This window comes from Micromonospora citrea (assembly GCF_049629545.1).
Classification (GTDB): Bacteria; Actinomycetota; Actinomycetes; order Mycobacteriales; family Micromonosporaceae; genus Micromonospora; species Micromonospora citrea_A.
Window position 1 is genome coordinate 1 of the sequence record NZ_JBNADX010000015.1, and the last position, 54,429, is coordinate 54,429.

54 protein-coding genes and 2 pseudogenes (1 of these 56 only partly in view) are annotated in these 54,429 nt (G+C 73.6%); 30 read left to right on the forward strand and 26 right to left on the reverse strand.

Translation table 11 applies throughout. From position 1 onward, the window contains the following. A pseudogene (locus tag ACPFP2_RS17200) lies at positions 1–1,447 on the forward strand (glycoside hydrolase family 6 protein); the annotation flags it as partial. 131 nt (positions 1,448–1,578) lie between these two features. Here the strand turns inward: ACPFP2_RS17200 and ACPFP2_RS17205 are convergent. From ACPFP2_RS17205 to ACPFP2_RS17215, 3 genes are all read right to left on the reverse strand, one after another. Beyond that, a complete protein-coding gene (locus tag ACPFP2_RS17205) occupies positions 1,579–1,959 on the reverse strand; it encodes a hypothetical protein (RefSeq protein WP_424090189.1) in 381 nt (126 codons plus the stop codon). A gap of 278 nt (positions 1,960–2,237) precedes the next feature. Further along, complete coding sequence (locus tag ACPFP2_RS17210; RefSeq protein WP_424090190.1) at positions 2,238–3,209, reverse strand: hypothetical protein; 972 nt, start codon at positions 3,207–3,209, stop codon at positions 2,238–2,240. 11 nt (positions 3,210–3,220) lie between these two features. Further along, a complete protein-coding gene (locus ACPFP2_RS17215) occupies positions 3,221–3,814 on the reverse strand; it encodes a hypothetical protein (RefSeq protein WP_424090191.1) in 594 nt (197 codons plus the stop codon). A 577-nt stretch (positions 3,815–4,391) separates the two neighbouring features. On the opposite strand from ACPFP2_RS17215, the gene ACPFP2_RS17220 reads away from it, so the two are divergent. From ACPFP2_RS17220 to ACPFP2_RS17250, 7 genes are all read left to right on the forward strand, one after another. After that, the gene (locus ACPFP2_RS17220; RefSeq protein ID WP_424090192.1) at positions 4,392–6,740 is read left to right on the forward strand and encodes a nitrate- and nitrite sensing domain-containing protein; all 2,349 of its coding nucleotides are present in this window, start codon (positions 4,392–4,394) and stop codon (positions 6,738–6,740) included. Beyond that, complete coding sequence (locus ACPFP2_RS17225) at positions 6,740–7,162, forward strand: roadblock/LC7 domain-containing protein (RefSeq protein WP_424090193.1); 423 nt, start codon at positions 6,740–6,742, stop codon at positions 7,160–7,162. The genes ACPFP2_RS17220 and ACPFP2_RS17225 overlap by 1 nt, the downstream gene beginning before the upstream one ends. Beyond that, positions 7,152–7,538: a DUF742 domain-containing protein gene (locus ACPFP2_RS17230; RefSeq protein WP_424090194.1), complete on the forward strand. Its 387-nt coding sequence runs from the start codon at positions 7,152–7,154 to the stop codon at positions 7,536–7,538. The genes ACPFP2_RS17225 and ACPFP2_RS17230 overlap by 11 nt, the downstream gene beginning before the upstream one ends. After that, the gene (locus ACPFP2_RS17235; RefSeq protein ID WP_424090195.1) at positions 7,519–8,121 is read left to right on the forward strand and encodes a GTP-binding protein; all 603 of its coding nucleotides are present in this window, start codon (positions 7,519–7,521) and stop codon (positions 8,119–8,121) included. Before ACPFP2_RS17230 ends, ACPFP2_RS17235 begins: the two co-directional genes overlap by 20 nt. Before the next feature lie 127 nt (positions 8,122–8,248). Further along, positions 8,249–9,325 (forward strand): lactonase family protein, encoded by a 1,077-nt coding sequence (locus ACPFP2_RS17240; RefSeq protein ID WP_424090196.1) that lies wholly within the window; start codon positions 8,249–8,251, stop codon positions 9,323–9,325. A gap of 121 nt (positions 9,326–9,446) precedes the next feature. Continuing rightward, on the forward strand, positions 9,447–11,189 hold the full coding sequence (locus ACPFP2_RS17245; protein WP_424090197.1) for a substrate-binding domain-containing protein: 1,743 nt from the start codon (positions 9,447–9,449) through the stop codon (positions 11,187–11,189). Between the two features lie 205 nt (positions 11,190–11,394). Beyond that, positions 11,395–12,879 (forward strand): sugar transferase, encoded by a 1,485-nt coding sequence (locus ACPFP2_RS17250; protein ID WP_424090198.1) that lies wholly within the window; start codon positions 11,395–11,397, stop codon positions 12,877–12,879. A 12-nt stretch (positions 12,880–12,891) separates the two neighbouring features. On the opposite strand, the gene ACPFP2_RS17255 is transcribed toward ACPFP2_RS17250, so the two are convergent. Beyond that, positions 12,892–14,022: a PP2C family protein-serine/threonine phosphatase gene (locus ACPFP2_RS17255; RefSeq protein WP_424090199.1), complete on the reverse strand. Its 1,131-nt coding sequence runs from the start codon at positions 14,020–14,022 to the stop codon at positions 12,892–12,894. Positions 14,023–14,118: 96 nt separating this feature from the next. On the opposite strand from ACPFP2_RS17255, the gene ACPFP2_RS17260 reads away from it, so the two are divergent. After that, complete coding sequence (locus ACPFP2_RS17260) at positions 14,119–14,613, forward strand: MarR family winged helix-turn-helix transcriptional regulator (protein ID WP_424090319.1); 495 nt, start codon at positions 14,119–14,121, stop codon at positions 14,611–14,613. Between the two features lie 14 nt (positions 14,614–14,627). Here the strand turns inward: ACPFP2_RS17260 and ACPFP2_RS17265 are convergent, their stop codons facing one another. From ACPFP2_RS17265 to ACPFP2_RS17275, 3 genes are all read right to left on the reverse strand, one after another. Continuing rightward, the gene (locus ACPFP2_RS17265) at positions 14,628–15,650 is read right to left on the reverse strand and encodes a cobalamin B12-binding domain-containing protein (RefSeq protein WP_424090200.1); all 1,023 of its coding nucleotides are present in this window, start codon (positions 15,648–15,650) and stop codon (positions 14,628–14,630) included. After that, positions 15,647–17,323 (reverse strand): PP2C family protein-serine/threonine phosphatase, encoded by a 1,677-nt coding sequence (locus ACPFP2_RS17270; protein WP_424090201.1) that lies wholly within the window; start codon positions 17,321–17,323, stop codon positions 15,647–15,649. The genes ACPFP2_RS17265 and ACPFP2_RS17270 overlap by 4 nt, the downstream gene beginning before the upstream one ends. A 129-nt stretch (positions 17,324–17,452) precedes the next feature. Next, on the reverse strand, positions 17,453–18,712 hold the full coding sequence (locus ACPFP2_RS17275) for an ROK family protein (RefSeq protein WP_424090202.1): 1,260 nt from the start codon (positions 18,710–18,712) through the stop codon (positions 17,453–17,455). Between the two features lie 49 nt (positions 18,713–18,761). On the opposite strand from ACPFP2_RS17275, the gene xylA reads away from it, so the two are divergent. The 4 genes from xylA (at position 18,762) to ACPFP2_RS17295 (ending at position 24,094) form a co-directional block, all read left to right on the forward strand. Continuing rightward, positions 18,762–19,949, forward strand: coding sequence for a xylose isomerase (xylA, locus tag ACPFP2_RS17280; protein WP_424090203.1), 1,188 nt, complete (start codon positions 18,762–18,764; stop codon positions 19,947–19,949). 11 nt (positions 19,950–19,960) lie between these two features. Beyond that, positions 19,961–21,469 (forward strand): xylulokinase, encoded by a 1,509-nt coding sequence (gene xylB, locus ACPFP2_RS17285; RefSeq protein ID WP_424090204.1) that lies wholly within the window; start codon positions 19,961–19,963, stop codon positions 21,467–21,469. A gap of 40 nt (positions 21,470–21,509) precedes the next feature. Continuing rightward, a complete protein-coding gene (locus ACPFP2_RS17290; RefSeq protein ID WP_424090205.1) occupies positions 21,510–22,619 on the forward strand; it encodes a DUF5925 domain-containing protein in 1,110 nt (369 codons plus the stop codon). 62 nt (positions 22,620–22,681) lie between these two features. After that, positions 22,682–24,094 (forward strand): MFS transporter, encoded by a 1,413-nt coding sequence (locus ACPFP2_RS17295; RefSeq protein WP_424090206.1) that lies wholly within the window; start codon positions 22,682–22,684, stop codon positions 24,092–24,094. Positions 24,095–24,340: 246 nt separating this feature from the next. On the opposite strand, the gene ACPFP2_RS17300 is transcribed toward ACPFP2_RS17295, so the two are convergent. From ACPFP2_RS17300 to ACPFP2_RS17320, 5 genes are all read right to left on the reverse strand, one after another. Beyond that, a complete protein-coding gene (locus tag ACPFP2_RS17300; protein WP_424090320.1) occupies positions 24,341–26,011 on the reverse strand; it encodes a glycoside hydrolase family 13 protein in 1,671 nt (556 codons plus the stop codon). A gap of 40 nt (positions 26,012–26,051) precedes the next feature. Beyond that, positions 26,052–27,122, reverse strand: a complete 1,071-nt coding sequence (locus tag ACPFP2_RS17305; RefSeq protein WP_424090207.1) for a LacI family DNA-binding transcriptional regulator — start codon at positions 27,120–27,122, stop codon at positions 26,052–26,054. Between the two features lie 63 nt (positions 27,123–27,185). Beyond that, positions 27,186–28,148 (reverse strand): carbohydrate ABC transporter permease, encoded by a 963-nt coding sequence (locus ACPFP2_RS17310; protein WP_424090208.1) that lies wholly within the window; start codon positions 28,146–28,148, stop codon positions 27,186–27,188. Position 28,149: 1 nt separating this feature from the next. Continuing rightward, positions 28,150–29,199 (reverse strand): carbohydrate ABC transporter permease, encoded by a 1,050-nt coding sequence (locus ACPFP2_RS17315; protein WP_424090209.1) that lies wholly within the window; start codon positions 29,197–29,199, stop codon positions 28,150–28,152. Positions 29,200–29,270: 71 nt separating this feature from the next. Then, entirely contained in the window at positions 29,271–30,611 is a 1,341-nt protein-coding gene (locus ACPFP2_RS17320; RefSeq protein ID WP_424090210.1) for an ABC transporter substrate-binding protein, read from the reverse strand. Between the two features lie 279 nt (positions 30,612–30,890). Here ACPFP2_RS17320 and ACPFP2_RS17325 point away from each other — a divergent pair, with 279 nt between their 5' ends. Beyond that, the gene (locus ACPFP2_RS17325; protein ID WP_424090211.1) at positions 30,891–31,670 is read left to right on the forward strand and encodes a peptidoglycan DD-metalloendopeptidase family protein; all 780 of its coding nucleotides are present in this window, start codon (positions 30,891–30,893) and stop codon (positions 31,668–31,670) included. 55 nt (positions 31,671–31,725) lie between these two features. Here the strand turns inward: ACPFP2_RS17325 and ACPFP2_RS17330 are convergent, their stop codons facing one another. From ACPFP2_RS17330 to ACPFP2_RS17350, 5 genes and pseudogenes are all read right to left on the reverse strand, one after another. After that, complete coding sequence (locus ACPFP2_RS17330; RefSeq protein WP_424090212.1) at positions 31,726–32,220, reverse strand: TspO/MBR family protein; 495 nt, start codon at positions 32,218–32,220, stop codon at positions 31,726–31,728. 142 nt (positions 32,221–32,362) lie between these two features. After that, on the reverse strand, positions 32,363–32,506 hold the full coding sequence (locus ACPFP2_RS17335) for a GPGG-motif small membrane protein (RefSeq protein ID WP_167179460.1): 144 nt from the start codon (positions 32,504–32,506) through the stop codon (positions 32,363–32,365). Continuing rightward, positions 32,497–33,271: pseudogene (locus tag ACPFP2_RS17340) on the reverse strand (metallophosphoesterase family protein). The gene ACPFP2_RS17335 and the pseudogene ACPFP2_RS17340 overlap by 10 nt, the downstream one beginning before the upstream one ends. Before the next feature lie 13 nt (positions 33,272–33,284). Next, on the reverse strand, positions 33,285–33,494 hold the full coding sequence (locus tag ACPFP2_RS17345) for a hypothetical protein (RefSeq protein ID WP_231933675.1): 210 nt from the start codon (positions 33,492–33,494) through the stop codon (positions 33,285–33,287). Between the two features lie 53 nt (positions 33,495–33,547). After that, positions 33,548–34,204, reverse strand: a complete 657-nt coding sequence (locus ACPFP2_RS17350) for a nucleotidyltransferase (RefSeq protein WP_424090213.1) — start codon at positions 34,202–34,204, stop codon at positions 33,548–33,550. Between the two features lie 114 nt (positions 34,205–34,318). Between ACPFP2_RS17350 and ACPFP2_RS17355 the strand changes: the two genes are divergently transcribed. Next, complete coding sequence (locus tag ACPFP2_RS17355) at positions 34,319–35,089, forward strand: thymidylate kinase (RefSeq protein WP_424090214.1); 771 nt, start codon at positions 34,319–34,321, stop codon at positions 35,087–35,089. Here ACPFP2_RS17355 and ACPFP2_RS17360 read toward each other — a convergent pair. Next, positions 35,074–35,766, reverse strand: a complete 693-nt coding sequence (locus ACPFP2_RS17360; protein ID WP_424090215.1) for an SDR family NAD(P)-dependent oxidoreductase — start codon at positions 35,764–35,766, stop codon at positions 35,074–35,076. The genes ACPFP2_RS17355 and ACPFP2_RS17360 overlap by 16 nt on opposite strands. Before the next feature lie 157 nt (positions 35,767–35,923). On the opposite strand from ACPFP2_RS17360, the gene ACPFP2_RS17365 reads away from it, so the two are divergent. From ACPFP2_RS17365 to ACPFP2_RS17375, 3 genes are all read left to right on the forward strand, one after another. Then, a complete protein-coding gene (locus tag ACPFP2_RS17365) occupies positions 35,924–36,838 on the forward strand; it encodes a MurR/RpiR family transcriptional regulator (RefSeq protein WP_424090216.1) in 915 nt (304 codons plus the stop codon). Further along, complete coding sequence (murQ, locus tag ACPFP2_RS17370; protein ID WP_424090217.1) at positions 36,835–37,782, forward strand: N-acetylmuramic acid 6-phosphate etherase; 948 nt, start codon at positions 36,835–36,837, stop codon at positions 37,780–37,782. Before ACPFP2_RS17365 ends, murQ begins: the two co-directional genes overlap by 4 nt. A gap of 434 nt (positions 37,783–38,216) precedes the next feature. Further along, positions 38,217–39,206: a sigma-70 family RNA polymerase sigma factor gene (locus tag ACPFP2_RS17375; RefSeq protein WP_424090218.1), complete on the forward strand. Its 990-nt coding sequence runs from the start codon at positions 38,217–38,219 to the stop codon at positions 39,204–39,206. Between the two features lie 72 nt (positions 39,207–39,278). On the opposite strand, the gene ACPFP2_RS17380 is transcribed toward ACPFP2_RS17375, so the two are convergent. Then, a complete protein-coding gene (locus ACPFP2_RS17380) occupies positions 39,279–40,256 on the reverse strand; it encodes an NlpC/P60 family protein (protein ID WP_424090219.1) in 978 nt (325 codons plus the stop codon). 497 nt (positions 40,257–40,753) lie between these two features. Here ACPFP2_RS17380 and ACPFP2_RS17385 point away from each other — a divergent pair, with 497 nt between their 5' ends. Beyond that, positions 40,754–41,266, forward strand: coding sequence for a DUF6232 family protein (locus ACPFP2_RS17385; protein ID WP_424090220.1), 513 nt, complete (start codon positions 40,754–40,756; stop codon positions 41,264–41,266). A gap of 7 nt (positions 41,267–41,273) precedes the next feature. Here ACPFP2_RS17385 and ACPFP2_RS17390 read toward each other — a convergent pair whose 3' ends face one another. After that, the gene (locus ACPFP2_RS17390; RefSeq protein WP_424090221.1) at positions 41,274–41,606 is read right to left on the reverse strand and encodes a DUF3817 domain-containing protein; all 333 of its coding nucleotides are present in this window, start codon (positions 41,604–41,606) and stop codon (positions 41,274–41,276) included. 25 nt (positions 41,607–41,631) lie between these two features. Then, complete coding sequence (locus tag ACPFP2_RS17395) at positions 41,632–42,063, reverse strand: hypothetical protein (RefSeq protein WP_424090321.1); 432 nt, start codon at positions 42,061–42,063, stop codon at positions 41,632–41,634. A gap of 117 nt (positions 42,064–42,180) precedes the next feature. Between ACPFP2_RS17395 and ACPFP2_RS17400 the strand changes: the two genes are divergently transcribed. Genes ACPFP2_RS17400 through ACPFP2_RS17410 form a run of 3 tightly spaced genes read left to right on the forward strand, consistent with a single transcriptional unit; the run spans position 42,181 to position 43,391 of the window. Next, on the forward strand, positions 42,181–42,492 hold the full coding sequence (locus ACPFP2_RS17400; protein WP_424090222.1) for a DUF6158 family protein: 312 nt from the start codon (positions 42,181–42,183) through the stop codon (positions 42,490–42,492). Then, positions 42,492–42,818 (forward strand): hypothetical protein, encoded by a 327-nt coding sequence (locus ACPFP2_RS17405; RefSeq protein WP_424090223.1) that lies wholly within the window; start codon positions 42,492–42,494, stop codon positions 42,816–42,818. The genes ACPFP2_RS17400 and ACPFP2_RS17405 overlap by 1 nt, the downstream gene beginning before the upstream one ends. 30 nt (positions 42,819–42,848) lie before the next feature. After that, the gene (locus ACPFP2_RS17410; RefSeq protein WP_424090224.1) at positions 42,849–43,391 is read left to right on the forward strand and encodes a DUF1360 domain-containing protein; all 543 of its coding nucleotides are present in this window, start codon (positions 42,849–42,851) and stop codon (positions 43,389–43,391) included. Between the two features lie 64 nt (positions 43,392–43,455). Here ACPFP2_RS17410 and ACPFP2_RS17415 read toward each other — a convergent pair whose 3' ends face one another. The 3 genes from ACPFP2_RS17415 to ACPFP2_RS17425 form a co-directional block, all read right to left on the reverse strand. After that, on the reverse strand, positions 43,456–43,659 hold the full coding sequence (locus ACPFP2_RS17415; protein ID WP_424090225.1) for a hypothetical protein: 204 nt from the start codon (positions 43,657–43,659) through the stop codon (positions 43,456–43,458). A 32-nt stretch (positions 43,660–43,691) separates the two neighbouring features. Next, a complete protein-coding gene (locus ACPFP2_RS17420) occupies positions 43,692–43,943 on the reverse strand; it encodes a hypothetical protein (protein ID WP_424090226.1) in 252 nt (83 codons plus the stop codon). A 103-nt stretch (positions 43,944–44,046) separates the two neighbouring features. Continuing rightward, positions 44,047–45,147: a 3-deoxy-7-phosphoheptulonate synthase gene (locus ACPFP2_RS17425; RefSeq protein ID WP_424090227.1), complete on the reverse strand. Its 1,101-nt coding sequence runs from the start codon at positions 45,145–45,147 to the stop codon at positions 44,047–44,049. A gap of 302 nt (positions 45,148–45,449) precedes the next feature. On the opposite strand from ACPFP2_RS17425, the gene ACPFP2_RS17430 reads away from it, so the two are divergent. Then, on the forward strand, positions 45,450–46,604 hold the full coding sequence (locus ACPFP2_RS17430; protein WP_424090228.1) for an alkaline phosphatase PhoX: 1,155 nt from the start codon (positions 45,450–45,452) through the stop codon (positions 46,602–46,604). Positions 46,605–46,689: 85 nt separating this feature from the next. Further along, entirely contained in the window at positions 46,690–46,905 is a 216-nt protein-coding gene (locus ACPFP2_RS17435) for a hypothetical protein (protein WP_424090229.1), read from the forward strand. Here ACPFP2_RS17435 and ACPFP2_RS17440 read toward each other — a convergent pair. Beyond that, on the reverse strand, positions 46,902–47,606 hold the full coding sequence (locus ACPFP2_RS17440; RefSeq protein WP_424090230.1) for a phosphodiesterase: 705 nt from the start codon (positions 47,604–47,606) through the stop codon (positions 46,902–46,904). The genes ACPFP2_RS17435 and ACPFP2_RS17440 overlap by 4 nt on opposite strands. A gap of 104 nt (positions 47,607–47,710) precedes the next feature. On the opposite strand from ACPFP2_RS17440, the gene ACPFP2_RS17445 reads away from it, so the two are divergent. From ACPFP2_RS17445 to ACPFP2_RS17465, 5 genes are all read left to right on the forward strand, one after another. Then, complete coding sequence (locus tag ACPFP2_RS17445; protein ID WP_424090231.1) at positions 47,711–49,003, forward strand: M16 family metallopeptidase; 1,293 nt, start codon at positions 47,711–47,713, stop codon at positions 49,001–49,003. Continuing rightward, positions 49,000–50,343, forward strand: coding sequence for a M16 family metallopeptidase (locus ACPFP2_RS17450; RefSeq protein WP_424090232.1), 1,344 nt, complete (start codon positions 49,000–49,002; stop codon positions 50,341–50,343). The genes ACPFP2_RS17445 and ACPFP2_RS17450 overlap by 4 nt, the downstream gene beginning before the upstream one ends. A 429-nt stretch (positions 50,344–50,772) precedes the next feature. Beyond that, complete coding sequence (locus ACPFP2_RS17455; protein WP_424090233.1) at positions 50,773–51,798, forward strand: aspartate-semialdehyde dehydrogenase; 1,026 nt, start codon at positions 50,773–50,775, stop codon at positions 51,796–51,798. A 249-nt stretch (positions 51,799–52,047) separates the two neighbouring features. Continuing rightward, positions 52,048–52,488: a PPOX class F420-dependent oxidoreductase gene (locus ACPFP2_RS17460; RefSeq protein ID WP_424090234.1), complete on the forward strand. Its 441-nt coding sequence runs from the start codon at positions 52,048–52,050 to the stop codon at positions 52,486–52,488. 63 nt (positions 52,489–52,551) lie between these two features. After that, positions 52,552–52,968 carry a CBS domain-containing protein gene (locus ACPFP2_RS17465; RefSeq protein WP_088975713.1) on the forward strand — a complete coding sequence of 139 codons (417 nt, stop codon included), beginning with the start codon at positions 52,552–52,554 and terminating at the stop codon, positions 52,966–52,968. Between the two features lie 60 nt (positions 52,969–53,028). Here ACPFP2_RS17465 and ACPFP2_RS17470 read toward each other — a convergent pair whose 3' ends face one another. Beyond that, entirely contained in the window at positions 53,029–54,126 is a 1,098-nt protein-coding gene (locus tag ACPFP2_RS17470) for a DNA glycosylase AlkZ-like family protein (RefSeq protein ID WP_424090235.1), read from the reverse strand. 140 nt (positions 54,127–54,266) lie between these two features. Between ACPFP2_RS17470 and ACPFP2_RS17475 the strand changes: the two genes are divergently transcribed. Beyond that, a protein-coding gene (locus tag ACPFP2_RS17475; protein WP_424090236.1) for an SCP2 sterol-binding domain-containing protein crosses the window boundary here: on the forward strand, positions 54,267–54,429 show its 5' portion. Its footprint extends 209 nt past the window's final position; 163 of the gene's 372 nt are visible here — the first part of the coding sequence; it begins with the start codon at positions 54,267–54,269; the stop codon falls past the right edge of the window.

Sequence of the window (54,429 nt, forward strand, 5' to 3'; positions counted from 1 at the left end):
GCCAGCACCAGCATCGGGTTCAACGGCGCGTGGAGCGGCAGCAACCCGAAGCCGACCTCGTTCACCCTGAACGGCGTGGTCTGCAACGGCGGCACTCCGACCACCCCGCCGACGACCACCCCGCCGACGACGCCGCCTCCGACGACGCCGCCGCCCACCACCCCGCCGCCGACGACGCCGCCGGGGGAGCGGGCGGACAACCCGTACCTGAACGCCAAGGGGTACGTGAACCCGGAGTGGAAGGCCAAGGCCGAGTCCGTCGCGGGCGGCAAACCGGGTGTCGAACAACCCGACCGCCGTGTGGATCGACCGGATCGCCGCCATCAACGGCACCCCGGACAGCAGCTCCAACGGCGCCATGGGCGTACGGGACCACCTCGATGAGGCGCTCGCGCAGGGCGCGAAGTACATCCAGTTCGTCATCTACAACCTGCCCGGCCGTGACTGCGCGGCGCTGGCCTCCAACGGCGAGCTGGGCCCGGACGAACTGCCCCGCTACAAGGCCGAGTACATCGACCCGATCGCCGCGATCCAGGGCGACGCGAAGTACAAGGACCTGCGCATCATCAACATCATCGAGATCGACTCGCTGCCGAACCTGGTGACCAACACCTCCGGCAAGCCGGGTGGCACGGCCATGTGCGACACGGTCAAGGCCAACGGCGCGTACGTCAACGGTGTCGGCTACGCCCTGAACAAGCTGGGCGCGATCGGCAACGTCTACAACTACATCGACGCCGCGCACCACGGCTGGATCGGCTGGGACAGCAACTTCAGCCCGACCGCCCAGATCCTGAAGGACGCCGCGGTGGCCTCCGGCAGCACCGTCAACAAGGTGCACGGCTTCATCGTCAACACCGCGAACTACTCGGCGCTCAAGGAGCCGAACTTCAAGGTGACCGACTCGGTGAACGGCACCACGGTGCGGCAGTCCAAGTGGGTCGACTGGAACTTCTACGTGGACGAGCTGTCGTTCGCTCAGGCGTTCCGCAACGAGCTGGTCTCCAAGGGCTTCGACTCGAAGATCGGCATGCTGATCGACACCTCCCGCAACGGTTGGGGCGGCACCGCCCGGCCCACCGGCCCCGGCCCGATGACCAGTGTCGACGCCTATGTCGACGGTGGCCGTGTCGACCGGCGGATCCACGCCGGCAACTGGTGCAACCAGGCCGGTGCGGGTCTGGGCGAGCGGCCGAAGGCCGCGCCGGAGCCCGGCATCGACGCGTACGTCTGGGTCAAGCCCCCGGGTGAGTCGGACGGCTCCAGCAAGGAGATCCCGAACAACGAGGGCAAGGGCTTCGACCGGATGTGCGACCCGACCTACACCGGTAACGCCCGCAACGGCAACAGCCTGAGCGGCGCCCTGCCGGACGCCCCGATCTCGGGCGCCTGGTTCCCGGCGCAGTTCGCCCAGCTGATGCAGAACGCCTACCCGCCGCTCTCCTGACCAGGCGGACGGCCAACCCGCCGCGGCAGGAGTGAGGCACTGTCGCGGCAGGTTCCCCAGGGCCCCTGGTCCGACCGGTCACCGGTCGGGCCAGGGGCCCCCGCCGTGCCGGGCGGGTGGACGGCGACCCGTCAGGGCACGGTCTTCTCGATCGCCGCCCGCCCCAGCTCGGCCAGGTCGCGGCGGGCCCGCTCGAGGTTCTCCGGGGTGACGTCCTGACCCCGGGCCATCACCAGGTCCTCCGGCTCCCAGGGCTGCTCCGCCCCGGTACGGATGTTGTCCCCGGCCGCGCCGGTGCCGGTGCCGGTCGCGCCGGTGCCCGCGGCGTACGGGTCGCCGAGCAGTTCCTCGGTCTCCTCCGAGGTTCCGCCGCGTGGTTCGGCGAAGAACGGGTTGTCCCGGTCGTCGCCGCCGGTGGCGAGCTGCGGCACGGTGGTCTCGTCGTCCACCGCGGCGGCCACCTCGGGGCTCTCCTCCAGCGGTCGCCCGCGGTTGGGGTCACGATCCGTCATGGTGCCCTCCTGTCCCAGACGCTCCGATCTCGCGTACCCCGCTGGGCCGGGCCCATGCCGGTCCCGGTCGGACCTGCCAGGTCCTGCTCGGTGGCGGGCCGTCTGGCCGGGCGAGGCCACTTCGAGCCGGTATGACCAGGCCGAAGAGTGGCATCACCGGGCCGGCCCGGTGGATCCCGAGCCTGTCGTGCCCCGGGAAGCGGGCCTCCATGCCGGTTCGTCGGGCGTGTACGCGTACGCCCCGGTCGGCTCGCGACCGGGGCGTACGTGGTGGATCGTCAGCGGCCGAGGACCCGGTCCAGGAAGTCCCGGTACTGCCGGACCGCCACCCGGAGTTGCTCGGTGTCGGCCGAACCGGCGTCCTGCCAGCCCCCGAGCTGCCGCTTCTGCGCCGAGAGCGCGGCCGAGAGCGCCTGGATGGCCTCCTCGACCAGCGACTGGGCTTCGCCGGCGGCCGCGCGGGGGTCGTCGACGAAGCGGAGCTGGACGTCGCGCCAGCGGTCCCGGAAGCTCTGCGCCGCCTCCGCCTCGAACAGCGTCGCCGCGTGGGTGGGGACGTTGGCCCCGGCCGGGCTCGTCGCGCCGGCCGTCCCGACACCGGCCACGGCGGCCGACGTCGGCCCGCCCTCCGGCGTCTCGGTGTCCGGGTCGACCATGGCCGGCGCGGCGCTGCCGTATCCGGCGGCGTCGGCGGCCGTCGCGTCGCCGTCGCGTCGACCCGGCTCCGGCGTGCCCTGGTGCGCCGCGTCCCACCGGTGCGGGTCGTGGATCCGGTCGGCCGCGGTCGGGTCGGCCCGCTCGTCGTCGAACGGCTCGGTGCGCCCCGGCGCGCCGTCTCCGGGCATCGCGGTGTCCTCGCGCCGGGCGTCCCGCTCGTCCTCGGGTCGCCCGCTCGCCATCGCGGACGCGGCGACCGCGTCGCCCACGGTGGCCGCACCGAACGCGGTCGGCAGCGGTGCCGGATCGTGGAATTCGGGCCCGCCGCCGCTGTCCGCGTCGTCGCGGTCGACGGCGCGCACGTCGTACGGGCGGGTGTCGTCGAGGTCGTCGGCCGGCCGCTCGCCGGCCACCGTCGGGTCGTCGAAGGTGCCCCGGTCATCGAGGACGTCCTCGGGAACGTCGGCCCGGCCGTCCCGGTCGTGCCCGGGCGTCCCGTTCGTGGGCGTGGCGCCCGGCGGGGGCACGGGCACCGGCGCGGAGCGCACCGCCTCCGGATGGTCCTGGTTGACCTGCTGCTCTTCCCTGCGCATGGTGGCTCTCCTCAGCGGGTGGTGACGTCGTGCGGGCTGTCCGGGTGGCGCTGCTCCGGGGGCCGGTGACCGACCGGCTCCTCGCCGAGCAGGTCGGCGAAGAGGGCGCGGTAGTGCACGACGGCCTGGCGGAGCTCCTCGGTGCTGGCCTCGCCCCGCTCGTTGCGCAGCCGGATCTCGTGCGCGTCCCGGTAGTGGGTGAGGGTGCGGGCGTGCTCGACGGAGAGGTGGGAGATCTGGTCCGAGAAGTCCCCGGTGGGGTAACCCCGCTCGGCGATGAGCCGACTGACCAGTTCGTCGGCGTCACCGACCGTCTCGGCGGGGGAGTCGACGAAGCGGACCTGGAGTTCCTCCCACGCGGCGGCGTACCGGGCGCGGGCCTCCGGGGCCAGCGGGGTGAGTTCGAGCTCCGCGTGCCGGCGTTCCCGGTCGCGCAGCTCCCGTTCGGCGGCGGTGCGGTTGTCCTGTTCCGCGACGGCCCGGTCGTACTCGGGGCCGAAGCGGCGCTTGAGCGCGCGGCGGCGGCCGGCCACGACGGCCACGGCGACCAGCGCCGCGACCACCAGCACGACGAGAACCACAACGATTACCTGCGTGGGCGACATGGCTCCTCCTTCGCCACCCGGTATTCCCTCCGTCCGGTGATCGCCAATCCCGATCCCGCGGACTTTCCTGGCGGATCCGTGCGGCGAACCGGGTGCCGGCATGGTGAGGCCCACACGACGAGCTACCCGCCGAAACTTGATTGATCCCAGAAAACGAGCTTGGGCGGGGTGGCGCCGGCGGAATCCGGTCGACGCGCCGCGCGCGGACGTGGTGGTCAGCACCGACCAGACCGGCGGCGTCATGTCGTACGGACTGGACAACCGGGGGGCGAGCCCGCACATCGACGTCGAGCCGTCCTCGCCGGACTGCGGGAGGCCGACGATGCCTACCGGGAGTACCGCCCGTTCGTCTCGGGGCAGGCCATGAAGGCCCGACCGAGCGGCAGAAAGACTGCTCCCGGTCCGGTCGTCGTAGCCCGCAGAGTCCACAACGGAGTCGGGTGGGGGACGCACGGTAGTGCTCGGGGCCGCCATTACGTATCCTGCCCAAGGCGCCCGTGCCGGTGCCCGGCACCGTGGCCGGGCGCTGCCCGGCCGGTGCCGGCGCCACCGCTGCCACCCCTTCGGGCGAGGACTCATGGACACCCGCGACTGGTCGATCCGCGCCAAGCTGACCGCCCTGGTCGTGACCCCGGTCGCTGCCCTGATGGCGCTCTGGATCTTCACCACCACACTCACCCTCGGCCCTGCGCTGGACCTGCTCGTCGCGCGCACCTACATCGACGAGCTCGGCCGCCCCGGCGGCGTGGTCGTCGCCGAGCTGCAACGCGAGCGCCGGCTGTCGGTGGTGGCGCTGGCCGGCGGGGACGTGCGGCCGGCCCTCGCCGCGCAGCGGCAACGCACCGACTCCGCGGCGGCCGAGCTGCGCCGGCGGATCGGCGGCGAGCGGCTGCGTGACGCCGCCGGCGACCTGCTCGACGACCGCCTGGACAAGCTGGCCGCCGCCCTCGACACCCTCTCGGCCGGGCGGTCGCTCATCGACCGCGGGCTGGTCGACCGGGCCGCCGCGAGCAGCCTCTACACGAGCCTCGTCGGTTCCGTCTTCCAGTCGTTCTCCGCGATGGCCGCCGCCGGACCCGATGCGGAGCTCAACCGGCACGCGCTGGCGCTCACCGCGCTCGGCCGCTCCCGCGAGCTGCTCGGCCAGACCGACGCGCTGCTGGCCGGCGCGCTCGCCGGTGGGCGGTTCGTGGAGGGGGAGCACCTGCGGCTGGTGCAGACCATCGGCAACGAGCGCCTGCTCGTCGAGGCCGCCGCCGCGGACCTGCCGCCCGAGGATCGGGTCGCATACCAGCGACTGGTGGCCGGGGACGACGTCGTGCGCCTGCGCGTCATGCAGGAGGCGCTGCTGCGCGCCGACCCGTCCGGTCGCCCGCCGGTGGACGCCCGCACCTGGGAGACCAGTCACGAGACCGTCCAACGGCAGCTGCTCGACTTCGAGCTGGCCCAGGCCGAGGTGCTGGCCGAACGCTCCATGCCGGCGGCGGTCGGCATCCTGGTCCGGCTCGGCGTCGCCGCGCTGCTCGGCCTGGCGGCGGTCGTCGTGTCGGTCCTGGTCGCCGTCCGGGTCGGGCGGACCCTGGTCCGCCGGCTGACCGGCGTGCGCACCGCCGCCCTCGAGATGGCCGAGCAGCGGCTACCCGACGTGGTGGCCCGGCTGCGCCGGGGCGAACAGGTCGACGTGGCCCGGGAGGCGCCGCCGCTGGAGTACGGCGCCGACGAGATCGGCGAGGTCGGGCGCGCCTTCAACGAGGTCCGGCGGACCGCCGTCCGCGCCGCCGTCGACGAGGTCACCCTGCGCCGCGGCCTCAACGAGGTCTTCCTCAACCTCGCTCGCCGAAGCCAGGGCCTGGTGCACCGACAGCTCGCCCTGCTGGACCGGATGGAGCGGCGCGCCGAGGACCCGGACGAGCTGGCCGACCTGTTCCGGGTCGACCACCTGGCCACCCGGCTCCGCCGGCACGCCGAGGACCTGGTCATCCTCGCCGGGGCAGCCCCCGGGCGGGGCTGGCGGCAGCCGGTCGCCGTGCTGGACGTGGTCCGCGGCGCGGTCTCCGAGGTCGAGGCGTACGACCGGGTGGACATCGGGGACGTGCAGCCCGCCGGGGTGGTGGGCCGGGCCGTCGCCGACGTCATCCACCTGCTCGCCGAGCTGATCGAGAACGCCACCGTCTTCTCCCCGCCCGAGACCCGGGTCGAGGTCTGCGGCCAGCAGGTCCCCAAGGGGTACGTCGTCGAGATCACCGACCACGGCCTGGGGATGTCCCCGCGCGCCGTGGAGGAGGCCAACCGCCGTCTCGCCGACCCGCCGGAGTTCGACCCGGCCGACAGCGCCCGGCTCGGCCTCTTCGTGGTGGCCCGCCTCGCCGCCCGGCACGGCGTCATGGTCACCCTGCGCTCCCAGGTGCCGGGTGGGATGACCGCCGTGGTGCTCGTACCGGTGGATCTGGTCACCGACGAACCGCCGGCCCCGCCGGTCCCGGCGCGGCACCCGGCCGCCTCGGTCACCCGGCTCGACGCCCTGCCCCGGGGCCGGTCCGGCCGGATCACCCGGGAACGCCCCGAGCAGACCGTGCTGCCGTTCGCGCCGGCGCGCACCTCGTCGGTGGAGGCTGCCCCCGACGGCGACGGCCTGCCCCGCCGGGTCCGCCGCCGGGGGCCGGGCACCCGGTCCCGGCCGCAGGTCGCGGATGCGCCCGCCCCGCGCTCCCCGGAGGAGGTACGCCGGCAGATGTCCGCGCTCCAGGCGGGCACCGCCCGGGGCCGGCGCGAAGGCGCCACCCTCCACCCACTGTCCCCGGCCCGGCCCGACGTGCCGACTGGTGGCCGCGCCGTACCGCGGGTCGACCGCCCCGAGTCGTCCCTGTCGCCAGGCGAGCCGGCGACGACCCCCGAATCCCCCACCGCGACTGAGAGGGACGCCTAGTGGTGCACACGACGAGGCAGAGCGCCGATCTCGGCTGGTTGCTCGACGAACTGGTGGAGCGGGTGCCGGCCGCCCGGGAGGCGGTCGTGCTCTCCGCCGACGGGCTGCTGCTGGGCGCCTCCGCCGCACTGGACCAGGCCGCCGCCGAGCACCTCTCCGCCCTGGCCTCCGGCTTCTCCAGCCTGGCCAAGGGCGCCAGCCGGCATCTCGCCGGCGGCGGGGTCCGGCAGACCGTGGTGGAGATGGAGTCCGCGTACCTCTTCGTCACCGCCGCCGGGCAGGGTGCCTGCCTGGCCGTGGTCTGCGAGGCCGACGCGGACATCGGCTTCGTGGCGTACGAGATGGCGATGCTGGTCATCCGGGTCGGTGAGAACCTGACCGCTCCCGCCCGCGTGACGGTCGGAGCCGCCGATGCGGGCTGAGCCGCCGGGCCCCCAGCACGAGTGGCTGGACGGCGCGGCCGGCCCGGTGGTCCGCCCGTACACCCTCACCGGCGGCCGGGTGCGCCCGGCCGTCGACGATTTCGACCTGGTCGCGTTCGTGCTGGCGGGCCCGGGCGTGGACCCGGCCGGCCGGCCCGGGCTCCAGCCGGAGCACCGACGCCTGGTCGAGTTGGCCCGCCGCCCGGTCGCGGTGGCCGACCTCGCCGCCGATCTGGACCTCGCCGTGGGCGTGGTCCGGGTCCTCCTCGGCGACCTGCTCGCCCGGGGGTTGGTCTCGGTGCACGAGCCGCCGACCGCCGGACTTCCCGACAACGACATCCTCAAGGCGGTGGTCAGTGGACTACGTGCGCTCTGACCGGGGCTCCTCCGGACCCCGGTTGCCGCTGGCTCTCAAGATCCTCGTCGCCGGTGGCTTCGGTGCGGGCAAGACGACGCTGGTCAGCGCGCTGAGCGAGGTCCGCCCGCTGCAGACCGAGGAGGTGTTGACCAGCGTCGGCATCGGCACCGACGACATCTCCGGGGTGGAGACGAAGACGACCACCACGGTGGCGATGGACTTCGGCCGGATCACCATCAACGAGGATCTCCAGGTCTACCTGTTCGGCACGCCGGGCCAGGACCGGTTCTGGTTCCTCTGGGACGAACTGGCCTTCGGCGCGCTCGGCGCGGTGGTGCTCGCCGACACCCGCCGGCTCGCCGACTGCTTTCCGTCGATCGACTACTTCGAGCAGCGGGGCATCCCGTTCGTGGTCGGGGTGAACTGCTTCGACGGGTCCCGCCGGTTCGGCATCGAGGCGGTGCGCCAGGCGCTGGACCTCGACCCGGAGGTCCCGATGGTGCTCTGCGACGCCCGGGACCGCCAGTCCGCCAAGCTGGTGCTGATCTCGCTGGTCGAGCACGTCGCCCGGCAGCGGGGCGAGCCGGTCCCGGTGGCCTGACCGGGCCGGTCCCGGCCCGTCGGTGTGGGCGGGTCGGGCCAGAAAACTGGCGGAAACAGGGCTAACGCCCGGGCCCACCGGGAAGCCTCTGGTTGGATCGACCACAGGATCGGCGGAGGGTGGACCGGTGACGAGCGAGATCGTCCACATCGGGGGATACACGGCGGCCAGCGGCGGGCGGGGTGACGGCATCGTGGCCGCCCGCCGGGACCCGGCCTCGGGCGCGCTGACCCCGCTCGGCACGGTCGCGGTCACCGACTCGCCGTCCTTCCTCGTCCGGCACCCCGCCCTGCCGGTGCTCTACGCGGTCAACGAACTCGCCGAGGGGCAGGTCAGCGCCTTCGGGGTGGGGGAGCGGGGCGAACTCACCCCGCTCGCCGTCCGGTCGACCGGCGGCGCCGAGCCCTGCCACCTGGCGGTCGTGCCCGACGGCGGGCACCTCGTCGTGGCCAACTACGGCGGCGGCAGCGTGGCGGTCCTCCCGCTCGACGCGCGCGGCGTGCCGGGCGAGCGCAGCGACCTCGTCGTGCACGAGGGCCACGGCCCGGACCCGGAGCGCCAGGAGAGGGCGCACTGCCACATGGTCTCCCCGGGCCCCGGCGCCGGCCCGCTGCTCGCCGTCGACCTCGGCACCGACTCGATCTACCGGTACGACCTGGACGCCGCCTCGGGCCGGCTGGTGCCCCGGGCGCCACGGGTGCGTACCGCTGCCGGCACCGGTCCGCGTCACCTGGCCCGACACCCGGACGGGCGGCGCTGCTGGGTGGCCGGTGAACTGGACGCCACCGTCACGGCGTACGAGCTGACCGTGGACGGGGCCCTGCACCAGCGGGGCCGGGTCGACGCCAGCGGTCGGGCGGGCCACGTCCAGCCCTCGGAGATCACCGTCGGGCCGGACGGCCGTTTCCTCTACGTGGGTAACCGGGGGGTGGGCACGGTCGCGGTCTTCGCGCTCGACGCCGAACTGCCCCGGCTGGTCGCCGAGGTGGAGACGGGCGGCGAGTGGCCGCGGCACTTCGTGCCGGTGGGGGAGCACCTCTACGTCGCCGACGAACGGGCCGACATGGTCCGGGTGTTCCGGGTCGACCCCGGTTCGGGGGTGCCGGAGCCGGTCGGCGAGCCGGTCGAGGTGCCGAGCCCCACCTGCGTGCTGCCCTGGGGCAAGGGGCGTTCAGGGCCGATCCGCGCAACACGTCGAGACTGACTGATTACTCAGCGTGGTAAAAGAGCGATCAACTGTTTCTCCTGCGTAACTTTCGTCCGAACGGTTGTGGCGGTAACCGAACGAGCTACGCAAGATGGTCAGCGTGTCTGGCCGCCATCGCATGCGTTCAAGTATCCGTGGAGCAGGAGCCGCCGCAGCGGCCACCGCGCTCGTCGTCGTGGTCGCGGGATCCTGGTTCGGTTACCAGCAGCTGGCCGGCCCGTCCTGCTCGGGTGAGATCCAACTCGCCGTCGCCGCGGCGCCCGAGTTGGCCCCCGCGGTGCAGAACGCCGCCGCGCAGTGGGTCACCGACGGCGCGGCCGTCGGCGGCACCTGCATCGCGGTGAACGTGTCCTCGTCCGAGCCGGTCGACGTGGCCGCCGCCGTCGCCAGCAAGCACGGCGCCGTCCTCGCCGGCGTGGGCCAGGCCAGCGGCACCGTGGTCACCCCGGACGTGTGGATCCCGGACTCCTCCACCTGGCTGCTGCGGCTGAAGAACAACGGCGCGACCGCGTTCGCCCCGGGCAACGGCGCGTCGATCGCGCGCAGCCCGGTCGTGGTCGCCATGCCGGAGCCGGTCGCCTCCTCCCGGCTGGGCTGGCCGGACAAGAAGTCCAGCTGGACCGACCTGCTCCGCGCGGTCAGCAGCGACAAGCCCCTGCGCGCCGGGATCGTGGAGCCGACGCAGGACGCGGCCGGCCTCTCCGGGCTGCTCTCCCTCACCGCCGCCGCGAGCGCGTCGGGCGGCGACACGCAGAAGGCCACCACCGGCGCGCTGCGGGCCCTGGCCACCGGCCGGTCCGCGCTGCGGCAGGACCTGCTCGCCCGCTTCCCGCGCTCCAACGACCCGACGTCCATCGCCAGCGCGCTCGGCGCCGCCGCGCTCTCCGAGGAAGACGTCATCGCGTACAACAACACCAAGCCGCCGATCCCGTTGGCCGCGCTCTACCTGGAGCCGTCGCCGATGCCGCTGGACTACCCGTACGCGGTGCTGCCCGGCATCGAGCCGGCCAAGGCGTCCGCGGCGAAGGTGCTCTACGAGCTGCTGACCACGCAGGGCTTCAAGAACCGGCTGGCGGCCCAGTCGCTGCGGGCCCCGGACGGCAACTGGGGTGACGGCTTCAGGGCGCCGCAGGGCGCGCCGAGCCCGGCCGGTGGCCAGGCGGCCGTCCCGCCCGCCGGTGTGGGCGCCGCGGGTGGCCTGGACCCCGTCGCCATAGACCGTGCGGTCTCCGGCTGGTCCATCGCGACCCAGTCCGGCCGGATGCTCTGCGTCATCGACGTCTCCGGCTCCATGAAGACCGAGGTCCCCTCCGCCAACAACGCCAGCCGTGAGCAGGTGACCGTGGCGGCGGCGAGCCGGGGTCTGAACCTCTTCGACGACTCCTGGTCGATCGGCCTCTGGACCTTCTCCACCAAGCTCGAGGGGTCCCGGGACTGGCGGCAACTCGTGCCGATAAACCCCCTCTCCACCAACCGGGGCAGGCTGGAGCAGGGCCTCGCCGGGATCCGCCCGTCCAACGGCAACACCGGCCTGTACGACACCATGCTGGAGGCGTACCGGACGGTGCAGGAGAACTGGGAGCCGGGCCGGGTCAACTCGATCGTGCTCTTCACCGACGGCAAGAACGAGGACGACGACGGCATCTCCCAGGCCAAGCTGCTCGCCGAGCTGAAGAACCTGGCCGACGCGGAGCGGCCGGTGCAGGTCGTCATCATCGGCATCGGCAACGACGTCTCCAAGGCCGAGCTGCAGTCGATCACCGACGTCACCGGGGGCGGCACCTTCGTCACCGAGGACCCGACCAAGATCGGTGACATCTTCCTGAAGGCGATCGCGCTGCGCCCGAACGCGCCGCGCTGAGCCACGGCACAGTGGCGGCGAACCGCCGCACCGGTGAATCCGGTGCGGCGGTTCGTATTCCGGCCCCTGGAAAACTGACGGTAATACGTCCGAAGCAATCGGTGACCATCATTGTCAGGCAGGATGTCGGGTGTGCTCCGGCGTCGCTCCCCCATCCGGGGGCGGTGGCCGGTCGGGGCCGACACGCGCGATGTGGGGAGGCTGGGTGAGCTCGGCGACGCTGTCCACCCCGGTCCGGGTCCCGCCCGCGGCGAGCGGACGCCCGACCGGGCCGGTCGCCCGCGCCGACCAGCGGGCCTACGTGCGGCTCCTGGTGGTGCTCGACACCGCCGTCCTGTCCGTCGCCGTGCTCGCCGGGTACGCCGCCCGGTTCGGTGACCGGGCGCCGATCGGCTCGGAGATCCCGTACGTCCTGGTGGCCCCCGGGCTGGTCCTCACCTGGCTGGTCTCCCTCAAGGCCCTGCGCTGCTACGACGACCGGGTGCTCGGCTACGGCGCCGACGAGTACCGGCGGGTGGGCACCGCGAGCCTGCGCCTGGCCGGTGGCATCGCGATCGCCGGCTACATCGCCGACGTCGGCGTCTCCCGGGGATTCCTCGGCATCTCCTTCGTCTTCGGCACGCTGGCGCTGGTGGTGACCCGGTTCGCCGCCCGCAAGCGGCTGCACCTCGCCCGCTACCGGGGCGACGGCTGGTCACGTCGGGTGCTGGTGGTGGGCGACACCGCGCACGTGCTGGAACTCGTGCACACCCTGCGCCGCGAGCCGTACGCCGGCTACCAGGTGGTCGGCGCCTGCATCCCGGACGCGCTGCTCGCCCCGGTGCCGCAGCGGCTCAGCGACGTGCCGGTGGTCGGCTCGCTGCGGGGCGTGCCGGAGGCGGCGAGCGCCATCGGCGCGGACACCGTGGCGGTCACCGCCTCCGGCGAGCTGACCGCGGCCCGGCTGCGCCGGCTGGGCTGGCAGCTGGAGGGGACCGGGATAGACCTGGTCGTGGCCCCGGCGTTGACCGACGTCGCCGGCCCGCGCATCCACACCCGCCCGGTCGCCGGCCTGCCGCTGATCCACGTCGAGGCGCCCGAGTTCCGGGGCGCGCGCAAGCTGGTCAAGGAACTGGTCGACCGGACGGCCGCCGCGCTGGCGCTGCTGCTGGCCCTGCCGGTGCTGGCGGTGCTCGCGCTGGCCATCCGGCTGGACAGCCGGGGGCCGGTCCTGTTCCGGCAGACCCGGGTCGGGCAGGGCGGCCGCGAGTTCGACGTGTTGAAGTTCCGCACCATGGTGATCAACGCCGATGCGCTCCTGGCCGAGCTGGTCGCCCGCAACGAGACCGACGGGCTGATGTTCAAGATGCGCGACGACCCCCGGGTGACCCGGGTGGGCCGGCTGCTGCGCAAGTACTCGCTGGACGAGCTGCCTCAACTGGTCAACGTGCTGCTCGGCCAGATGAGCCTGGTCGGCCCCCGGCCGCCGCTGCCGTCCGAGGTGGCCCGCTACGACGGCGACGTGGCCCGCCGCCTGCTGGTCAAGCCGGGCATGACCGGGCTCTGGCAGGTCAGCGGCCGCTCCGACCTGAGCTGGGAGGACGGCATCCGGCTCGACCTGTACTACGTCGAGAACTGGTCACTCGCCGCCGACCTGACCATCCTGTGGAAGACCTTCGGCGCGGTGGTCCGGGGGCGCGGGGCGTACTGAGCGCGGCGGGGGTCAGGGCTGCGGCCCGGTCCAGTCCAGGCAGACCACCACCGCGTCGTCGACCAGGTCACCGGCCACGAACGCCCGCAGGTCACCGATCAGCGACCGTACGGCGTCCAACGGCGCCATCGGGCCGGTACGGCGCAGGAAGCGGTCCAGCGCGGTCTCCCCGTACCGGACGTCGCCGCCGGTCGCGTCGATCACCCCGTCGCTGACCACGAAGAGCCGGTCGCCGCGGCACAGCTCGAAGTGCTGCTCCTGGTAGTCCGTCCCCTCGAACATGCCGAGCGGGAACTGCTTCTCCAGCACCTGCTCGGCGACCTCTCCGTCGCGCAGTCGCAGCAGCCGGGGCGAGCCGGCGTCGACCACGGTCAGCCGGCCGGAGGCCAGGTCCAGCTCCATCAGCAGGGCGGAGAGGTGCTGCTCGCCCCCGTGCAGGGCGTAGATCGCCTGGTCGGCGAGGGCGGCCTGGTCGGCCAGGGCCAGCCCGGCCCGCCGGGCGTTGCGCAGCGCGTGGGTGGCCAGCGAGGTGAGCATCGAGGCGGCCACCCCCTCGCCGGTGCCGTTGATGGTGGAGAGCCAGAGTCGGTGGCCGTCGTCGGACCAGTCGAAGCTGTCGCCGCGCACCGCGTACGCCGGCTCCAGCTGCCCGGCCAGACTGAACGAGGGGCGGACCCGGCTGCGTCCGGGCAGCAGCTCCCACTGCATCTCCGCGGCGAGGGTGAGCCGGCGGGCCCGGCGGGCGGCCCGGTACACGTCGGTGCCCGCGGACACGGCGGCCAGCTCGTGCCCGAGCGCGGTGGTGGCGGCGGCGAGCTGGTCGACGGCGTCCCGGTCCGCCGGCGCCGGGGCGAGCCGGAGCACCCCGCGCCGCTCGCCGCGCATCCCCACCGGGAACCAGCCGATGCCGCCGGCGACGATCGGCTCCTGGTGGTCGAAGCAGCGCCACGCCGGATGGCCCGGCCCGGTGAGGGGCTCCCCGTCGCCCAGCGGCAGCAGCACCGAGAGCCGGTAGTCGACCTGGTACAGCTCGATCTCGGTGATGCCGAAGTCACAGGCCAGCTCGTCGCCGAGCCGGTCGAGCAGGAGGTCGGCCGGCGCCTCGATCAACACCCGCCGGGCCCGGTCCGCCGGTCCGCTCATCGTCACTCCTCTTGACAGGGCCGATCACCCGGTCCCCGGGGTAGTCTCGTGCCCACCATGGCCGAAGAAAGCGGTCCTCGCGGACCAGACGTGAGTATGGCCGCCGAGCTGGACGCCGCGGCCGGTGCCCTGCTGTCCGTGTGGGAGGCGGCGCGTGAGCGTACGACGAGCCGTCTCTCCGGTCCCCAGCTTCGCGCCGTCATGGTGGTGGAACGGCACGACGGGATCAACCTCCGCCGTCTCGCCACGCTGCTGGACATGCTGCTCTCGTCGGCCAGCCGGCTCTGTGACCGGCTGGTCGCCGCCGGCATGCTGGAACGTGAGCCGGGCCGTCTCGACCGGCGGGAGATCTCGCTGCACCTGACCCCGGAGGCCCGCCGGCTCCTGGCGGAGCTGCGCCGGGACCGCCGCCGGCGGCTGGCCGACGTGCTCTCCGGGATGAGCGGCGAGGGGCGCGACGCGCTGCTGCGCGGCATCCGGGAGTTCGACCGGGTGGCCCGGGAGCGGGAGGGCGTGGCGGCCGAGCGGCCGGCGCTCGCGCCACCGTCGGCCCGCGGGGCCGTCGACGACCCGGTGGCCCGCTCGGCCTGAGCGCGGGTCACCGGTCACCGGTCGGCGGGGGCCGATCGGGCGGCCCGGGCCAGGCGCAGGTAGTCGCAGGAGTGCGGATGTTCGGCCAGCACCCGGGCGCAGCTGTCCAGCACGACGTCCAGCAGCGGCCGGCGGCCGCCCCGGGCGGCGAGCACCTCGCCCTGCCAGCCGGCGAAGTCCACCAGTAGTTGCGGGTCACCGACCCGGATCGCCGCGGCCAGGGCGTCCACCAGATGCCCGACGGCGGTGGCGAAGTCCTCGGCGCGCTCGTCGGGCAGGTCGACCTCGGTGACGGCGAGCTGCACGATGTCGCGCCGGCGGTGCAGCACCGCCACGTACTCGTCGGCTCCGGCGGGCGGTGGGGGCCCGGTGTGCGCCGCCGCGTGCAGCGGCCCGTCCAACAGCCGGGCCGCGTCCCGGGCGGTGGCGCCCCAGGCCGCCGCGCCGACCGGGGCCGCCCAGCGGCCGTCCGTGCCGAAGCCCGGCCCCCCGGCGACCACCGGCACCCCGGCCGCCCGGCAGGCCTCCACCATCCGCGCGGCCCGGATCAGCCGGCTGGGCTGCACACAGCTCAGCAGCACCGCGTCCGGGCCGGTCTGGTGCAGGTACGAGACCAGGTGCCGGGACGGGACGCTGGCACCGAGGAAGGTGACCCGCCAGCCCGCGTCCCGGACCACCTCGGCGACGATCCGGGCGGCCAGCGCGTGCCACTCGCCCTCGACGCAGGCCATCACCACGTGTCCGCGCTCCGCGCGCCGGCCGGTCCGGGCGGCGACCGCGTCGACCACCCGTTCGCTGACGTGGGTCGCGGCGTGCTCCTGGGCGACGCTCCACCGCCCGGTCAGCCAGCGCAGGCCGACCTCCCGCTGGGCGACGGCGACCAGGTCCACCAGCACGTCGGCGACCGAGGCCCCCGCGTCCAGCAGGCCGGTCGCGACCCGGGCGGCGGCAGCCGGATCGGCGCGGTCCAGGCAGTCGAGGTACGCCGTGACGTCGGCCGGCGTCACCGCCGGGGCGCTCCGGTCGTCCGCGCTCACGCGGGACCCGAGGCGCGGACGGCGAGCATGGCGATGTCGTCGTGGGCCTGCCCGTCCAACCATTCGTCGACCAGTTGCAGCAGCCGCTCGACCATCGCGGCCGGTGGCAGCCCGGCCGCCGAGGCGAGCGCCTGGAGCAGTCGCCGCTCACCGAACATCTCCACGGCCGCCGGGCCCCCGCGCGCCTCGGTCACCCCGTCGGTGTACGCCAGCAGCAGCTCGCCCGGGGCCAGCCTGACCTGCGCCTCGCGGAACGTCGCGCCGGTGAACGCGCCGATCGGCATCCCGCCCACCGGCACCCGGGTGCTGCTGCCGTCGGCGCGTACGACCAGCGGGGACGGGTGTCCGCCGCCGGCGATCCGGACCCTCGCGCCACCGTCGGGCTCGGGGTCGACGGTGCCGAGCAGCAGGGTGGTGAACTGGGCGCGGCGGGTGGCGTCCGGCGTGTCGAACAGGGCCCGGTTGAGCAGCCCCATCAGCTCCAGCGGGCGCTGTTCGACCAGGCGGAGGGTCTGCAACGACTGGCGGACCCGCCCGGTGAGCACGGCCGCGCCGACGCCCTTGCCGCAGACGTCGCCGAGGGCGAACATCCCGCCGGAGGCGGTGGGGAACACCTCGTAGAAGTCGCCGCCGATGCGCAGGCTGTCCCCGGCGGCCCGGTAGCCGCCGGCCAGGGTGAGCCCGGGCAGCGGCGGCAGTTTCGGCGGCAGGAGGCTGTTCTGCAGCACCCGCGCCAGGTGGGTCTGCTCGCCGTAGAGCTCGGCGGTGGCGATCGCGGCGCCGGCCCGGGCGGCGAACTCCCGGGCCAGTTCGATGTCGCGCTGGTCGAATCCGGGGCGCCCGGCCCGGCGGATCAGGATCAGGGCCCCGGCCGGGCCACCGGCGCCGGGCATCGGGCTGATCAGCACGGTGCCGGGGCGGCCGAAGGTGGCCGGCAGCACGTCGGCCAGGTCGGCCAGTTCGGCGTCGAGCCAGGGGCTGGGGTCGGTGGCGTGACCGTGCAGGGCCTCCGCGAGGCCGGGGACCGAGCCGGTGAACGTCCAGGGGGCGGTCCCGGTCACCGGGGCGGGGTCGTCCGCGGCGTACCGGATCCAGTGCGGCAGGTTCTCGGCGGGCGGGGGCGGATGGTGCACGACCAGCGCGGCGTCGGCCAGGTACGGCACCGGCAGGGTGGTGGCGGCCCGCAGCGTCTGGTCGCGGTGCAGGGAGAGGCCCAGGCGGCTGCCGGCCTGGGCGAGGAAGGCGGTGCGGGAACGCTCGGCGAGCAGCGCGTCGGTGCGCGCCTGCTCCTCGGTGACGTCCCGGACGTACCAGGCGCACCGGCCGGCGGCGAGCCGGCGGCAGACACCGCGCAGCCGGCGACCCCGGTGTTCGGTGTCGAAGGTTTCGGTCCCCTGCGCCACGGCGGCGGCCAGCGCCGGCACGGCGCAGTGCCCGAGGTCGATGCCGGGGGTCAGTTCGGGGAGGAGATCGCCGGCCATCGCGTTGACCAGGGTGACCACCCCGGCGTGGTCGGTGGTGACCACGGCCTCGGCGAGGCCGTCCAGCAGCTCACGGGCGAGCCGGGGATCGGCGGGCAGCGGCGCCTGCGGCGACTGCCGGGTACGCGGCCGGGACACCTTTCCGCCGCCGCTGACCGGCCCGGCGTGTCCGCCCCGGCGGGTCGTCGTCACCGCCGGGCGCCGGGCGCTTCGGCCTGTCGACCTCTGCGCATGCTGGTCGTGCACTCCTCGGTTGGGGGATCGTCGCCTGGGGAAAGGGTACCGAGGCGGTGGCGTGATCGCCCATCGAGGAAGCCCCGGTCACTCCCGGCGGCCGAGCCAACCGGACGGTCGGGCGATGATCCGGCGGACCACCGCGCCCGCGCCGCCGACGGCGGCGGACTCCGGCCCGAGGGCTGCCGCGCGGACCGTGACCGGGGACCAGGCGGCGGTGAGCACCCGGTCGGCCAGCTCGGCGGCGACCGGTGGGCGCAGCCAGGGGGCGAGCGTCGCGTATCCACCGCCGAGGACGACGGTGTCCAGGTCGAGCAGGTTGACCACGCCGGAGACGGCCACCCCGAGGGCGGTGCCGGCCGCGCGCAGCGCGTCGAGGGTCGCCCGGTCGCCCGCCCCGGCGAGGTCGGCCAGTCGCCGGGCGGCGGTGTCCGCCGGAAGGTCCGCGCCGGAGAGTCCGGCCGCGGCGAGGATGGCCTCCTGACCGGCGTACGTCTCCAGGCAGCCCCGGGCGCCGCACCGGCAGCGCGGTCCGGCCGGGTCGACCGGCACGTGCCCCAGCTCACCGCTCCAGCCCCGCACGCCCCGGAACAGCGCGCCGTCGAGCACGATCCCCGCGCCGATGCCGATCTCGCCGGAGACGTGCAGGAAGCTCGGCGTGCCGGGGGTGGCGTGCAGTTCGCCGAGGGCCGCCAGGTTGGCCTCGTTGTCGACGGTCAGCGCCGGGCCGTCCGCGACCGGCCCGGTCAGCGGCGGGTGCGCGGCGAGCAGGGCGGGCACGTCCACCTCGCGCCAGCCGAGGTTGGGCGCGAGCCGGACCAGCCCGTGGGCGTCGACCAGGCCGGGCACCGCCAGCGTCGCGCCGGCCAGGGTCAGCCCGTGCCGGTCGGCGGCGGTCCGGCCCCGCGCGGCCAGCTCGACCAGGCGGGCGAGGGCGTCGGCGGGGGAGAGGGGGCGCAGGTCGGCCCGGTGCACCTCGTGGTGGCGGACCTGGCCGGTCAGGTCGACCACGCAGGCGGCGAGGTAGTCGACGTTGACCTCCAGGCCGAGCCCGGCGGGTCCGTCGGCGGCGAGCCGCAGCCCGCGGGCGGGCCGGCCGGCTCCGGCGCGCGGCTCCGGTTCGGCCTCGTCCACCAGCCGGCCGGCGATCAGGTCGTCGACGACCGCGGAGACGGTGGCCCGGGTCAGGCCGGTGTCGGCGGCGATCGCGGCCCGGGAGGGCGGTCGGTCGGCGGCGGCGATCCGGCCGAGCACCACGGCGAGGTTGAGCTCGCGCAGGCTGCCCTGGCGGACCGCGCCGGTGGTACTGGCGCTGGTCACCGCTTGACAGTGCCACACCGGGGTCATTTAATTCAACCACTGAACAAATAGCGGACGACACCACCGGAGGTCTGCCATGGCACCCCGTCCCACCCCCGCCGACAAGTTCTCCTTCGGGCTCTGGACGGTGGGCTGGCCGGCCCGTGACCCGTTCGGCGACGCCACCCGGGGAGAGCTGGACCCGGTCGAGGCCGTGCACCGCCTCGCCGAGCTGGGCGCGTACGGGATCACCTTCCACGACGACGACCTGGTGCCCTTCGGTTCGGACGCCGCCACCCGCGACGCCCACCTGACCCGGTTCCGCAAGGCCCTCGACGAGACCGGCCTGGTCGTCCCCATGGTCACCACCAACCTCTTCAACCACCCGGTCTTCAAGGACGGCGGCTTCACCAGCAACGACCGCGACGTCCGCCGGTACGCGCTGCGCAAGGTGCTGCGCAACGTCGACCTCGCCGCCGAGCTGGGCGCCCGCACCTTCGTGATGTGGGGCGGCCGGGAGGGCGCCGAGTACGACCTGGCCAAGGACGTCCGCGCGGCGCTGGACCGCTACCGCGAGGCCGTCGACCTGCTCTGCCAGTACGTCGTCGACTCCGGCTATGACCTGCGCTTCGCCCTCGAGCCCAAGCCGAACGAGCCGCGCGGCGACATCCTGCTGCCCACCATCGGTCACGCGCTGGGCTTCATCTCCACCCTCGCCCACCCGGAACTGGTCGGCCTCAACCCGGAGGTCGGGCACGAGCAGATGGCCGGGCTGAACTTCGTGCACGGCATCGCTCAGGCGCTCTGGCAGGGCAAGCTGTTCCACATCGACCTCAACGGCCAGCGGGGCATCAAGTACGACCAGGACCTCGTCTTCGGCCACGGCGACCTGCTCAACGCGTTCGCCCTGGTGGACCTGCTGGAGCACGGCGGCCCCGGGGGCGGCCCCGCGTACGACGGGCCCCGGCACTTCGACTACAAGCCCTCGCGCACCGAGGACTTCGCCGGGGTGTGGGCCTCGGCCGAGGCGAACATGCGCACGTACCTGCTGCTCAAGGAGCGGGCCGCGGCGTTCCGGGCCGACCCGGAGGTGGCCGAGGCGCTCGCGGCCAGCCGGGTCGCCGAGCTGTCCACCCCGACGCTGAACCCGGGTGAGGGCTACGCCGACCTGCTCGCCGACTCCTCCGCGTTCGAGGAGTTCGACGTCGACGCGGCCGGGGCGAAGGGCTTCGGCTTCGTCCGGCTCAACCAGCTCGCCGTCGAGCACCTGCTCGGCGCGCGCTGAGGCGGGCCGCCATGCCGCTCGTCGCCGGGGTCGACTCGTCCACCCAGTCCTGCAAGGTCGTCGTCCGGGACGCGGAGACCGGCGCGCTGGTCCGGCAGGGCCGCGCGCCGCACCCGGACGGCACCGAGGTCGACCCCGAGGCCTGGTGGGACGCGCTGCGCACGGCGGTCGACGCCGCCGGTGGACTGGCCGACGTCGCGGCCGTCTCGGTCGCCGGCCAGCAGCACGGCATGGTCTGCCTGGACGAAGCCGGCCGGGTGGTCCGACCCGCCCTGCTCTGGAACGACACCCGCTCCGCCGACGCCGCCGCCGACCTGATCGCCGAGGCCGGTGGCGGCGAGGCGGGCCGCCGGTCCTGGGCGGAGGCGACCGGCAGCGTGCCGGTGGCCAGCTTCACCGCCACCAAGCTGCGCTGGCTGGCCCGGCACGAGCCGGACCGGGCCGCCCGGGTCGCGGCGGTGTGCCTGCCGCACGACTGGCTCACCTGGCGGCTGGCCGGCGCGCCCGGCCTGGACGCGCTGCGCACCGACCGGAGCGACGCCAGCGGCACCGGCTACTGGTCACCGCGCACCGGCGAGTACCGCCACGACCTGCTGGAACAGGCGTTCGGCCGGCGGCTGCGGGTGCCGGCGGTCCTGGGTCCGGCCGAGGTCGCCGGTCACCTGGCCCCGTCCGTCCTGGCCGCTCCGGGCGGCTCGTCGATGGCGTCGACCGGCACGGCGGTCGGCGAGGGAGTGACGCCGGCACCGTCCGGCGCGGCGGTGCTGCTCGGCCCGGGGGCCGGCGACAACGCCGCCGCGGCGCTCGGCGTCGGGGCCGGCCCCGGTGACGTGGTCGTCTCCATCGGCACCTCCGGCACGGTCTTCGCGGTCTCCGACGCCCCGGCCGCCGACCCCGGCGGCGCGGTCGCCGGCTTCGCCGACGCCACCGGCCGGTTCCTGCCGCTGGTCTGCACGCTCAACGCGGCCCGGGTGCTCGACGCCGCGGCGGCGATGCTCGGGGTCGGCCTCGACGAACTGTCCGACCGGGCGTTGGCCGCGCCGCCCGGGGCCGGCGGGCTGGTGCTGGTCCCCTACCTGGAGGGGGAGCGGACCCCGGTCCGGCCGCTGTCCACCGGGGCGCTGCACGGGCTCACCCTGCACACCGCGACCCCGGCGCACCTGGCCCGGGCTGCCGTCGAGGGGATGCTCTGCGCGCTCGCCGACGGCCTGGACGCGCTGATCGCGCAGGGGGCGCGTGCCGACCGGATCGTCCTGGTCGGGGGTGGCGCCCGCTCCGCCGCGGTCCGCCGGATCGCCCCGCAGGTCTTCGGCCGGCCGGTGCTCGTGCCGCCGCCCGGGGAGTACGTCGCCGACGGGGCGGCGCGCCAGGCCGCCTGGGTCGCCCTGGGCGGCGCGACGCCGCCCGCCTGGCCGGTCACCGGCGCCGAGGAGTACGCCGCCGAGCCGGTCCCCGCCGTCCGTGGGCGGTACGCCGCCGCCCGGGGCCGCACCGTGGACCGCGCCGACGCCACGCCCTAATGCGCTGTACGCGGCGGCCCCGGGTCGCGATGATCGGGCGATGCGCAGCACCCCCGAACCGTCCGGCGCTCCGACCGGCGTCGACCTGCCCTCGGCCCTGCAGTACGACGACGCGGACACCCCGTGCGACGTGGTGGACGCCCTGGTGCTGGCGGACTTCGTCACCGGCCGCCACCCGTGGTCGCGGACCGTCCGGCTCTCCCGGGTACGCCCCGAGGCGTCGCTGACGGTTCCCGACGGGCGACTGCTGCGGACCGCCATCGAGAACCGGCAGCGGTCCCGGCTGCTCGCCGGCGACGGCTGGACCGCGCGCGTGGTGACCTGGAAGGGGCGCGGCGCCGAGGTGACCGTGACGGCGGTCGACGACGAGGTCGGCCAGTCCGCGCTGGACCGGATCGTCGACGGGGCCGCCGAGCCGGACGCCCCGGACACCGCCCGGATCGGCTTCTGGCACCAGAACCCGCGCCGGGGCGCGCAGCGTGACCTGCGGTCGATAGTCGCCCCGGAGTGGGACACCATCCGGCCCAACTACAGCGCGTCGGCCGGCGCGGCCCTGGACGCGCTGATGGCGGTCACCCCGGAGAACGTCGCCGGCCGGCTGATCCTGCTGCACGGCGCGCCGGGCACCGGCAAGACCACCGCGCTGCGGGCGCTGACCCGGCACTGGCGCGACTGGTGCCAGGTCGACTGTGTCCTCGACCCCGACGTGCTCTTCGGCGACACCGCCTACCTGTCCGAGGTGGCCGTCGGCGAGGAGGACGACGGGGACGCCGGGACGACCCGCAAGTGGCGGCTGCTGATCCTGGAGGACTGCGACGAACTGATCCGGGGCGAGGCGAAGCAGGCGGCCGGGCAGGCGCTGTCCCGGCTGCTCAACCTCACCGACGGGCTGCTCGGGCAGGGCCGGGACGTGCTGGTCGCGATCACCACCAACGAGGACCTGTCCCGGCTGCACCCGGCGGTGGTCCGTCCCGGCCGGTGCCTGGCCCGGATCGAGGTGGGGCCGCTGTCGTACGCGGAGGCGACCGGGTGGCTGGGCGCCTCGGCCGGGGTGCCGCCGCAGGGCGCGACCCTCGCCGAGCTGTACGCGCTGCGCTCCGGAGCGGTCCCGAACACCGTCGTGCCGGTCGAGATCGGCGGGTACCTCTGAGCGGGCCGGTCGGGGCGGGGCCGGTCACCGGCCCGTGATCCGCACCTGGTTTGCTGCCGGTCATGGGTGGCACCAGGATCTCCCGGCGCGGGAACGCGGCGCACCGCCTCTACAGCGTCGTGGTGTTCGTGGTGCTCGCCTCGCTGGACAACGTGGCGATCGGCCTGGTGCCTCCGCTGTACGGGCCGATCTCCGGGGCGCTGGACGTGCCGCAGCGGCTGCTCGGCCTGGTCACCGCGGTGAGCTTCCTGGTCAGCGCGGTGGCCGCGGTGGCCTGGGCGTACGTGGGCGACCGGACGAACCGCAAACCGCTGCTCATGGTCGGCACGCTGATCTGGGCCGCCGGTACCGGCGGCAGCGCGCTGGCCCAGGACTACCCGACGTTCCTGGCCGCCCAACTCGTCGCCGCGGTCGGGCTGGGCGCGGTCGGTTCCGTCGGCTTCTCCGTGGTCACCGACCTGATCTCGCCCCGCCGCCGGGGCCTGGTGATGAGCTTCTGGGGCCTGTCGCAGGGCGTCGGCACGCTGGCCGGGACGCTCACCGGCGGCCTGCTCGGCAGCACCGACTGGCGGCGTCCGTTCCTGGCGCTGAGCGTGGTCGGCCTGGCGGCCACCGCCGCCTACCTCTTCACGTACGACGTCCGGCGCGGGCAGAGCGAGCCGGAACTGGCCGGCGCGATCGACGCCGGCGCCGAGTACGACTACCGGATCACCCGCGCCGATCTGCCCCGCATCCTGGCCCGCCGGACCAACCGTTGGCTGATCCTGCAGGGGCTGACCGCGCAGGCCGCGTTCGGCTCGCTGGTCTGGCTGCCGGTGCTCTTCGCCGAACGGGCCGAGGACCAGGGCTACTCGCCGGCCACCGCGGTGATGGTCGGCAGTGTCTTCGCCACCCTGTTCCAGCTCGGCGGGGTGCTCTCCATCGTGGGCGGGCTGGCCGGGGACGCGCTGCAACGGCGTACGCCGAGGGGGCGGGCCCTGGTCGCGGCGGTGGGCATCCTCGCGGCCCTGCCGTTCTACCTGGTCCTGTTCCTGGTCCCGGTGCGCATCGTGGTGCCCGACGGCGCGGGCGGCGCGGCGGTGGTCCGGGCGGTGCTGGCCAGCGTGGTGACCGAACCGACGGTCGGGCTGAGCCTGCTCACCGCCGTCGTCGCGCTGGCGCTGACCTCGGCCAACTCGCCGAACTGGTTCGCCCTGATCGCCGACGTCAACCCGCCCGAGCACCGGGGCACCGTCTACAGCCTGGGCAACCTGGTCAACGGGGTGGGCCGGGCGGCCGGCAACGGGCTGGTCGGCGTGGCCTTCCACGGCCTGCGCGCGGCGTTCCCACCGCCGCTGAACTACGCCGTCGGGCTGGCCGTCTTCCAGCTCTTCTTCATCCCCACCGGGTTCATGTACTGGCTCGCCTCGCGCACCTCGCCCGGCGACATCGAGTCCGTGCACGACCTGCTGCACGCCCGCGCCGACCGGCTCTGACCCGCGCCGACCGGAGGTTGATCCATCCACGCGATCAGGTCGGTAGCGTCCGCAACAGGCAGGTGGGACGGACCGGAACGGCCATCGCCGGGGGTGCCGGAGCGCCCGGCGGGCCGGGTGCGGCGCAGGGCGCACCGCCGGTCCGGATGGCGCGGGCCGGATCCACGCCGCCGTGCGCCGCGCCGCGCGGACGAAGCGTTCCGCCGGCTCCCGGACAGGCGCCGGGCGCCGGCGGACCGCTTCGCGTCAGCCGCGGACCCAGACCGTGACGTCGGTCGGGACCCGCCCGTCCTCGTCGAGCGGGGCGCTGCTGCACACCAGCTCACCGGTCGGGGCCGGGACGGCCGCCGCGCCGAAGTTGGTCAGCACGGTCAGCCCGCCGTTGCGGAACGCCAGCACCTCGTCGCCGGTGGAGAGCCACGCCAACGGCCCCCGGGCGAGCCCGTGCTCGCGGCGCAGCCGCAGCCCGGCGCGGTACATCTCGTACGTCGAACCGGGCACGTCGCGCTGCCGGTCCAGGGCGTACTCGGCCCAGGACGGCGGCTGGGGCAGCCAGCTCGCGTCGGTCGGCCCGAAGCCGTACGACGGGGCGTCGGCCTCCCACGGGATCGGCACCCGGCAGCCGTCCCGGCCGCGCTGGGTGTGGCCGCTTCGCGCCCACGTCGGGTCCTGCCGGGCCTCGTCGGGCAGCGTGGTGTGCTCGGGCAGCCCCAGCTCCTCGCCCTGGTAGAGGTAGGCGGAGCCGGGCAGGGCCAGCATCAGCAGGCTGGCCGCCCGGGCCCGGCGCAGCCCCACCCCGGCGTCCGGCTGCGGGTCGCCGATTCCGATGCCGTTGAGCCGGCCGCCACCGGTGGTGAGGCCCAGCCGGGACGCGTGCCGGACCACGTCGTGGTTGGACAGCACCCACGTCGTCGGCGCGTCCACCGCGTCGGTGGCCTCCAGGGACCGGGTGACGACCGCGTACTGGGCGGGCGCGGTCCACGCCGCGAGCAGGTACTCGAAGTTGAACGCCTGGTGCATCTCGTCGGGGCGGACGTAGCGGGCCAGCCGCTCGGCCGGCTCCACCCACGCCTCGGCCACGAGGACCCGCTCCCCGGGGTACGTGTCGAGCAGCCGGCGCCACTCCCGGTAGACCTCGTGCACGCCGTCCTGGTCCCACATCGGGGGCCGGGGCTTGTCCACGTCGTTGCCGGAGAGGATCTCCTGCGGCTCCTGCCAGTTCGCGAGGTCGGCCTGCTTGACGAGGCCGTGCGCGACGTCCACCCGGAAGCCGTCCACGCCCCGGTCCAGCCAGAAGCGCAGCACGTCGAGGAACTCCTCGCGGACCTCCGGGTTGTCCCAGTTGAGGTCGGGCTGCCCGGTGTCGAAGAGGTGCAGGTACCACTGGCCGGGCCGACCGTCCGGCTCGGTCACCCGGGTCCAGGCGGGGCCGCCGAAGACGCTCTGCCAGTCGTTGGGCGGCTGGTCGCCGTCCGGGCCCAGGCCGTCGCGGAAGACGTACCGGGCGCGCTCCGGGCTGCCCGGGCCGGCGACCAGCGCGGCCCGGAACCAGCGGTGCGCGGAGGAGGTGTGGTTCGGCACCAGGTCGACGATGACCCGGAGCCCCTTGGCGTGGGCCTCGGCGATCAGCGCGTCGGCGTCCGAGAGCTTGCCGAAGAGCGGGTCGACGTCCCGGTAGTCGGCCACGTCGTACCCGGCGTCGGCCTGCGGGGACGGGTAGAACGGGGACAGCCAGACCGCGTCGACGCCCAACTCGGCGAGGTGGCCGAGGCGCGCCGTGATGCCTGGCAGGTCGCCCATGCCGTCGCCGTCGGAGTCGGCGAAGGAGCGCGGGTAGATCTGGTAGATGACGGCCTCGGTCCACCACCCGACGGCCGGGCCACCGGGCTGTTCCTGCTGCGTCGCGTCGGTGTTCAGAGCCTTCTCCCTGTGTCGAGCGGTGCGGTGTCGAATCCGTTCAGTGTGCCCGCGGTGGCGCGGTCGATTCACGCACCACCAGCCGAGTGGGCAGGATCACCGGTTCCGGTGGGTCGCCCGGGTCGTCGGTACCGCGCTGCTCCGGCACCCGGCCGGCGTACGGGTCGGCGGTGCGGGTGCGCAGCGGGTCGAGCAGCAGCCGGACGGCGAGCCGCCCCTGCTCGGCGGCGGGTTGGGCGATGGTGCTCAGCCCCAGCACCCCGGCGAGGTCGTGGTCGTCGACGCCGATCACGCTGACGTCCTGCGGCACCCGCAACCCGGCGTCGCGCAGCGCGCTGATCGCCCCCATCGCCATCTCGTCGCAGGCGGCGAAGATCGCCGTCGGCGGCTCGCCCCGGGCGAGCAGTTCGGCGGTGGCCCGGGTGCCCCCGTCGATGGTGAACTGCGACTCCACGTCCAGGCTCGGATCGGGGTCGATGCCGGCGGCGCGCAGCGCCTCCCGGTAGCCGCGCCGGCGGTCCAGGTGGGTGGTGAAGGCCAGCTCGTCGTCCGGGTCGCCGGAGATGTGCGCGATCCGGCGGTGGCCCAGGTCGAGCAGGTGCCGGGTGGCGGTACGGGCGGCGGCCACGTCGTCGATGCGTACGCAGGGCCAGCCCGGCACGTGGCTGCCGGAGCTGATGGTGATCCCGGGCAGCTCCAGCCGGGCCAGCGCGGTCAGGTCGGCCGGGCGCAGCGGGGTGGCGACCAGCATGATCGCGTCCACCCGCTTGTGCAGGTTGGCGGTGCGCAGCACCCGCTGCCGGATCTGCTCGCGCCCGCCGAGGTTGTACAGCAGCAGGTCGTACCCGGCCTGGTGGAGGTGGTCCTCGACCGTCTCGACGACGGTGCCGAAGAACCACCGGGTGATCCGGGGGACCACCACGGCCACCGTCCCGGTCCGGCCACCGGCCAGCCGGGAGGCGCTCGGCGAGACCGCGTACTCCAGTTGCTCGGCGGCGGCGAGCACCCGCCGGCGCGTCGCGGCCGAGACCGTCGGCAGCCCGCGCAGCGCGCGGGAGACGGTGGCGGTCGAGACCCCGGCGAGCCGGGCGACGTCATCAATCCTGGTCACGATGTTCCCCCGCTCCACGACGGCGCCGCCGCCGCCCGGCACGCGGGCGGCGGCGGCCCGGCGTCAGCCCTTGACGCTGCCGGCGAGCAGACCCCGCACGAAGTAGCGCTGCAGGGACAGGAACACGATCAGCGGTACGACGATCGAGACGAACGCGCCGGCCGTGAGGCGCTGCCACTCGTTGCCCCGGGTGCCGGCCATCTCGGCCAGCCGGACGGTCAGCGGGGCGGTCTCGTTGCCGCCCCCGGCGAAGATCAGCGCGACCAGCAGGTCGTTCCAGACCCAGAGGAACTGGAAGATGCCGAAGGCCGCCAGGGCCGGGGTGACCAGTGGCAGGACGATGGTGCGGAAGATCTTGGGGTGGGTGGCCCCGTCGACCCGGGCCGCCTCCATCAGGTCCTTGGGCAGCTGGGAGATGAAGTTGTGCAGCAGGAACACCGCGAAGGGCAGGGCGAAGCAGGTGTGCGCGAACCACACCTGGGCGAACTTCTGCTCGTCCACCAGGTCCCAGGCCGGCATCAGGGTGACGCCGCCGAGCGTGACGCCGGTGGAGAAGAACTTCAGCAGCGGCACCAGGGCCATCTGCAACGGCACGATCTGCATCGCGAAGATCGCGATGTAGAGCCAGTCCCGCCCCCGGAAGTTGATCCAGGCGAGCGCGTACGCGGCCAGGGAGGCGAAGGCGAGCGGGAAGAGCACCGACGGGATGGTGATCGCCAGCGAGTTGATGAAGTAGCTGGCGAGCTGGCCGGACGAGGAGGAACTGCCGAAGAGCACCTCCTGGTAGTTCTCCAGGGTGAACTCGGGGTCGCTGAAGAACGTCCACCAGCCGGTGCTCTTGATCTGGTCCTCCGGCCGGAACGAGGAGACGAGCAGGCCGAAGGTCGGGATCGTCCAGAGCAGCGCGATGACGATCGAGATCAGGGTGGCGGCACGGGTGTTCAGCCGCTTGCGGACCCGGCCGGCGGTCGTGGTCTTACCGACGGCCTGGGTGCCGGCTCCGACAGTGGGCGTGGCGGTGGTCATCTCAGCCCTCCCGCTGCTGACGCAGGTTGCGGATCTGGTAGATCACGATCGGAATGACCAGGATGAACAGGAAGACCGCCAGGGCGGAGCCCTGCCCGTTCTCGCCGTAGCGGAACGCCTGGTTGTACATCTCGTTGGCGATCACGCTGGTGTCGTAGTTGCCGTTGGTCGCCGTGCGGACGATGTCGAAGACCTTGAGGGTGGCGATCGACAGCGTCACCACCACGACGATCAGCGCCGGCCGGATGCTCGGCATGGTGATCTGCCAGAACATCTGCCAGGGGCTGACCCCGTCCAGGCGGGCGGCCTCCACGATGTCGGCGGGAATGGCCTTGATGGCGGCGGAGAGCACCACCATCGCGAAACCGGCCTGGATCCACACCATGATCACGATGAGTAGGAACGTGTTGAGCGGTGACTCCAGCAGCCACTGCTTCGGCTCGCCGCCGAGACTGACCACGAACTGGTTGAGCAGGCCGATCTGCTCCTGCCCGTCACCCCGGAACGCGTAGACGAACTTCCAGATGATGCTGGCGCCGACGAATGAGATCGCCATCGGCAGGAAGATCAGGGACTTGGCGACCGCCTCGAACCGGGCCTTGTCCACCATCACGGCGTAGAGCAGGCCGAACGAGGTGGCCACCAGCGGGACCAGCAGCACCCAGATCAAGGTGTTGATCAGGACCCGGACGATCGAGTCCTCGGAGAACATCCACCCGTAGTTGCGCAGCCCCACCCAGTCGTTGCTGCCGGAATCCATGAAGGAGAGCAGCGTGGTGCGGATCGCCGGCACCACCAGGCCGACGGCGAGCAGCAGCAGCGTCGGCAGCAGGAAGAACAGGGCGAACATGCCCTCGCGCTGCTTCGGCCGCCGGGGCAGCGGAGTGCCGCTCGCCGCGGCGGCGACCAGTTGCGCCTCGCGACGACGGGCGAACCAGGACGGCACCACGTCGAGGAGCAGGAGCAGACCGCCCACCACCACGACGAAGGCGAGCAGCCCGTAGCCGAGCATGAAGAACTTGGGCTGTTCCTCCAGCCAGTCGAACTCCATCGACCCTCCTTCAAGGGTTCGGTAGTGGACCGGTGGCCCGGCCCCCGCGGGGACCGGGCCACCGGCTCAGATCACTTCCAGCTGCCCTCGATGCCGTCGAGCACGGTCTTGGTGTCCTTGCCGTTCACCCAGTCGACCATGCCCTTCCAGAAGGTGCCCGCGCCGACCGCGGCCGGCATCAGGTCCGAGCCGTCGAAGCGGAAGACCGTCTTCGGGTCCTGGAGGATGCCGACGGAGAGCTTGTCCACCGGGTTCGGCACGTTGGCGATGTCGAGCTTCTTGTTCGCCGACACCCAGTCACCGATCTTGGCGCGGGAGTTGGCGTACTCGCCGGAGGCCAGGTAGGTCTGCACCGCCTGGACCTCGGGACGGTCGGCGAAGGCCGCGACGAACTCGCCGCCGCCCAGCACCGGCTTGCCCTTGGCCGGGTCGATGGCCGGGAAGTAGAACGCGAAGACGTCGCCGTCCTCGGCCACCTTGGTGCCCTGCGGCCACTGGTTGGCGTAGAAGGACGCCTGGCGGTGCAGGGCGCACTTGCCGGTGGTGATCGGCACGCCGGCCTCCTGGAAGGAGGTGGTGGCGATGCTCTTCACGCCGCCGAAGCCGCCGTTGACGTACTTCTCGTTCTTGAGGATGGTGCCGGCCCGGTCGAGGGCGTCGGCGACCTTCGGGTCGTTGAACGGGATGCCGTGGGTGGTCCACTGGTCGTAGACCTCGGGACCCCCGGTGCGCAGCAGCACGTCCTCGATCCAGTCGGTGGCCGGCCAGCCGGTGGCGTCACCGGACTCGATGCCGGCGCACCACGGCTTGGTGCCGCTGGCCGCGATGGTGTCGCTGAGCTTGACCAGCTCGTCCCAGGTGGTCGGGACGGTCCAGCCCTTCTCCTTGAAGGTCTTCGGCGAGTACCACACGAAGGACTTGACGTTCGAGCCCAGCGGCGCGCCGTAGAACTGGCCGTTGACGGTGCTGTACTTCAGCCAGTCGGGGGAGTAGTTGGCCTCGGCCTCGGCCTTGGTCTGGGCACCGGCCGGCTTGAGCTTGCCGGAGTCGACGAACCGCTTCAGCAGGCCCGGCTGCGGGATGAAGGCCAGGTCGGGGGCGTTGCCGCCGTCGACGCGGACACCGAGCTGGGCCTCGAACTCGCCGGAGCCCTCGTGGTCGATCTCGATGCCGGTGCAGTCCTCGAACTGCTTCCAGGACTGCTCGAGGCGGTCGGCCTCGATGTCCCGGATGGACGAGTAGATGCTGACCTTCTTGCCGTCGTTGTCGCCGTACTTCTCGTATGCGGCGCACTCCGCGGAGCCCGCGTTGCTGCTCTTCTTGTCGTTGCCGGTGCCGCAGGCGGTGGCGCCGAGCGCCAGCCCCAGTACGCCGGCGATCGCGAGAGCCTGGCGTGATCTGGCAAACGCCATGCCGTTCTCCTTCCTTGCCGGCGCGTGGAGGGATCGAACCCGCGCCGGTCCGATGGTCGTCCACACATGTAAGCGCTTGCATCTCGATTGGTCCACCCCTGTTCGGACACGGCCCGGTAACAATGCCGAAACCTGCTCACCAGCCGTGGGCTCGCTCCCACGAACGGATCGGCGCAGGCTGGGGGTGGTTTCCGGGCAGGCATCTCTTCCCATCGATGGAGGTTTCTGTCACTCTCATCTCAAGCATCGAAGAATCTCTACGCGATGAGGTGGTGTGCGATGCGCAGACGGTGGTGGAGCCTGGCGGCGGCCGTGCTGCTCTCGGTGGGCGCCCTGGTGCTCCCGGCCAGCCCGGCGATGGCGGCCCCGACCTTCAAGGTCCCCTTCCCCTGCAACCAGTCCTGGACCGGGCAGACCCGGACCAATCACAGCCCGGCGTACGCGATCGACTTCAACCGCACCGACGACCTCGGCGACCCGGTGGTGGCCAGCGCCCCCGGCACCGTCGACCGGGTGACCGACCTCGGCGGCACCAGCTACGGCAAGTACGTCCGGATCAACCACGGCGGCGGCTACACCACCTACTACGCCCACCTCAACGGCTTCAACGTCTCGGTCGGCCAGACCGTCGGCTACGGCAAGGTGATCGGCTGGGTGGGCAGCACCGGCGGCTCGTCCGGACCGCACCTGCACTACGAGCAGCGGTACAACGGCAACGACATCCAGATCCGGTTCAACGGCGCGCTCGCGCTCTACTGGGGCTCGAAGACGTACACCAGCGACAACGGCTGCTCCGGCTCGACGACCGGCTCCGGCACCGTCAACACCGCCGGCGCGAACCTCACCGTCCGCTCCGGCCCCGGCACCGGCTACGACGCCGTCGGCTCGGTGGCCGACGGCGCCAAGGTGACCATCTACTGCCAGACCACCGGCACCAGCGTCACCGGCACGTACGGCACCAGCAACATCTGGGACCGGATCGGCAGTGGGAAGTACATCGCCGACGCCTACGTCTACACCGGGTACGACGGCTTCATCCCGAACGTGCCACGCTGCTGACGCCGGTAGGGGGTGTGGACCCGTAGCCGCCCGCACCCCCTACCGGGCCATCGCCTCAGGTGTTGAGCTGCCAGATGGAGAAGTTCAGGGCGGCGGCGAAGGTGACCCAGGCCCAGTAGGGCAGCATCAGCGCCGCGGCCGGTCGGGAGACCCGCAGGAAGAGCGCCACCGTCACCGCGATGGCCAGCCACATCAGTACGATCTCGGCGAACGCCAGGCCGTACTGCCCGGCGCCGAAGAAGAGCGGGGTCCAGATCGCGTTCAGCACGAGCTGCGCGGTCCAGGCCCAGAGTGCCGGGCCGAAGCCGACCTTCCGCCAGACCAGCCAGCCGGCGATCGCGATCAGCGCGTACAGGACGGTCCAGACCGGGCCGAAGAGCCACGAGGGCGGCGCCCAGTCCGGCTGCCGCAGGGCGGCGTACTCGTCGGTGGTGCCCTGCACCCCCAATCCGCCGATCGCGGCGGCGACCGTCACGGCCGCGCCGAAGCCGAGCAGCGCCCACCAGGTGCGCGCGCCGTGAGTGCGCGAGGTGCTCCGGGTTATCTCCATGGTCGAGATGTTTCCGCCAGTGAGGGTCGGCAAACCACCCCGGACAGCACAGCGCCGGGGCCGTCGGTTCCGGATCTCCAGGTCTGGGAGGACGGAGAGGTGGAATCGACGACCCCGGCGGGTCCGGTGGTGTGAACCGGCGTCAACTGAAGATGCTGACGCCACCCGGGCCGACCAACAGGCCGACCACGATGAGGACTACGCCCCACAGGATCTGCCGGCGGAACAGCGCGAGGATGCCGGCGACCACGAGTACCACTGCGAGAATCCAGAGAATCAGCTCCATGGCTGCTGAATACCCGTCGGGTGCAGCCCGGAAACCTGATCAGCCGACCAGATGATCTCCGAGGTGGAAGACGCTGTACGCCTGCTTGATGACCGGGTGGGCGACGTTGCGCACGCGTACCCCGCCCGGGGTGGTGCCCCGCTCCGTGCCGTGGTGGGCGTGCCCGTGCAGGGCCAGCGCGGTCGGCGCCGAGTCGATCGCCTGACCCAGCTGGTACGACCCGAGGAACGGGTAGATCTCCAGCGGCTCGCCGGCGAGCGTGTCGGGTACGGGGGAGTAGTGGGTGAGCGCGACCAGCAGGTCGCAGTCCAGGTCGCGCAGCGCCCGGCCGAGCGCGTCGGCGCTCTCGTTGGTCGTCCGGACGAACGCCTTCATCTCCGGCTCGCCGAAGTCGCTGGCGCACCGCCCGGCGAAACCACCGCCGAAGCCCTTCACCCCGGCCACGCCGAGCCGGCCGCCGGGGGTCTCCAGGACGACGCCGGTCCCCTCCAGCACCGTGATGCCGGCGTCGGAGAGCACCTTCACCACCTGCGGCACCTGGTCGCACTGGTGGTCGTGGTTGCCGAGCACGGTGATCACCGGCACCCCGAGGCCACCGAACTCCTGCGCCACGCAACGCGCCTCGGACTCGGTGCCGTGCCGGGTCAGGTCGCCGGCGAGCAGCAGCACGTCGGCGTTGCCGGGCAGTTCCTCCAGGGCGGGACGGAACCGGCCGACCACGTCCTCGTCCAGGTGAACGTCGCCGACGGCGGCGATCCGGATCATCGTCGGGTCCTCCTCACGGCAGCTCCTCCGCCTGGGTCGGCGCCTGCGTCCGGATCACGCCGATGTCACTGGTGACCGGCACGTCCGGGAAGCGCTCGGAGACCCGGCGCAGGATCTCCTCCCGCCGGTGCGGGCTCTCCACCTCGCCGTAGAGGACCAGTCCGCGCTCGCGGCGCACCACGGTGATCCCCTGCTCGGCGACGTCCGGGTCCTCGGCGAGCATCCGGTGGATCTCCGCCTCGACGTACTCGTCCGGCGGGCCGGCGCCATGCTCGGTCACGATGTCTCCTTCCCTTCGGGCGTACGGGCGTACGGCACCGGGGTGCCGGCGTACGGGACCACGTCCAGCCGGTCCAGCAGCACCAGGAACGCCTCGGCGTACGGCGAGTGCTGCGTGTCCTTCCGTACCCGTTCCCAGTCGATCTGTTCCCGCAGCGACCGGGCCAGCGGCAGGCCGCGGGCGAAGTCGCAGTAGTGCTGGGAGAAGCTGAGCAGCTTGTGCACCATCAGCTGGGTGGCCGACAGGACCGGCATGTGGATGGCGTCGACCGGACGGACCACCGTGTCGGCGAAGGTCTCCCCGGTCACCGGGGTCTCGATCGGCCGGTGGATCAGGTCGACCATCCGTCCCTCGTCGTAGACCTTGACGAGCCAGTCCTCCGGCGGCCGTTCGGCGGTGAAGCCCTCGGCGGTGAGCGCCTCCAGCGACCGCTCGACGTCCTCCTCCCGGATCAGGAAGTCGACGTCGTGCTCGCTGGAGTGCCCGCCGTGCGCGTACACGGCGAAGCTGCCGCCCAGCGCGAAGGGGATCTCGTTCTGCTTGAGCACGGCGGCGACCCGCTTGAGGGTGTACAACAGGCTCTCGTCCCCGCGCTCGGCCATCTGGTGCTCCCGTCGGTCGTGTGAAGGTGGACAGGCGGTCGGAAATGACATCGCGTACCCGGCAGGCCGCCCGCCCACACATCCCGGGAGTCGATGGGCGGGCAGTGGGGGACGAACCTGGACGAAGCGCCGGGAGGTGAGCATGGGTCGGATAGTCTGTGCAGGGTGGCCAGATCACTGCGGACGACCGGCGGCGGGGCCCGACTACGCCGGGTCGCCCTGATCGGCATCGACGGCTCGGGCAAGACCACCCAGGCGCACCGGCTCGCCGACGCCCTCACCGAGGCCGGTCGACCGGCCACCTACCACCGCAACGCCGGCGGCCGGCGCTGGCTGGGCCGGCTCGCCCAGCGGCTGGGCCGCCCCGACGCGCAGCGCCTGGTCGGGCGCAACGGCGTGCTCGCCGTGGAGTCCGTGCTGCGTTGGCTGGCCATCGCCGCCGCGCTGCTGAGCTGCCTGGTGACCGGGCGGGTGGCGGTGATGGACCGCTACGCCGCCTGCCAGTACGCCAGCATCCGGGCGCACGGCGGGCAGCGCTGGGAGCGGCTGGCCCGGTTCGGCTACCGGATCTTCCCCCGCCCGCAGGTCACCTTCCTGCTCACCGTCGACCCGGCGGAGGCGTACCGGCGGATCGAGCGGCGGGGCACCGACCACGAGTCGATGGACTGGCTGGCCGCCGCCGACACGGCGTACCGGACGCTGCCCGAGTACGCCGGCTTCGTGGTGGTGGACGCCTCGGGGCCGCCGGACGAGGTGTCCCGCCGGATCCTGGCCCACCTCTCCGAGTGGCTGCCGTCCGGCGGTGTCGCACCGCCGGCCCCGACACCGCCGCAGCGGGCGGCGCCGGTCGTCGAGCCGCCCCGGGAGCCGGAACGGGCGGTGGCGCCGGTCGTCGAGCCGCCCCGGGAGCCGGTGGTGGCTCAGGCCCGCCCGTAGACCGGGACGGCCGCGCCGCTGGTCGGGGCGGACTCGTCGGAGGCGAGGAAGCGGATCACCGGGGCGATCTCGGCCGGGCCGACCCAGCGGCGGTGGTCGGCTCCCGGCTGGGCGGCCCGGTTGGCGGGAGTGTCGATCACGCTCGGCAGCACCGTGTTGCAGCGCACCCCGGACCCCTTGTACTCGACCGCGACCGCGTTGGCGAAGGCGAGCACCGCCGCCTTGGCGGTCGCGTACCCGGCCGCGCCGGGGAAGGGGGCGAGCGCGGCCCGGGCCGAGACGCAGACGACCGCGCCGCCGCCGGCCGCCATCAGGTGCGGCAGGGCCGCCTGGGTGACCAGGTAGGTGGGGCGCAGGTTGATCGCCAGCATCCGCTCGAACTCCTCGACCGGGGTCTCGTGCACCCGGCCGCCGCTGGCGTACCCGCCGACCAGGTTGACCACCGCGCGCAGCGGCGCGGCCGGGTCACCGGCGGCGACCTCGACCGCCCGGGTCACCGCCACCGGGTCCAGCAGGTCCGCGGTCGGTCGCACCACGCCCTCGCCCGCCGGCCCCGCCGGGGCCCCGCTCTCCCGCTGCGGTACGACCACCCGCCAACCCGCCTGTATGAAGGCGGCGGTCACCGCCCCGCCGAGCCCGCCCGTTCCGCCGGTGACCAGCACACTGCGATCCGCCATGGGGCACACGGTAACCCGGTCGATTCGACCGCCGGGGACGAGGCGCGTCATGCTGCGACGACGGTCGGTGCCGGGTCCCGGCATCCGAGGGGGATACTTCTGTCGGATACGTGCGGTGATGGTTGACGCTCGCGGCTCATGAAAGTAAGTTTCATCCGTGGCGAAGAGTCCGAAGATTTCTGCGAGTCACGAGCCCGGTGGCCTGATCGTCCACATCAGCGGCCTGCTCCCCTCGCTGTCCCCCGCCGAGCAGCGGGTGGCCCGGCTGGTCGTGTCCGATCCGGCCGACGCCGCACGCCGGACGATCACCGATCTCGCCACCGCCGCCGAGACATCCGAGGCCACCGTCATCCGGTTCTGCCGGTCGGTGGGCATGGACGGCTACCCGCAGTTGCGGATCCGACTCGCCGCGGAGGCCGCCCGCCGGGTCGAGCCGCCGGACGCCCGGGTGGTCGGCGGCGACATCCCGCCCGGTGCCGACCTGGCGCAGATCATCGCCACCATCGCGTTCAACGACGCGCGGGCCGTGGAGGAGACCGCTGAGCAGCTCGACCCGGCGGTCTGCGAGCGGGTGGTGGACGCCATCGTCGCCGCCGGCCGCATCGAGGTCTACGGCGCCGGAGCCAGCGGCTTCGTCGCCTCCGACTTCCAGCAGAAGCTGCACCGCATCGGCCGCACCGCCTTCTACTTCCCGGACGTGCACACCGCGCTGACCTCCGCCGCCCTGCTCGGCAAGGGCGACGTCGCGGTCGGCATCTCGCACACCGGCACCACCTCCGACGTCATCGAGGTGCTCGAACAGGCCCGGGCCCGGGGCGCCTCCACGGTGGCGTTGACCAACTTCCCCCGCTCGCCGATCACCGAGGTGGCCGACTTCGTGCTCACCACCGCGGCCCGCGAGACGACCTACCGCTCTGGCGCGATGGCCAGCCGCCTCGCCCAACTGACCGTGGTCGACGTCCTCTTCGTCGGGGTGGCCGCCCGTAACCGGGCGCGGGCCCGCAAGGCCCTGGAGGCGACCGCCGACGCGGTCCAGTCGCATCGGGTCGGCTCCGGGCGGAGGCGGGCATGACGGCCGGTCGGGTGGAGCCCGACGAGGCCGCGGTGGTCCGGCCGGTGGTCCGGGTGGGCGCCCCCACCGAGCGGCGCAACCCGCACAGCGTCGACCTCGACCTGATGTCGACCCGGGACGTGCTGACCGTCATCAACGAGGCCGACCGCCGGGTGCCGGACGCGGTCGCGGCGGTGCTCGACGAGATCGCCGCGACGGTCGATCTCGCGGTGGCCGCGCTGCGTGGCGGGCACCGGGTGCACTACTTCGGCGCCGGCACGTCCGGCCGGCTCGGGGTGCTCGACGCCGCCGAACTGGCCCCGACGTTCAACTCCCCACGGGACTGGTTCTGCGCCCACCTCGCGGGCGGCCCGGACGCCATGTGGCGCGCCGTCGAGGACGCCGAGGACGACGACCGTGGCGGGGCCGCCGACGCGGCCGAGTGCGTCCGCGCCGGTGACCTGGTGGTCGGCCTGGCGGCCAGCGGACGCACCCCGTACGTCCTCGGGGCGCTCGCCGCCGCCCGGGCGCAGGGCGCCTCGACCGTGCTGCTCTGCGCGAACCCGGAGGCGTCGGCAGCCGGCGTGGTCGACGTGTTCATCGGGGTGGACACCGGACCGGAGGTGGTCACCGGCTCGACCCGGATGAAGGCGGGCACCGCGCAGAAGCTGGTGCTGAACACCTTCTCCACGGCCGTGATGGTGCGCCTCGGCCGGGTCTACTCCAACCTCATGATCGACATGGTGGCCACCAACGCCAAGCTCCGGGGCCGGATGATCTCCATCCTTATGGAGGCCACCGGCTGCTCCGAGGAGATCTCCCGTCGGGCCCTGCACGAGGCCGACGGCGACCTGAAGACCGCCCTGGTCTCGCTCGTCTCCGGCGCGGAGGTGCCCGCCGCGCGGGCCGCGCTGGCCCGGTGCGCGCACCAGGTGCGCGGCGCGCTCGCCCTGCTCGCCTCCTGATTCGGCCCGTCACCCGGGGTGAGACGCGGAACACGTCGTGGCCGGGACGTGCGACAGCGGACGGATTGTTGTCCAGGGCGTGGGGTAATCCCAGTTCCGTGGATGAACCGACCGGTCCACCGGCGCGTATCTGGCAGTGACCAGGATCGCAGCCCGGCGGTGACCAGGGTCGCTGCGTCATCAGGCGTCGCAATGGTGCGATGTGTGCTGGCGCAGGGCCATCTTCCCTGATCCGCCGGCCCGTTCGAGATGCGCGGCCAGTGAGCCCGAATGGGTGCTGACAGCAAACGTGGACCGAGCTTTCAGCTGATACTCAGGCATTCGTGACACTTTCGACTCACGACATGGAATCCCCGACACGTCTCATCTGTTGTGTAGGTGTCAGCACCTACGGGCACAGCGGAGGTTACGGGGGAGGGCTGATGGACGTGGGGATGGCAAGGAACCGGGCAACCGGCGCGAGCGAGGGGACCGTGGGTAACGTGGACAAGAACATCGGCATGCGGACCGACGAGGTCGCCGAGGAGCGCGACCTGGTCGGCGTCTACCTGCACGAGATCTCCCGGACGCCGCTGCTGGACGCCGCCAAGGAGGTCGATCTCTCCAAGGCCATCGAGGCCGGCCTCTACGCCGAGCACCTGCTCGGCGAGGACCGCGTCCCCGCCGGCGCCGACCGGGAGGACCTGGAGCGTCTCGTCGTCGAGGGCGAGCGGGCCAAGGACCTCTTCATCCGGGCCAACCTGCGGCTGGTCGTCTCCATCGCCCGCCGCTACGTGCGGTCCGGGATGCCCATGCTGGACCTGATCCAGGAGGGCAACACCGGCCTGGTCCGGGCGGTCGAGAAGTTCGACTACGAGCGCGGCTACAAGTTCTCCACCTACGCGACCTGGTGGATCCGCCAGGCCATCAGCCGGGCAATCGCCCAGCAGGAGCGGACCGTACGGCTGCCCGTGCACCTGGTCGAGGACGTCAACCGGATGCGCAACGTGGCCCGCCAGCTCACCCGTGAGCTGGGCAGCGACCCGGAGCCGGAGCAGATCGCGGCCGCCCTCGGCGTCACCGTCGAGCGGGTCAACGAGCTGCGTCGCTGGTCGCAGGACACCGTCTCGCTGGACACCCCGGTCGGCGACGACGGCGACACCAACCTCGGTGACCTGGTCGCCGACAGCGACGCCCCGTCGCCGGAGGAGATCGTGCTCACCGGCCTGGAGCGGCAGCGCATCGAGGGTCTGCTCAACCACCTCGACGACCGGTCCGCCGGCATCATGCGGGCCCGGTACGGCCTGGAGGACGGGCGGGAGCACTCGCTGACCGAGGTCGCCTCGCGGTTCTCGCTCTCCCGGGAGCGGATCCGCCAGCTGGAGATCCAGGCCCTCGGCCGGCTCCGTGAGCTGGCTCGGGCGGAAGGGCTTCAGGCCGCCTGACCTGGTAACAATTGACGGCGAACGGCCGGCGTCCGATAGGGGGACGCCGGCCGTTCGCCGTCTTCGTCGGTGCTACCGGACGCGGCCGTAGCCCTGGATGGGCATGATGTCCATGTCCCGCTTGAGCACGTTGCGCCCCGCGCTGGGCGCGTCGATGATCTGACCGCCGCCGACGTACATGCCCATGTGCCCGAGGCCGCTGTAGAAGACCAGGTCACCCGGTCGCAATTCGCTGCGGCTGATGTGCGCCACCACACCCCACTGCATCCGGGTGTTGTGCGGCAGCGACTTGCCCGCCGCTCGCCAGGCGGCGGAGGTCAGGCCCGAGCAGTCGTACCCGCCGGGGCCGTCGCCGCCCCAGACGTACGGCTTGCCGACCGCCCCGTACGCGTAGCGCACCGCGATGCCGGCCTTGCCGGAGACGGCGGGCGCGTCGTCCGAGCCCGACGCGGCCGGTCGCGGGGCGGGCGCCTCGGTGGCCCGGCCGTACGCCTGCCGGCGCAGCTCGTAGAGCTTCGCCAGGTCCCGCTCGATCGTGCGCCTGGTGCCCGCCATCGCCTTCGCCTGCGCGGCCTCGCGAGCCAGCGTCGCGTCCAGCCGGGCCTTCTGGTCGAGCAGCCGGCGCTGACTGTCGGTGAAGCCGGCGATCCGCTCCTGGCGCTGCCGGGTGAGGTGGTCGAGCGTGCTCAGCCGGTCCATCAACGAACCGGAGCCGCCCGGCTCGAGCAGCGCCTGGGCGGTCCGCAGACCCCCGGTCTTGTACGCGGTCGCGGCCATCTCGCCGACGTCGGAGCGGCTCTGCGCGGTCTGCGCCTCCAGCGGGCCGATCCGGGCGTGCAGCCGGGCCGCGGCCGCCTTGTTGGCCTTGATCTCCTCGTTGAGCTTGTTGTACGACTCGACGACCCGTTCCAGCTCGGTCGAGGACTTCTCGATCCGTGCGGTCAGCTCGGCGACGGACGGCTCGGCCCGAGCCACCGCCGTCGGGGCGATCAGCGCGGCCGTGAGGCCGGCGACCGTGAGCGTTCGCACCAGCATCCGTAAGGACGACAAGAGCGGAATGCTCCTCTCCACCGGTCGCCGCGGGGTGCCACGCCGGCGGCGACACCGACCCGGGGCCATCCGGGCGGATGGCGGCCGACCGGGTCGACCCGCCCAACCTAACCCGGGACGGATGTCACCCGCAGGTGAAGCAGGGGCGAAAGTTGGCAAAGAGGCAGGAAGAGGCGCTGTGAGAGGTGACGTCCGCTGACACTGCGGTGACCTCCGGGATCGGCGTTTTGCGGCTTACTACGCCTTGTGCGGCTTCTCGGATGATTCGTCCTTCCGGGCGGATGACGTGCCCCGGTACGGCTTCGGCTGCCCGACAAAACCGAAATGGGCGGCAGATCCCGGCGCTACTGCTGCCATGCACCAGGCCAGCGGGGTGGATTTCGCCGCGCGCCACTTGTCGGCCGGCAACAGAATGGAGCCTCGAGGGCCGGGAATCCCGCCGTGCGCATGCGCGTGGCGCGGGCAGCACCGGCGCCGCCGGCCCGTGGGAGGACGCCGTGCAGGCACACCGATCCGCCACCCGCCCGCCCCGATCGTCGCGGCGGACCACACTCCTCTACGCCCGCCCCGGCATCGTGGTGACCACCGAGCGGTTCACCGTCGGCCGGAACACCTTCGCGGTCGCCGACCTCACCCACCTGCGCACCTGCCGGGGCCCGCACGACCGCCTCGCCGTCCGCGCCGTCGCGGTCACCACCGCCCTGATCACCACCGTGGGCGTCCTGCTCGGCTTCACCGGCGGGTTGCAGCGGCTCACCGCCGGGGCGTACCTGACCCTGGGGCTGGTCTGGATGCTGCCGGTGCTGCTGGTGCTCGCCGGGGACCGCTGGCGGCCGCCCGCGTACGAGCTGTGGGGGCACTGCCAGGGCGTCGAGGTGCTGCTGTTCAGCAGCGACGACGCGGGGCAGTTCGACCAGGTCGTCGCGGCGCTGAGGAAGGCCCGCGAGGGACACCGCTACGCCGACGCCGAGCAGGCGCCCGACGCGGGCTACTGGCGGCCGGAACGCTGAGCGGGGCTCAGCCGGCGGCGACCGGCTCCCGGGTCTGCTCGCCGCGCCGGGCCGCGAGCTCCCGGGTGACCTTGCGCTCGGCCACGAACGACACGAACGGGACCGTGCCCGCGAGCATCACCAGCAGCATCCGCTTCAACGGCCAGTTCACCCGGCGGCCCAGGTCGAAGGTGGCGGCCAGGTAGAGCATGTAGAGCCAACCGTGCGCGGTGCCGACGACCTCCACCACGATCGGCTCGTCGGCCGCGTACTTCAACGGCATGCCGATCAGCACCAGCACGACCAGCGCCACGCCCACGATCCAGGCGATCACGCGGTACCGGGTAAGGGCTCCGCCCACCGTCGTCCGTCCTTCCGCACCGGCCTCAGCCGGGATAGTCACCGGGTTTCGCGCCCGGGTTGGCGTTCAACCATGTCAGGTAGCGGTTGTACTCGGCCAGGTCGGCGTCCTCCGGCCCGCCGCTCGTCGCCGGCACCCGGCTCACCCGCACCGGGCGGCGTACCGCCGGGGTGGAACCGGGGGACGCGGCGTCACCAAGCGTGACCGGCTCGCCCGGCGCGGTGGCCGCCTCCGGCGCGGCGGCGCTCCGGCCGCGCAGCGTGTGCCGGACCTCACGCCACCAGACGAAGACCACGAAGCCGGCGAAGATCGGCCACTCGACCGCGTACGCCCAGCTGAGCGTGTTCCCCGAGGCGGCACGGCTGATCTGCCACCAGCCCAGCGCCAGGAACCCGACGACCAGCACGACCATGGCCACGTGGCGGACGATCCACGCCGGTGTCCAGAGCCGTTCCATGGCGTCGAGCGTACCGGGACGGCCCGCCGTCTCCGACACGGTGTCGTAGGTGGGTTTGGTGACACCCGGTGTGGGCATCCGTCTAGTCGCCAGCCCAAACGAGCCCAGGGGGGCGACATGACCGAATCAGTACGCCAGACCGGAGCCAGCCCGGAACAGCGCATGACCGAGTGGGACGGCGACCACGCCGCCTCCGGCGCGTCCGGTGACCTCGACGGCGAGCTGCTCGGGGTGGACCCGGCGGAGCTGGGTGACGAGGACCTGATCCGGGAACTGCAGAGCCTGCACCGCACCCGGCTGGACACCCTGCGGCACGCCTCGGACTCCGCGCTCGCCAACCACCTGCGTCGCACCGCCGAGTTGGAGACCGAGTACCTGGCCCGGAACCCGGGCCGCGAGATCGACCCGAGCCGGTTGCGGGACTCCTGATGGACACGCACGCCGAGCGGGGCATGTCCGCCCCACCCGAGGTGGTCTTCAGCACGGCGACCGACCCCGACCGGGTGTCCGCCTGGTTGCCGGAGCCGCTGCGGGCCGACGGCGGGGAACGCCCGCAGACCAGCGCCGAGCAGCTCCGGGCCCGGTGGAGCAGCGACTCCACCCCCGGCTGGTCGGCCGAGATCCAGGTGGAACCCGCCGACGCCGGCGGTTCCCGGGTCCGGCTCGACCTGTCCGGGGACGGGGCCGACGGCCTGGCCGACGAGACCCTGGCCAACCTCGCCCGCGAGGTGGCCGACAACCTGACCGCCGGTTGAGCGGACCCTGACCAGCACGAGGAGGCCGGCTTGACCGGGACTGGCTTGAAGCAGAGGGTGGCGCGGCTGCGCCGCGCGTACGCGCCGGACGAGTACCGGCCGCTGGACGGCTACCTCAAGGCGATGGGCACCTACGCCACCGTGGCGGCGTCCCTGGCCGGCCTGGTGAAGGCGACCGGCCGGCCGGTGCCGGAGCGGCCCGCCACCGCCGACGTGGTGCTGCTCGGCATCGCCACGCACAAGCTGAGCCGGCTGCTCGCCAAGGACGCGGTGACCAGTCCGTTGCGGGCGCCGTTCACCCGCTACGACCATCCGATCGGCAGCGGCGAGGTGATGGAGCAGGTCCGCGACTCCGGCAGCCCGACCAGGCACGCCATCGGCGAGCTGCTGAGCTGCCCGTTCTGCCTCGCGGTCTGGGTCGCCACCGGCATGACCGCCGGTCTGGTGCTGGCGCCCCGACTCACCCGCCTGGTCGCCACCGCGCTGACCGCGGTGGCCGCGTCGGACTTCCTCCAGATGGGGTACGCGGTTGCCCAGCAGGCCGCCGAGGGCGGACATCACGACGAGGACTGAGCCGTATGCACGAGCGAGGGGGCCGGCAGCGCTGCCGGCCCCCTCCCTGTGCGGTCACTTGTCGTCAGGTCGGCGTGCTGCCGCCGTTCTCACCGGCCCAGCCGCGCGACGTCTCCGGCTCCCGCTCGTCGTCGCCGGTGATGATGTCCCGGTCGACCGCGGTGCGGTCGTGCTCGTTGGCGAAGTCCGGCTCGGGGAGGCTGTCCGTCCCCTCCGGCGGCTGGCCGAGCGCCGGCACCTTGTCGTGCCGCTCCTCGTGGTCGGACATTGCGGTCTCCTCTCGCCGGGGACTGCCGGGGGTCAGATGACCGATCCGCCGAGCAGGTCCGCCACCTCGTCCACCGCGTACTCGCCCTGGGGCAGGGCGGCGATCCGGGTGAGCAGCTGCGCGGGCAGTTCCGCCGCGACGGCCCGGCGGTAGATGTCCGCCTGGCTGATCCGCTCCTGGCCGTGGTAGAGGTCCTCCAGCAGGTCGTCGAGGCGCCGGATGTCCGGCTCGTCGACGGCCGCGTCGGTGGTGGGCGCGTCGGTCACGGGAACGTCGTCGGTCACGCCGGCACACCTACCCGCCCCCAAACCCCCCAAACCCGCCCGGCCCCCGCCCGGCCACCCCGGCACCGGGGTGCGGGTGCGGGGCGGCGGGGTGGGGGAGGGGTCAGGCGGGGGTGGGGAGGGTGGCGCGGCGGGTGCGTACGGCGGAGGCCAGGTGGTCGAGGACCTCGGCGGTGGTGTCCCAGCCGATGCAGGCGTCGGTGACCGAACGGCCGTAGGTCAGTTCGCGGGTCGGGTCCAGGTCCTGGCGGCCGTCGAGCAGGAAGCTCTCCAGCATGATGCCGACGATGCCACGCTGGCCGGCGGCGAGCTGCGCCGCCACGTCGGCGGCCACCTTCGGCTGGTTGCGGTGGTCCTTGCCGCTGTTGGCGTGACTGGCGTCCAGGACCACCCGCTCCGGCAGGCCCGCCTTGCGCAGCAGGTCCAGCGCGCCGGCCACCGACTCGGCGTCGTAGTTGGGTCGGCCACCGCCGCCGCGCAGCACCAGGTGACCGTCGGCGTTGCCGCGGGTGTGCATGATCGCCGGGGTGCCGGAGACGTCGATGCCGGGGAAGACGTGCGGCACGCCGGCCGCCCGGATGGCGTCCACCGCCGTCGAGATGCTCCCGTCCGGGCGGTTCTTCATGCCGATCGGCATCGACAGGCCGGAGGCGAGCTGGCGGTGCACCTGGCTCTCCACCGTCCGGGCGCCGATCGCGCCCCAGGCCACCGTGTCGGCGATGTACTGCGGGGTGATCGGGTCGAGGAACTCGCAGCCGACCGGCAGGCCGAGGCGCAGCACGTCGAGCAGGAGCGCCCGGGCGGTGCGCAGCCCCCGGTTGACGTCGCCGGAGCCGTCCAGCGCCGGGTCGTTGATCAGACCCTTCCAGCCCACCGTCGAACGCGGCTTCTCGAAGTAGACCCGCATCACCACCAGCAGGTCCTCGGCGTGCCGGTCGGCGGCCTCCCGCAGCCGGTGGGCGTAGTCCAGGGCGGCGGCCGGGTCGTGCACCGAGCAGGGGCCGACCACCACCAGCAGGCGGTCGTCGGCATGGTCCAGCACCCGGCCGACCGCGCGTCGGCCGGCCAGCACGGCCGAGGTGAGCGGGGCGTCCAGGGGCAGCTCGTGCAGGAGCAGCGCGGGGGTGGTCAACGGCACGACGCGGTCGATCCGCTGGTCGATGACCGCGCCGGTCTCGGTCTCCGGGGTCGTCACGGTGGGCATCCTTCCGCCGACCGTGCCCCGGGGCCGGTACCCGGGTCGAGCCGGCTGCTCGTACGCAAAAGGGCAGGAACTTCAGCTCCTGCCCGGCCGGCTCGAACTCAGGTGACGTCAGCTCATGGTGAGGTCACCGGCGTCGGAGCCGGCTGCCTAAACCATCGATACGAGCGAGTCACGTCGACCAGCGTACCCGACCGGTCGGGGAAGGCTCACCGGGTCGTCCGACAAGCCTCGCCTGAAGTTTACCTACGTCGATGCCACCAGCGGTAACTTCCTCGACACCTACAGCATTATGGGAGGTCTCGATGGACCGTCGTACCGTCCTGCGCGCCACCGTCGCCGGTGGCGCCGCCGCCTTCGCCGGCAGTCTCTGGTCCGGCGCGGCGTCGGCCGCCCCGGCCCAGCCCGGAGTCGGCCCGTACGGGCCGCTCGGCGTCGCCGACGCCAACGGGATCCAGCTGCCCGCCGGCTTCGCCAGCCGGGTGATCGCCCGCTCCCGGCAGGTCGTGCCCGGCACCTCGTACGCCTGGCACGACGCGCCCGACGGAGGCGCGTGCTTCATTGCCGGCACCGGCTGGATCTACGTCTCCAACTCGGAGATCTCCCGCACCGGCGGGGCCTCGGCGGTGCGCTTCCACGCCGACGGGACGATCGCCTCGGCGTACCGGATCCTGGCGAACACCAACCGCAACTGCGCCGGCGGCGCCACCCCGTGGGGGACCTGGCTCTCCTGCGAGGAGGTCAGCCGGGGCTACGTCTACGAGACGTACCCGCAGGGCGGCACGGCGGCCGTGCGCCGCCCGGCGATGGGCCGCTTCAACCACGAGGCGGCGGCGGCCGACCCGGACCGCAAGGTGATCTACCTGACCGAGGACGAGAGCAGCGGCTGCTTCTACCGGTTCCGGCCGACCGTCTGGGGCGACCTGTCCAGCGGCACCCTGGAGGTGCTGGTCGCCGGCACCGCGACCAGCGGCCCGGTGACCTGGGCGCGGGTCCCCGACCCGGACGGCTACCCGACGTCGACCCGGCAGCAGGTCTCCGGTGCGAAGAAGTTCAACGGCGGCGAGGGCTGCTGGTACGCCGACGGCACCTGCTGGTTCACCACGAAGGGCGACAACCGGGTCTGGGCGTACGACGCGGTCGCCCAGCGCATCGACCTGGCGTACGACGACTCGCTGGTGACCGGCGGCACCGCCCCGCTCACCGGCGTGGACAACATCACCGGCTCGGCCCGGGGCGACCTGTACGTCGCCGAGGACGGCGGCAACATGGAGATCAACATGATCACGCCGGAGGGGGTGGTGACGCCGTTCCTGCGGATCAACGGTCAGGGCGGCTCCGAGATCTGCGGCCCGGCGTTTTCCCCGGACGGCAGCCGGTTCTACTTCTCGTCGCAGCGCGGCACCTCCGGCTCGTCGTCCGGCGGGATCACCTACGAGGTGCGCGGCCCGTTCCGCTGACCCGACACCCGGCCACCGGGACCCCGCGCCGGGCCACCGGGACCCTGCGGAGTGCCGGCGGGGCGAGCGGGGTAACACCACCCGCATGACCCACGAGCAGAGCGACCAGGAGCGGGTCGAGTCCCGTGCCCACCTGCTGCCCGAGGAGGCGGCGGTCGGCAGTGACGACCCGCAGGCCCAGGCCGACGCGATCCTCACCGAGTCGGACATCCGCGAGGAGGACCGCAACACCGCCCCGGACACGGTGCTGGAGCACCGCACCTCCGAGCAGACCGTGACCCCGATCGAGCCCCCCGACTAGCAGCCCGCCGACGCGCCCCGCGCCCGGCGGGAACCGGCGTAGGTCCGCTCGCGCAGCCAGGCGAGCGGACCCGCCGCCGCCAGGCCCGACGGCAGGTTGCCCACCGGGTCGAAGGCCAGCGCCGCGTCCGCCCGGGCGTCGAGCTGGTCGCCGAGAGTCACCTGGCCGAACGGCCGCCACGGACCGACGGCGGACGCGACCGCGAGCACCAGGCGCGGCGCGTCCGCCGCGCGGGTAGCCGCCGCCACGTCGCCCAGGCTGCGGCCCAGATCGACCGAGTCCGGGTCGGCCAGCGCCGCCAACCAGAGCCGTCGCCCGCCGACCCGGTACGACATGATCGTGCTGTACGTCCCGGTGAAGCGCCGCCGGGGCAGCGGCAGGTTGCGCAGCACCGGGGCCGCGCCGGCGGAGCTGACCAGCAGGTCGAACGGGCGCCCCTCGGCCCGGTGCAGCCGCACCGCCAGCCCCAGCACGTCCGGCCAGCTCCCCGGGGTGGGCACCCCCTTGGAGAGCCGCGCCGTGGCCCGGTACCGCCCCGGGGCGTCCAGCAGCGGCACGCCCGTCGGCGGACCCGGCGTACCCCAGATCATCACCTCGGCGGCGAACGAGCGGCCGGCCGGATGCAGCAGGCGGCGGCCCCGGCGCAGCCGGGTGAGCGCGGCGGTCCCGGCGGTGACGGCGGCGGTGAGGCGGGAGGGCATGGCACCTCCGGTACCCCTCGCCGCCCACTCGATGCCCGCCACCGCCGGCTCGTCGAGCGGCCACACGTCACCTTTCCGCCCCGGAGATCGGATAGCGTCGGGTCATGCCCGACAGCGGTTACCCCTGGCCCATCGAGACGACCCGACTGGACAACGGCCTGCGCGTGGTGGTGAGCGAGGACCGCACCGCGCCGGCGGTGGCGGTCAACCTCTGGTACGACGTGGGCTCCCGGCACGAGCCGGACGGGCAGACCGGATTCGCCCACCTCTTCGAGCACCTGATGTTCGAGGGGTCGGTCAACGTCGCCAAGACCGAGCACATGAAGCTGATCCAGGGCTCCGGCGGCTCGCTCAACGCCACCACCAACCCGGACCGGACGAACTACTTCGAGACCGTCCCGGCCGAGCACCTGGAGCTGGCGCTCTGGCTGGAGGCCGACCGGATGGGCGGGCTCGTCCCGGCGCTGACCCAGGAAACCCTGGACAACCAGCGGGACGTGGTCAAGAACGAACGCCGCCAGCGCTACGAGAACGTCCCGTACGGCGACGCGTGGCTGCGACTGCTCCCGCTGCTCTACCCGCCGGGACACCCGTACCACCATGCGACGATCGGCTCGATGGCCGACCTGAACGCCGCCGACCTGGCCACCTTCCAGGCGTTCCACACCACGTACTACGCGCCGAACAACGCGGTGCTCACCGTCGTCGGGGACGCCTCCGCCGCCGAGGTCTTCGCGCTCGCCGACAAGTACTTCGGCGCGATCCCGGCCCGCGCGGACATCCCCGCCGCGCCGGACGGCCGTACCGTCGCGGGCACCGGCCGGACCGCCGTCGAGACCGTCACCGCCGACGTGCCCGCCCCCCGCGTGTACGTCGCGCACCGCACCCACCCCTTCGGCGCCCCCGGCAACGACGTGGCGACCGTGCTCGCCGCCGTGCTCGGCAGCGGCCGGGGCAGCCGCCTCTACCAGCGCCTCGCCGACGGGGAGCGGATCGCCCAGCCGGACAGCGTCGGCGCGTACGGGGTGGACCTGGCGCACGCCCCCGCGCCGCTGATCGTCACCGCCACCGCCCGCCCCGGGGTGAGCGCCGAGCGGCTGGCCGCCGGGGTGGCCGAGGTCGTCGACGAGTTGGCCACCGTGCCGGTCACCCACGCCGAGTTGGACCGGGCCAAGGCGCTGCTCAGCACCGCCTGGTGGCGGCAGATGTCCACCGTGGACGGCCGGGCGGACACCCTCGGCCGGTACGCCACCCAGTTCGGTGACCCGGCGAAGGCGGCCGAACGGCTGCCCGCCTGGCTCGCGGTGACCGCGGAGCAGATCGCCGAGCTGGCCGCCGAGGTGCTCGGCGCCACCGACCGGGTGACCCTGACCTACGTGCCGGAGGAGACCTCATGACGTTGATCGCCGCCCGTCCCGGTACGGGAGCCGCCCGCCCGTACCGGTTCCCGACGGTCGTCCGGCGCGACGTCGCCGGCGGCCGGGTCGTCGCCGCCCACCTGCCCGGGCAGAACCTCGCCGTCGCGGTGCTGCTGCTCGACGCGGGCGCCGGCCGCGAACCGGTCGGCAAGGAAGGGCTCGCCGGGGTGCTCGCCAAGGCACTGGAGGAGGGCACCGCGCAGCGGGACGCCACCGCGTTCGCGCTCGCCGTCGAAGGGCTCGGCACCGAACTGGTCACCGGGCTGGACTGGGACTCGTTCCAGGTCAGCGTCCAGGTGCCGGTCGACCGGCTGAGCGCCGCCGTCGAACTGCTCGCCGAGGCGGTCCGCACACCCCGGCTCGACCCGGACGATGTGCGCCGGGTCCGCGACGACGAGGCCACCGCGCTGCGGATGGACTGGGCCAACCCCGGTCCGCGGGCCGACGCCGTGCTCCGCGCCGACCTGTTCGGCGCCGACAACCGCTGGGGCCGCCCGATGTACGGCGACCCGGAGTCGGTGGCCGCGCTCGACGCCGAGGACGTGACCGTCTTCCACTCGGAGTGGTTCATCCGCCCCGGCACCCTGATCGTCGCCGGTGACCTGGATCGCCTCGACCTGGACGCGCTGGGCGCGGCGGCGTTCGCCGGCACCGGTGGCGGCCCCGTCGACCGGGGCGGCCCGATCGAGGTGCCGGCGCGCGCGGGGCGACGGATCATCCTGGTGGACCGGCCCGGCTCGGTGCAGTCGACACTGCGCCTCGGGCACCCGTCGCCGCACCGCGCCCACCCCGACCACGTGCCGATGACGCTGGCCGGGACGGTGCTCGGCGGGGCGTTCACCTCCCGGCTCAACCACCTGATCCGCGAGGTGCGCGGCTACACGTACGGCATCCGGGGCGACTTCGCCTCGTCCCGCCGGTTCGGCCGGTTCGCGGTCGCCTCCGGCGTACAGACCGCGGTGACCGCGCCGGCCCTGGTCGAGGCGGTCGGGGAGATCACCCGTACCCAGCTGACCGGCGTGACCGAGGACGAGTTGGCGGTGGCCCGCTCCTGGCGGGCCGGCCAGCTCTCGGTCGAGTTGCAGAGCCCCCGGGCGATCGCCTCCGCGCTGACCACCCTGGTGGTGCACGACCTGCCGGACGACTACCACGCCCGGCTGCGCGAGTCGCTGCTCGCCGCCGACGTGCCGCAGGTCTCCGCGGCGGCGGCCACGCACCTGCACCCGGAGGCGCTCACCCTCGTCGTCGAGGGCGACTCGGCGCTGATCCGCGACGAACTGGTGGCCGCCGGCCTCGGCGAGGTCACCGACCACGTCTGAGCTGCGGCCGCTCCACGGCGGTCTCCGAGCCGGTCCGGGCCGGTCTGCTGGCTGCTCCGGGCTGCTCCGGGCCGTTCCGCGCCGGTCCGCGCCGGTCCGCTGGCCGGTCCGCGCCGGTCCCGCCGGGATCTTGGTACGACACAGCCCTTCCAGGGGCCACTTCCTACCAAGATCTCCGCGGGAGCGGGGAGAGGCGGGACAGGCAGGTGGGGTGGGGGTGTGATTCTGGTCGCGTGGGGGTGGGGTCGGGAGTGCGTAGGGCGGTAGCAAAGCTGCGGTCGCGGGTGCCGGCGGAGCCGGATCTTCCGGGATGGTGGGCTGCGGGGCGGAGTCGTTGCAGCTGACGGCCGGCTCCGTGGGATGGCGCGCCCGCCCGGGCGGTGGGAAAGCGTTCCCGTCCGGGCCGGTGGGCCGGATAGCCTCGCGGGCATGAGGATCGGCATTGTGGGGGCCACCGGCCAGGTCGGTGGCGTGATGCGGCAGGTACTGGCGGAGCGGAACTTCCCGGCGGAGCAGGTGCGGTTGTTCGCCTCGGCGCGTTCGGCCGGGCGAACCCTGCCCTGGCGGGACGGCGCGCTGACCGTCGAGGACGCGGCGGCCGCCGACTACGCCGGGCTGGACATCGTGCTCTTCTCGGCGGGCAAGGGCACCTCGAAGGAACTCGCCCCCCGGGTGGCCGCCGCCGGCGCCGTGGTCATCGACAACTCCTCGGCCTACCGGATGGACCCCGAGGTGCCGCTGGTCGTCGCCGAGGTCAATCCGCACGCCATCGCCGACCGCCCCAAGGGCATCATCGCCAACCCGAACTGCACCACCATGGCCGCGATGCCGGTGCTGCGCCCGCTGCACGAGGAGGCGGGCCTGGTCGGCCTGGTCGTCTCCACCTACCAGGCGGTCTCCGGCGCGGGACTGGCCGGCGTCGCCGAGCTGGACGAGCAGGTGCGCAAGGTCGCCGAGAACGCCGCCGGGCTCGCCTTCGACGGCTCCGCCGTCCAGTTCCCCGCGCCGCGCTCCTTCGCCCGGCCGATCGCCTTCAACGTGCTCCCGCTGGCCGGCTCGATCGTCGACGACGGCTCCTTCGAGACCGACGAGGAGCAGAAGCTGCGCAACGAGAGCCGCAAGATCCTGGAGATCCCCGAGCTGAAGGTCTCCGGCACCTGCGTGCGGGTGCCCGTCTTCACCGGTCACTCGCTCCAGATCAACGCCCGCTTCGCCCGGCCGCTCACCCCGCAGCGGGCCCGCGAGCTGCTCGACGGCGCCCCGGGCGTGGCCCTGTCGGACGTGCCCACTCCGCTGGAGGCCGCCGGTGCGGACCCGACCTACGTGGGGCGGATCCGCGCCGACGAGACCGTCGAGCACGGCCTGGCGCTGTTCTGCTCCAACGACAACCTGCGCAAGGGCGCCGCGCTCAACGCGGTGCAGCTCGCCGAGCTGGTCGCCGCCGGACTCCGCTGACCCACGCCGCCCGGTCCGGGCCCGCCTGCGCCACAGGCCGCCCGGGCCGCCGGCCGACCCCGCCTGCGTTGCAGCCCGCCCGGGCCGCCGGCCGACCTCGCTCCGGCTGCGGCGGCCCGGTCCCGGCTCCGGCAACCAGTGCCCGGCTCACCCGGCCGGGCCGGACGGCCCGCGGCGGTGACACCGGTCGCGCGGCGGGCGCCGGTGCGGTGGGATGGAGTCCGCAGCGACGTCGATCCGGGAGGACGCATGGCGGACGAGAAGACCCAGCAGGCCCTGACCGCGCTCATCGCCGGCCGGTGGCTCGGCGTGCTCGCCACCGTCAAGCGCGACGGGCGGCCGCAACTGTCCACCGTGGTCTACTCCTTCGACCCCGACCGTGAGCTGATCCGCGTCTCGGTCACCGACGGCCGGGCCAAGACCGCCAACCTGCGCCGCGACCCCCGCGCCAGCTTCCACGTCGGCAGCGAGGACGGCTGGGCGTACGCGGTGGCGGAGGCGCACGCCGAGCTGACCCCGGTGGCGCAGCGACCCGACGACCCGACCGTCGAGGAACTCGTCGGGCTCTACCGGGCGGTGCAGGGTGAACACCCCGACTGGGACGACTTCCGGGCCGCCATGGTCGCCGAGCGGCGGCTGGTGCTGCGGCTGCACGTCGAGCGCCTCTACGGGATGCCGCCGCGCGGCTGACCGGCGTTACCTGCTCGGGGACGCCGGGTAGACGGGCCGTGCCGACACCGAGAGGGGAGCACCATGACAACGGTCGGAGAGTTCATGACGACCCGGTTGGTGACGATGGACGGCGACGACACGCTCACCGCGGCGGCGCAGGAGATGCGCGACAGGGCCATCGGCGACGTGGTGGTGACGGCAGGTGACGACGTGATCGGCATCGTCACGGACCGGGACATCACGGTCCGTGGGGTGGCCGAGAGCATGAACCCGGACACCACCCGGCTCAAGCAGATCACCAGCCGGGACCTGGTGACCGTCAGCCAGTACGACGACGCGGTCGCCGCCGCCGACCTGATGCGGACGTACGCCGTCCGCCGGCTGCCGGTGATCGACGACGGCAAGCTCGTCGGTCTGGTCTCCATGGGGGACCTGGCGGTCGAGCGGGAGCCGCAGTCGGTGCTGGCGGACATCTCCGCCGACGAGCCGAACAACTGATCGTCCGCCGCGGGCGACCCGACGCCGGTCCTCCTTGCGGGGGCCGGCGTCGTGGCACGGTCAGACCGGTTCGATCCGGACCGCCACCTCGACGGCGCCCCGGGCGGCCCGCACCGTCTCGGCCTCGACCTCGATCGACCGGGCGACCCGCTTCGTCGGGGCGGTGAACGGGCTGACGGTCAGCTCCAGCCGGCCGCCGGACTGCCTGACCCGCCAGGTGCCCGCGACGTCGCCGTCGACCAGCAGCGCGCCCGGGTTGCCGAGCACCCGCCAGAGCTCCCGCTGCCGGGCCCGGTCGGGGACCAGCAGGTCGCGATCCCGGGCCTGGAGGAACGGGTCGCCGGGCGGCAGCAGCCGGACCCCCTCGACCGGCTCCGCGTCACGGAGCGCGTCGAGGTGCTCCGCCGGCAGCCACGCCCTGCGACCGTCCACGCGTACCTCGGTCAGGCCCTCGGGCCACACGGCCCGCAGCTCGGTCGCGGTGGTGCCCAGGAAGCCGGCCACGTCGGCGGGGGCGGCCGGACCGAGCAGCCGCAGGTAGGTCAGGATCAGGGCGGTGGTGCCCGCCGCCTGCTCGGGCGGCGCCGGCCGAACCGCCAGCGGCGCCAGCCGGGCCGCCCGGCCGGACACCACCAGCCGTACGCCACCGGCGAGGCCGGCCTGCTGGAAGAGTGCGCCGGAGACGTGGCGTGCCCCGCACGGGCCGCACTCGTAGCTCAACTCGGGTGCGACGCGCGCGGTCACCGCACGGCTGACCTCGCCCTTCTCCGTCTCGGCGAGGACCACCTCCCGGAACGCCTCGGCGGTGGCCCGGAACGCCGCCCGTCCCAGCTCGGCGCCCGCGCGGATCTGGCCGGCGATCCGCCGGGTCGCGTCGGCGTCGCTCAACGGCCAGAGCGCGGCGGCCAGGGCCGGCAGGTCGGCCCGGCGGTGCAGGTGCGGCGCGCCCCGCACCGACCAGACCAGCTCCAGCCGGTCGTCGTCGAGGCCGTCCGCACCCCGGGCGGCCAGCGCCTGCCGGGCCGAGCCGTACGGCGTGTCCTGCACGCCGAGATCCAGCACGGCCAGGTCGGCCGGGCGCGACCCGGGCCGGTCGAGCTGCTGCCGGACCGCCCGGTGGGCGAGCACCCGCCGCCGGTCCACCTCTGCCGTCGCCATCCGCACCCCTCCCGTCCGGCACCGTACTGCGCCGGTACGACGCGTGCCGCGACGACTCACCCGATCCGGGCGAGGTTGACCGGCCGCCGGACGGGGACCCGGCCGAGGTACAGGGGAGGCGACGACGGGGAGAGGACCTGATGGTGGACGCGACCACGAGGTTCTTCGAGGACCTCGACCGGCGGGGGTACGAGCCCGTGCTGGCCAAGACCTCCGGGACACTCCGGTTCGACCTGCACGAGGGGGCGCACACCACCCACTGGCTGGTCGAGATCGACCGGGGCAGGGTCCGGGTCAGCCAGG

Excerpts from the sequence above, each read along its gene's own strand:
- ACPFP2_RS17310 (WP_424090208.1), bottom strand. The coding sequence starts at position 28,148 with ATGACCACCGCCACGCCCACTGTCGGAGCCGGCACCCAGGCCGTCGGT.
- ACPFP2_RS17320 (WP_424090210.1), bottom strand. The coding sequence starts at position 30,611 with ATGGCGTTTGCCAGATCACGCCAGGCTCTCGCGATCGCCGGCGTACTG.
- murQ (WP_424090217.1), top strand. The coding sequence starts at position 36,835 with ATGACGGCCGGTCGGGTGGAGCCCGACGAGGCCGCGGTGGTCCGGCCG.
- ACPFP2_RS17360 (WP_424090215.1), bottom strand. The coding sequence starts at position 35,766 with ATGGCGGATCGCAGTGTGCTGGTCACCGGCGGAACGGGCGGGCTCGGC.
- ACPFP2_RS17295 (WP_424090206.1), top strand. The coding sequence starts at position 22,682 with ATGGGTGGCACCAGGATCTCCCGGCGCGGGAACGCGGCGCACCGCCTC.
- ACPFP2_RS17220 (WP_424090192.1), top strand. The coding sequence starts at position 4,392 with ATGGACACCCGCGACTGGTCGATCCGCGCCAAGCTGACCGCCCTGGTC.
- ACPFP2_RS17260 (WP_424090319.1), top strand. The coding sequence starts at position 14,119 with ATGGCCGCCGAGCTGGACGCCGCGGCCGGTGCCCTGCTGTCCGTGTGG.
- ACPFP2_RS17245 (WP_424090197.1), top strand. The coding sequence starts at position 9,447 with ATGCGTTCAAGTATCCGTGGAGCAGGAGCCGCCGCAGCGGCCACCGCG.
- ACPFP2_RS17440 (WP_424090230.1), bottom strand. The coding sequence starts at position 47,606 with ATGCCCTCCCGCCTCACCGCCGCCGTCACCGCCGGGACCGCCGCGCTC.
- ACPFP2_RS17470 (WP_424090235.1), bottom strand. The coding sequence starts at position 54,126 with ATGGCGACGGCAGAGGTGGACCGGCGGCGGGTGCTCGCCCACCGGGCG.
- ACPFP2_RS17405 (WP_424090223.1), top strand. The coding sequence starts at position 42,492 with ATGGACACGCACGCCGAGCGGGGCATGTCCGCCCCACCCGAGGTGGTC.
- ACPFP2_RS17465 (WP_088975713.1), top strand. The coding sequence starts at position 52,552 with ATGACAACGGTCGGAGAGTTCATGACGACCCGGTTGGTGACGATGGAC.
- ACPFP2_RS17350 (WP_424090213.1), bottom strand. The coding sequence starts at position 34,204 with ATGTCATTTCCGACCGCCTGTCCACCTTCACACGACCGACGGGAGCAC.
- ACPFP2_RS17330 (WP_424090212.1), bottom strand. The coding sequence starts at position 32,220 with ATGGAGATAACCCGGAGCACCTCGCGCACTCACGGCGCGCGCACCTGG.
- ACPFP2_RS17335 (WP_167179460.1), bottom strand. The coding sequence starts at position 32,506 with ATGGAGCTGATTCTCTGGATTCTCGCAGTGGTACTCGTGGTCGCCGGC.
- ACPFP2_RS17435 (WP_424090229.1), top strand. The coding sequence starts at position 46,690 with ATGACCCACGAGCAGAGCGACCAGGAGCGGGTCGAGTCCCGTGCCCAC.
- ACPFP2_RS17315 (WP_424090209.1), bottom strand. The coding sequence starts at position 29,199 with ATGGAGTTCGACTGGCTGGAGGAACAGCCCAAGTTCTTCATGCTCGGC.
- ACPFP2_RS17415 (WP_424090225.1), bottom strand. The coding sequence starts at position 43,659 with ATGTCCGACCACGAGGAGCGGCACGACAAGGTGCCGGCGCTCGGCCAG.
- ACPFP2_RS17395 (WP_424090321.1), bottom strand. The coding sequence starts at position 42,063 with ATGGAACGGCTCTGGACACCGGCGTGGATCGTCCGCCACGTGGCCATG.
- ACPFP2_RS17290 (WP_424090205.1), top strand. The coding sequence starts at position 21,510 with ATGCGCAGCACCCCCGAACCGTCCGGCGCTCCGACCGGCGTCGACCTG.
- ACPFP2_RS17230 (WP_424090194.1), top strand. The coding sequence starts at position 7,152 with ATGCGGGCTGAGCCGCCGGGCCCCCAGCACGAGTGGCTGGACGGCGCG.
- ACPFP2_RS17345 (WP_231933675.1), bottom strand. The coding sequence starts at position 33,494 with ATGCTCGCCGAGGACCCGGACGTCGCCGAGCAGGGGATCACCGTGGTG.
- xylB (WP_424090204.1), top strand. The coding sequence starts at position 19,961 with ATGCCGCTCGTCGCCGGGGTCGACTCGTCCACCCAGTCCTGCAAGGTC.
- xylA (WP_424090203.1), top strand. The coding sequence starts at position 18,762 with ATGGCACCCCGTCCCACCCCCGCCGACAAGTTCTCCTTCGGGCTCTGG.
- ACPFP2_RS17255 (WP_424090199.1), bottom strand. The coding sequence starts at position 14,022 with ATGAGCGGACCGGCGGACCGGGCCCGGCGGGTGTTGATCGAGGCGCCG.
- ACPFP2_RS17275 (WP_424090202.1), bottom strand. The coding sequence starts at position 18,712 with ATGACCCCGGTGTGGCACTGTCAAGCGGTGACCAGCGCCAGTACCACC.
- ACPFP2_RS17400 (WP_424090222.1), top strand. The coding sequence starts at position 42,181 with ATGACCGAATCAGTACGCCAGACCGGAGCCAGCCCGGAACAGCGCATG.
- ACPFP2_RS17425 (WP_424090227.1), bottom strand. The coding sequence starts at position 45,147 with ATGCCCACCGTGACGACCCCGGAGACCGAGACCGGCGCGGTCATCGAC.
- ACPFP2_RS17325 (WP_424090211.1), top strand. The coding sequence starts at position 30,891 with ATGCGCAGACGGTGGTGGAGCCTGGCGGCGGCCGTGCTGCTCTCGGTG.
- ACPFP2_RS17430 (WP_424090228.1), top strand. The coding sequence starts at position 45,450 with ATGGACCGTCGTACCGTCCTGCGCGCCACCGTCGCCGGTGGCGCCGCC.
- ACPFP2_RS17460 (WP_424090234.1), top strand. The coding sequence starts at position 52,048 with ATGGCGGACGAGAAGACCCAGCAGGCCCTGACCGCGCTCATCGCCGGC.
- ACPFP2_RS17215 (WP_424090191.1), bottom strand. The coding sequence starts at position 3,814 with ATGTCGCCCACGCAGGTAATCGTTGTGGTTCTCGTCGTGCTGGTGGTC.
- ACPFP2_RS17445 (WP_424090231.1), top strand. The coding sequence starts at position 47,711 with ATGCCCGACAGCGGTTACCCCTGGCCCATCGAGACGACCCGACTGGAC.
- ACPFP2_RS17450 (WP_424090232.1), top strand. The coding sequence starts at position 49,000 with ATGACGTTGATCGCCGCCCGTCCCGGTACGGGAGCCGCCCGCCCGTAC.
- ACPFP2_RS17205 (WP_424090189.1), bottom strand. The coding sequence starts at position 1,959 with ATGACGGATCGTGACCCCAACCGCGGGCGACCGCTGGAGGAGAGCCCC.
- ACPFP2_RS17375 (WP_424090218.1), top strand. The coding sequence starts at position 38,217 with ATGGCAAGGAACCGGGCAACCGGCGCGAGCGAGGGGACCGTGGGTAAC.
- ACPFP2_RS17210 (WP_424090190.1), bottom strand. The coding sequence starts at position 3,209 with ATGCGCAGGGAAGAGCAGCAGGTCAACCAGGACCATCCGGAGGCGGTG.
- ACPFP2_RS17455 (WP_424090233.1), top strand. The coding sequence starts at position 50,773 with ATGAGGATCGGCATTGTGGGGGCCACCGGCCAGGTCGGTGGCGTGATG.